Annotated in this window: 58 protein-coding genes (1 of these 58 running past the window's edge); 43 read left to right on the forward strand and 15 right to left on the reverse strand. The window is 67.0% G+C overall.

The window, feature by feature from the left end; all coding sequences use genetic code 11:
- The 3 genes from AC07X5_RS19380 to AC07X5_RS19390 all read left to right on the forward strand — a co-directional run.
- Positions 1–154, forward strand: partial view of a hydroxypyruvate isomerase family protein gene (locus tag AC07X5_RS19380; protein ID WP_494771451.1) — the final stretch only. 653 nt of this gene lie to the left of the window's left edge; only the last 154 of its 807 coding nucleotides appear in the window; the start codon falls outside the window, past its left edge; the stop codon is at positions 152–154.
- Positions 151–1,122, forward strand: a complete 972-nt coding sequence (locus tag AC07X5_RS19385; protein ID WP_494771452.1) for an NAD-dependent epimerase/dehydratase family protein — start codon at positions 151–153, stop codon at positions 1,120–1,122. The genes AC07X5_RS19380 and AC07X5_RS19385 overlap by 4 nt, the downstream gene beginning before the upstream one ends.
- Positions 1,123–1,191: 69 nt before the next feature.
- Entirely contained in the window at positions 1,192–2,190 is a 999-nt protein-coding gene (locus tag AC07X5_RS19390) for a Bug family tripartite tricarboxylate transporter substrate binding protein (RefSeq protein WP_494771453.1), read from the forward strand.
- A 112-nt stretch (positions 2,191–2,302) separates the two neighbouring features.
- Here the strand turns inward: AC07X5_RS19390 and AC07X5_RS19395 are convergent, their stop codons facing one another.
- Positions 2,303–4,288, reverse strand: coding sequence for a helix-turn-helix domain-containing protein (locus tag AC07X5_RS19395; protein WP_494771454.1), 1,986 nt, complete (start codon positions 4,286–4,288; stop codon positions 2,303–2,305).
- Positions 4,289–4,590: 302 nt separating this feature from the next.
- On the opposite strand from AC07X5_RS19395, the gene AC07X5_RS19400 reads away from it, so the two are divergent.
- The 9 genes from AC07X5_RS19400 (at position 4,591) to AC07X5_RS19440 (ending at position 14,402) form a co-directional block, all read left to right on the forward strand.
- Positions 4,591–5,382 carry an SDR family oxidoreductase gene (locus AC07X5_RS19400; protein WP_494771455.1) on the forward strand — a complete coding sequence of 264 codons (792 nt, stop codon included), beginning with the start codon at positions 4,591–4,593 and terminating at the stop codon, positions 5,380–5,382.
- Between the two features lie 43 nt (positions 5,383–5,425).
- Positions 5,426–6,676 (forward strand): branched-chain amino acid ABC transporter substrate-binding protein, encoded by a 1,251-nt coding sequence (locus tag AC07X5_RS19405; RefSeq protein WP_409954744.1) that lies wholly within the window; start codon positions 5,426–5,428, stop codon positions 6,674–6,676.
- A 124-nt stretch (positions 6,677–6,800) separates the two neighbouring features.
- Positions 6,801–7,742 (forward strand): branched-chain amino acid ABC transporter permease, encoded by a 942-nt coding sequence (locus AC07X5_RS19410; protein WP_494771456.1) that lies wholly within the window; start codon positions 6,801–6,803, stop codon positions 7,740–7,742.
- Positions 7,743–7,746: 4 nt separating this feature from the next.
- Complete coding sequence (locus AC07X5_RS19415; protein WP_494771457.1) at positions 7,747–9,060, forward strand: branched-chain amino acid ABC transporter permease; 1,314 nt, start codon at positions 7,747–7,749, stop codon at positions 9,058–9,060.
- Complete coding sequence (locus AC07X5_RS19420; protein WP_494771458.1) at positions 9,057–9,812, forward strand: ABC transporter ATP-binding protein; 756 nt, start codon at positions 9,057–9,059, stop codon at positions 9,810–9,812. The genes AC07X5_RS19415 and AC07X5_RS19420 overlap by 4 nt, the downstream gene beginning before the upstream one ends.
- Complete coding sequence (locus AC07X5_RS19425; protein ID WP_409954740.1) at positions 9,809–10,528, forward strand: ABC transporter ATP-binding protein; 720 nt, start codon at positions 9,809–9,811, stop codon at positions 10,526–10,528. Before AC07X5_RS19420 ends, AC07X5_RS19425 begins: the two co-directional genes overlap by 4 nt.
- A 91-nt stretch (positions 10,529–10,619) precedes the next feature.
- The gene (gene kce / locus AC07X5_RS19430; RefSeq protein ID WP_494771459.1) at positions 10,620–11,561 is read left to right on the forward strand and encodes a 3,5-dioxohexanoate:acetyl-CoA acetone transferase; all 942 of its coding nucleotides are present in this window, start codon (positions 10,620–10,622) and stop codon (positions 11,559–11,561) included.
- Positions 11,562–11,610: 49 nt separating this feature from the next.
- Positions 11,611–12,519 carry an SDR family NAD(P)-dependent oxidoreductase gene (locus tag AC07X5_RS19435; protein WP_494771460.1) on the forward strand — a complete coding sequence of 303 codons (909 nt, stop codon included), beginning with the start codon at positions 11,611–11,613 and terminating at the stop codon, positions 12,517–12,519.
- A gap of 176 nt (positions 12,520–12,695) precedes the next feature.
- A complete protein-coding gene (locus AC07X5_RS19440; protein ID WP_494771461.1) occupies positions 12,696–14,402 on the forward strand; it encodes a tannase/feruloyl esterase family alpha/beta hydrolase in 1,707 nt (568 codons plus the stop codon).
- Between the two features lie 334 nt (positions 14,403–14,736).
- Here AC07X5_RS19440 and AC07X5_RS19445 read toward each other — a convergent pair whose 3' ends face one another.
- Positions 14,737–15,378: an NAD(P)-dependent oxidoreductase gene (locus AC07X5_RS19445; RefSeq protein WP_494771462.1), complete on the reverse strand. Its 642-nt coding sequence runs from the start codon at positions 15,376–15,378 to the stop codon at positions 14,737–14,739.
- 110 nt (positions 15,379–15,488) lie between these two features.
- Between AC07X5_RS19445 and AC07X5_RS19450 the strand changes: the two genes are divergently transcribed.
- The 8 genes from AC07X5_RS19450 (at position 15,489) to AC07X5_RS19485 (ending at position 21,301) form a co-directional block, all read left to right on the forward strand.
- On the forward strand, positions 15,489–16,391 hold the full coding sequence (locus AC07X5_RS19450; protein WP_494771463.1) for a LysR family transcriptional regulator: 903 nt from the start codon (positions 15,489–15,491) through the stop codon (positions 16,389–16,391).
- A gap of 129 nt (positions 16,392–16,520) precedes the next feature.
- Positions 16,521–16,808 carry a LysR family transcriptional regulator gene (locus AC07X5_RS19455; RefSeq protein ID WP_494771464.1) on the forward strand — a complete coding sequence of 96 codons (288 nt, stop codon included), beginning with the start codon at positions 16,521–16,523 and terminating at the stop codon, positions 16,806–16,808.
- A 72-nt stretch (positions 16,809–16,880) separates the two neighbouring features.
- Entirely contained in the window at positions 16,881–17,366 is a 486-nt protein-coding gene (locus AC07X5_RS19460; RefSeq protein WP_494771501.1) for a LysR substrate-binding domain-containing protein, read from the forward strand.
- The gene (locus AC07X5_RS19465; protein ID WP_494771465.1) at positions 17,363–17,659 is read left to right on the forward strand and encodes an antibiotic biosynthesis monooxygenase family protein; all 297 of its coding nucleotides are present in this window, start codon (positions 17,363–17,365) and stop codon (positions 17,657–17,659) included. The genes AC07X5_RS19460 and AC07X5_RS19465 overlap by 4 nt, the downstream gene beginning before the upstream one ends.
- Before the next feature lie 219 nt (positions 17,660–17,878).
- A complete protein-coding gene (locus AC07X5_RS19470) occupies positions 17,879–18,838 on the forward strand; it encodes a chemotaxis protein (RefSeq protein ID WP_409959767.1) in 960 nt (319 codons plus the stop codon).
- A gap of 264 nt (positions 18,839–19,102) precedes the next feature.
- Positions 19,103–19,612, forward strand: coding sequence for a hypothetical protein (locus AC07X5_RS19475; protein WP_494771466.1), 510 nt, complete (start codon positions 19,103–19,105; stop codon positions 19,610–19,612).
- Positions 19,613–20,063: 451 nt separating this feature from the next.
- Positions 20,064–20,528 carry a hypothetical protein gene (locus AC07X5_RS19480; protein ID WP_494771467.1) on the forward strand — a complete coding sequence of 155 codons (465 nt, stop codon included), beginning with the start codon at positions 20,064–20,066 and terminating at the stop codon, positions 20,526–20,528.
- 23 nt (positions 20,529–20,551) lie between these two features.
- Entirely contained in the window at positions 20,552–21,301 is a 750-nt protein-coding gene (locus AC07X5_RS19485) for a DUF4124 domain-containing protein (RefSeq protein WP_494771468.1), read from the forward strand.
- Between the two features lie 143 nt (positions 21,302–21,444).
- Here the strand turns inward: AC07X5_RS19485 and AC07X5_RS19490 are convergent, their stop codons facing one another.
- On the reverse strand, positions 21,445–21,729 hold the full coding sequence (locus tag AC07X5_RS19490) for a hypothetical protein (protein ID WP_494771469.1): 285 nt from the start codon (positions 21,727–21,729) through the stop codon (positions 21,445–21,447).
- Between the two features lie 117 nt (positions 21,730–21,846).
- On the reverse strand, positions 21,847–22,797 hold the full coding sequence (locus AC07X5_RS19495; protein WP_494771470.1) for an SDR family oxidoreductase: 951 nt from the start codon (positions 22,795–22,797) through the stop codon (positions 21,847–21,849).
- A gap of 44 nt (positions 22,798–22,841) precedes the next feature.
- Between AC07X5_RS19495 and AC07X5_RS19500 the strand changes: the two genes are divergently transcribed.
- Both AC07X5_RS19500 and AC07X5_RS19505 read left to right on the forward strand, forming a co-directional pair.
- The gene (locus AC07X5_RS19500) at positions 22,842–23,903 is read left to right on the forward strand and encodes a CDP-6-deoxy-delta-3,4-glucoseen reductase (protein WP_494771471.1); all 1,062 of its coding nucleotides are present in this window, start codon (positions 22,842–22,844) and stop codon (positions 23,901–23,903) included.
- A gap of 90 nt (positions 23,904–23,993) precedes the next feature.
- Entirely contained in the window at positions 23,994–24,977 is a 984-nt protein-coding gene (locus AC07X5_RS19505) for a Bug family tripartite tricarboxylate transporter substrate binding protein (RefSeq protein ID WP_494771472.1), read from the forward strand.
- Between the two features lie 44 nt (positions 24,978–25,021).
- On the opposite strand, the gene AC07X5_RS19510 is transcribed toward AC07X5_RS19505, so the two are convergent.
- Entirely contained in the window at positions 25,022–26,335 is a 1,314-nt protein-coding gene (locus AC07X5_RS19510; RefSeq protein ID WP_494771473.1) for an aspartate aminotransferase family protein, read from the reverse strand.
- Between the two features lie 112 nt (positions 26,336–26,447).
- Here AC07X5_RS19510 and AC07X5_RS19515 point away from each other — a divergent pair, with 112 nt between their 5' ends.
- On the forward strand, positions 26,448–27,179 hold the full coding sequence (locus tag AC07X5_RS19515) for a TetR/AcrR family transcriptional regulator (RefSeq protein ID WP_494771474.1): 732 nt from the start codon (positions 26,448–26,450) through the stop codon (positions 27,177–27,179).
- Here the strand turns inward: AC07X5_RS19515 and folK are convergent, their stop codons facing one another.
- From folK to hda, 4 genes are read right to left on the reverse strand one after another with little or no spacing between them, the layout of a single operon-like run.
- Positions 27,180–27,671 carry a 2-amino-4-hydroxy-6-hydroxymethyldihydropteridine diphosphokinase gene (folK, locus tag AC07X5_RS19520; RefSeq protein WP_494771502.1) on the reverse strand — a complete coding sequence of 164 codons (492 nt, stop codon included), beginning with the start codon at positions 27,669–27,671 and terminating at the stop codon, positions 27,180–27,182. It lies immediately after the preceding gene.
- A 14-nt stretch (positions 27,672–27,685) separates the two neighbouring features.
- Complete coding sequence (gene pcnB, locus AC07X5_RS19525) at positions 27,686–29,338, reverse strand: polynucleotide adenylyltransferase PcnB (protein ID WP_494771475.1); 1,653 nt, start codon at positions 29,336–29,338, stop codon at positions 27,686–27,688.
- Positions 29,335–30,039, reverse strand: a complete 705-nt coding sequence (locus AC07X5_RS19530) for a histidinol-phosphatase (RefSeq protein WP_409955774.1) — start codon at positions 30,037–30,039, stop codon at positions 29,335–29,337. The genes pcnB and AC07X5_RS19530 overlap by 4 nt, the downstream gene beginning before the upstream one ends.
- 54 nt (positions 30,040–30,093) lie before the next feature.
- Positions 30,094–30,792 carry a DnaA regulatory inactivator Hda gene (gene hda / locus AC07X5_RS19535; protein WP_409955776.1) on the reverse strand — a complete coding sequence of 233 codons (699 nt, stop codon included), beginning with the start codon at positions 30,790–30,792 and terminating at the stop codon, positions 30,094–30,096.
- Positions 30,793–31,436: 644 nt separating this feature from the next.
- Between hda and purM the strand changes: the two genes are divergently transcribed.
- Positions 31,437–32,480 (forward strand): phosphoribosylformylglycinamidine cyclo-ligase, encoded by a 1,044-nt coding sequence (gene purM, locus AC07X5_RS19540; RefSeq protein WP_494771476.1) that lies wholly within the window; start codon positions 31,437–31,439, stop codon positions 32,478–32,480.
- A 173-nt stretch (positions 32,481–32,653) separates the two neighbouring features.
- Positions 32,654–33,640 (forward strand): AI-2E family transporter, encoded by a 987-nt coding sequence (locus tag AC07X5_RS19545; RefSeq protein WP_494771503.1) that lies wholly within the window; start codon positions 32,654–32,656, stop codon positions 33,638–33,640.
- Between the two features lie 8 nt (positions 33,641–33,648).
- On the opposite strand, the gene AC07X5_RS19550 is transcribed toward AC07X5_RS19545, so the two are convergent.
- Positions 33,649–34,758, reverse strand: coding sequence for an extracellular catalytic domain type 1 short-chain-length polyhydroxyalkanoate depolymerase (locus AC07X5_RS19550; protein ID WP_494771477.1), 1,110 nt, complete (start codon positions 34,756–34,758; stop codon positions 33,649–33,651).
- A 294-nt stretch (positions 34,759–35,052) separates the two neighbouring features.
- Between AC07X5_RS19550 and AC07X5_RS19555 the strand changes: the two genes are divergently transcribed.
- The 6 genes from AC07X5_RS19555 to AC07X5_RS19580 all read left to right on the forward strand — a co-directional run bounded on the left by AC07X5_RS19555 (position 35,053) and on the right by AC07X5_RS19580 (position 39,027).
- Entirely contained in the window at positions 35,053–35,610 is a 558-nt protein-coding gene (locus AC07X5_RS19555) for an isochorismatase family protein (RefSeq protein ID WP_494771478.1), read from the forward strand.
- Positions 35,611–35,627: 17 nt separating this feature from the next.
- Positions 35,628–36,410, forward strand: coding sequence for a carbon-nitrogen hydrolase family protein (locus AC07X5_RS19560; protein ID WP_494771479.1), 783 nt, complete (start codon positions 35,628–35,630; stop codon positions 36,408–36,410).
- A 34-nt stretch (positions 36,411–36,444) separates the two neighbouring features.
- Entirely contained in the window at positions 36,445–37,074 is a 630-nt protein-coding gene (locus AC07X5_RS19565) for a DJ-1/PfpI family protein (RefSeq protein ID WP_494771480.1), read from the forward strand.
- Positions 37,056–38,060: a GlxA family transcriptional regulator gene (locus AC07X5_RS19570; protein WP_409957081.1), complete on the forward strand. Its 1,005-nt coding sequence runs from the start codon at positions 37,056–37,058 to the stop codon at positions 38,058–38,060. Before AC07X5_RS19565 ends, AC07X5_RS19570 begins: the two co-directional genes overlap by 19 nt.
- Positions 38,061–38,122: 62 nt before the next feature.
- Positions 38,123–38,650 (forward strand): GAF domain-containing protein, encoded by a 528-nt coding sequence (locus AC07X5_RS19575; RefSeq protein WP_494771481.1) that lies wholly within the window; start codon positions 38,123–38,125, stop codon positions 38,648–38,650.
- Positions 38,647–39,027: a histidine kinase gene (locus tag AC07X5_RS19580; RefSeq protein WP_494771482.1), complete on the forward strand. Its 381-nt coding sequence runs from the start codon at positions 38,647–38,649 to the stop codon at positions 39,025–39,027. Before AC07X5_RS19575 ends, AC07X5_RS19580 begins: the two co-directional genes overlap by 4 nt.
- Positions 39,028–39,171: 144 nt before the next feature.
- On the opposite strand, the gene ppk2 is transcribed toward AC07X5_RS19580, so the two are convergent.
- Positions 39,172–40,086, reverse strand: a complete 915-nt coding sequence (gene ppk2 / locus AC07X5_RS19585; protein ID WP_409957077.1) for a polyphosphate kinase 2 — start codon at positions 40,084–40,086, stop codon at positions 39,172–39,174.
- A gap of 173 nt (positions 40,087–40,259) precedes the next feature.
- On the opposite strand from ppk2, the gene AC07X5_RS19590 reads away from it, so the two are divergent.
- On the forward strand, positions 40,260–41,333 hold the full coding sequence (locus AC07X5_RS19590; RefSeq protein WP_494771483.1) for a transporter: 1,074 nt from the start codon (positions 40,260–40,262) through the stop codon (positions 41,331–41,333).
- Between the two features lie 77 nt (positions 41,334–41,410).
- On the forward strand, positions 41,411–42,256 hold the full coding sequence (locus AC07X5_RS19595) for a ParB N-terminal domain-containing protein (RefSeq protein WP_494771484.1): 846 nt from the start codon (positions 41,411–41,413) through the stop codon (positions 42,254–42,256).
- Between the two features lie 42 nt (positions 42,257–42,298).
- Here AC07X5_RS19595 and AC07X5_RS19600 read toward each other — a convergent pair whose 3' ends face one another.
- Together AC07X5_RS19600 and murJ are read right to left on the reverse strand one after the other, a co-directional pair.
- On the reverse strand, positions 42,299–43,150 hold the full coding sequence (locus tag AC07X5_RS19600) for a SirB1 family protein (RefSeq protein ID WP_409957071.1): 852 nt from the start codon (positions 43,148–43,150) through the stop codon (positions 42,299–42,301).
- Positions 43,151–43,213: 63 nt separating this feature from the next.
- The gene (gene murJ, locus AC07X5_RS19605) at positions 43,214–44,779 is read right to left on the reverse strand and encodes a murein biosynthesis integral membrane protein MurJ (RefSeq protein WP_494771485.1); all 1,566 of its coding nucleotides are present in this window, start codon (positions 44,777–44,779) and stop codon (positions 43,214–43,216) included.
- A gap of 285 nt (positions 44,780–45,064) precedes the next feature.
- Between murJ and rpsT the strand changes: the two genes are divergently transcribed.
- The gene (gene rpsT, locus AC07X5_RS19610; protein WP_007848982.1) at positions 45,065–45,364 is read left to right on the forward strand and encodes a 30S ribosomal protein S20; all 300 of its coding nucleotides are present in this window, start codon (positions 45,065–45,067) and stop codon (positions 45,362–45,364) included.
- Positions 45,365–45,539: 175 nt separating this feature from the next.
- Here rpsT and AC07X5_RS19615 read toward each other — a convergent pair whose 3' ends face one another.
- Positions 45,540–45,875, reverse strand: coding sequence for a DUF3579 domain-containing protein (locus tag AC07X5_RS19615; protein ID WP_409957067.1), 336 nt, complete (start codon positions 45,873–45,875; stop codon positions 45,540–45,542).
- A 220-nt stretch (positions 45,876–46,095) separates the two neighbouring features.
- On the opposite strand from AC07X5_RS19615, the gene AC07X5_RS19620 reads away from it, so the two are divergent.
- The 9 genes from AC07X5_RS19620 to AC07X5_RS19660 all read left to right on the forward strand — a co-directional run bounded on the left by AC07X5_RS19620 (position 46,096) and on the right by AC07X5_RS19660 (position 53,954).
- Complete coding sequence (locus tag AC07X5_RS19620; RefSeq protein WP_409957065.1) at positions 46,096–47,292, forward strand: aspartate aminotransferase family protein; 1,197 nt, start codon at positions 46,096–46,098, stop codon at positions 47,290–47,292.
- Between the two features lie 37 nt (positions 47,293–47,329).
- Complete coding sequence (gene argF, locus AC07X5_RS19625; protein ID WP_494771486.1) at positions 47,330–48,238, forward strand: ornithine carbamoyltransferase; 909 nt, start codon at positions 47,330–47,332, stop codon at positions 48,236–48,238.
- An 11-nt stretch (positions 48,239–48,249) separates the two neighbouring features.
- Entirely contained in the window at positions 48,250–48,930 is a 681-nt protein-coding gene (locus AC07X5_RS19630; protein ID WP_494771487.1) for an HD domain-containing protein, read from the forward strand.
- Between the two features lie 89 nt (positions 48,931–49,019).
- Entirely contained in the window at positions 49,020–49,352 is a 333-nt protein-coding gene (locus AC07X5_RS19635) for a YkgJ family cysteine cluster protein (protein WP_409957059.1), read from the forward strand.
- An 86-nt stretch (positions 49,353–49,438) separates the two neighbouring features.
- Complete coding sequence (gene kynB, locus AC07X5_RS19640) at positions 49,439–50,095, forward strand: arylformamidase (RefSeq protein ID WP_494771488.1); 657 nt, start codon at positions 49,439–49,441, stop codon at positions 50,093–50,095.
- Positions 50,096–50,122: 27 nt separating this feature from the next.
- Positions 50,123–51,430, forward strand: coding sequence for a kynureninase (gene kynU, locus AC07X5_RS19645; protein WP_494771489.1), 1,308 nt, complete (start codon positions 50,123–50,125; stop codon positions 51,428–51,430).
- Positions 51,431–51,433: 3 nt separating this feature from the next.
- The gene (kynA, locus tag AC07X5_RS19650; RefSeq protein WP_494771490.1) at positions 51,434–52,321 is read left to right on the forward strand and encodes a tryptophan 2,3-dioxygenase; all 888 of its coding nucleotides are present in this window, start codon (positions 51,434–51,436) and stop codon (positions 52,319–52,321) included.
- A 167-nt stretch (positions 52,322–52,488) separates the two neighbouring features.
- Positions 52,489–53,682, forward strand: a complete 1,194-nt coding sequence (locus tag AC07X5_RS19655; protein ID WP_494771504.1) for an MFS transporter — start codon at positions 52,489–52,491, stop codon at positions 53,680–53,682.
- 143 nt (positions 53,683–53,825) lie between these two features.
- Complete coding sequence (locus AC07X5_RS19660) at positions 53,826–53,954, forward strand: hypothetical protein (protein WP_409957051.1); 129 nt, start codon at positions 53,826–53,828, stop codon at positions 53,952–53,954.
- A 32-nt stretch (positions 53,955–53,986) separates the two neighbouring features.
- Here the strand turns inward: AC07X5_RS19660 and AC07X5_RS19665 are convergent, their stop codons facing one another.
- Entirely contained in the window at positions 53,987–54,448 is a 462-nt protein-coding gene (locus AC07X5_RS19665) for a hypothetical protein (RefSeq protein ID WP_409957049.1), read from the reverse strand.
- Positions 54,449–54,459 lie beyond the last annotated feature (11 nt).

A 54,459-nucleotide genomic window follows, 5' to 3' on the forward strand; every position in this document is an offset into this window, starting at 1 on the left:
AACCGTGCAGACCCTGCGCGCATTGAGCACCCTGCCCTGCGGCGGGTGGCTGGGCCTTGAATTCGAATCGCCAGCAAGTGCGTCGAGCGGCATCGAGTGCCTTCAAGATTTGCGGGCGCTCTTGCTGCCACAAGCAATGGGAACAGTTGCATGAAAGTTCTTATCACAGGTGCGGACGGCTACATCGGCCGCTCACTGGCGCGCCGCCTGGCTGACCCGTCTGGCCGGTTGCGGGGGCAGCCGATCACCGCGCTGACCTTGTGCGATTTGCAGCTTCCCGAAGCGAGAACGCTGAGCGAGCGCATGCCCCAATTGCGGACCATGGAAGGCAGCATTGCGGATGCTGCGGTCATCGACGCGATAGCGCTGAATGATCCCGACATCGTTTTCCACCTGGCGAGCGTACCAAGCGGTCAGTCGGAAAAAGATTACGGCCTGGGCATTGACGTGAACCTGCTGGCGACCGTTTCGCTGCTCAACGCACTGCGTCGCAACGGCAATGGGCCGGTGGTGGTGTTTGCCAGCTCGATTGCGGTTTTTGGTGCGCCCTTGCCTGAGCGCATCGACGACGATACGCCACTTTCCCCAAGCCTGAGCTACGGGGCGCAAAAGCAGATGGCCGAGATACTCCTGGCCGATGCTACGAGGAGAGGGTTCGTGCAAGGCCGCTCGCTCAGACTGCCGGGAATCGTTGCCAGACCACCCACACCCACGGGAGCCCTGTCCGCCTTTTCCAGCGAACTCATGCGCGCGCTGGTACAGCGACAGCGCTACTGCTGCCCAGTCTCTCCCGACGCCACCTTGTGGTTGCTGTCGCTGGAGGCATGCATCGACAACCTCATCCACGCGGCGCAATGCGCGCCTGAAAGCCTGTGCGGCCACACGACCTGGAACCTACCGGCCCTTCGGCTCAGTATCCGCGATCTGGTCAGCGCCCTCGATGATCTGGATCCGGGGTGCGCAGCGCTTGTGACGTATGCGCCGGATTCAGCGCTTGAAGCGCAGTTTGGCCGGCTGCCGCCCCTGCATACCGCACGCGCGGACGCCGCCGGATTCCGACACGATGGAACCGTGGCGCGCCTGGTGCGGCGTGCGGCTGCATCCATTGGTACCCGGTCTTGATGCATCTGCGGGCGGCTCCCGCTGCCCGCGTTACCCCGCGCCTGGCGCACAAAAATGGAGACTTCAGCTATGCAGACCAACCGCCGCGATTTCCTGCAGCACAGCGCCGCCGCGCTGTCCATTCCCAGCTTGATGGGGGCCGGCCTGGCCCAGGCGCAAACCCAAGCCTCTGTCGAGATTCTCAAGATCATCACCGGCTTTGCTGCCGGCGGTACGTCGGACACGGTCTGTCGCCGCGTGGCCGACGGGCTGCGGGGCCTCTATGCACGAAGCGCCTTGGTGGAGAACCGGACGGGCGCAGGTGGCCAGATCGCCATCACGAGTGTCAAGGCATCCCCTGCGGACGGCACGGTGATGCTGCAGACGCCTGCCTCTATGCTCACGATCTACCCCCACATCTACAAGAAGCTTCAGTACGATCCCTTCAAGGACCTGGTGCCGGTCTCCATGGCCTGCACTTTCGAATTCGCGCTGGCGGTTGGGCCTGCCGTTCCAGCCAGCATCACCAACGTGCCAGAGTTCCTTGCCTGGGTCAAAGCGAACCCGACGAACGCGAATTTCGGATCGCCCGCAGCGGGATCAACGCCGCATTTCACTGCCGAGATGCTGGCCCGCGCCGGCCAGGTCTCCATGCGGCACCTGCCGTACCGAGGCACGCAGCCCGCGATCCTGGATCTCACGGGCGGACAGATCGCTTCTGTCAGCGGCCCTATCGGCGACTTTCTGCCGCATCTCGCAGGTGGACGGGTGCGCCTTTTGGGAGTGTCTGGTGCAAAGCGCAGCCGTTTTGCGCCACAGACTCCGACCTTCGCCGAGCAAGGACTGAAGGACGTGGTCACCGACGAGTGGTTCGCGTTCTACATGCCCGCCGGCACGCCCTCGGACATCGTGCAGCGGGCGAATGCAGCACTGCGTACCGCGTTGGCCAAGCCGGAAGTCATCGACGGCCTTTCTGCGATGGGCCTGGAGGCCAAGTCCTCCAGTCAGGCAGAACTGCTGGACATGCAGCGCCGCGACACGGAGCGCTGGGGGCCCATCGTCAAGGCTGTGGGATTCACGGCGGACTAGTGTCCTGAGTTGGAAGTTCGTTGAAGAAGGAAATCTGCCGAAATCGCTGCCAGGCTAGGCGCAAAGCACAGCCATGCCGGGTGGCCCAACCCACCTTCTCGGTCCGCTGCAGCTAGCGCAGGTCAACCTCAGAGTGATCGCTGAGGGCCCACAGCCTCACCGAAACATGGAGCTCCAGCGCTCGCATGGCGTTGCCCCAATGCCCCGCCAGTCCCTCCGCCGTTGCGAGCCTTTGCCGCATGGTGTTCACATGAATGCCCAGCCGCTCGGCAGCGGCCTTGGCGTTCTGGTTGCAGTCGAAATAGGCCAGCAGGGTGGCGACCAGCTCGGAGCCACGCTTTCTGTCGTATTCGATGAGTGAGCCAATGGTGCTCTTGAGATAGGCATGCAAGCTTGCCTGGTCATGCGTTTCGAACAAGGTTGAGTACAGCGCCAACTCATTTTGGCCGATGATCGCTCCACGCATGCCCACACGGGCCATGACTGGGAGAGAGCGGCGCAGCGAAGCATGGAGCGAAGGGATCTCCGACGGCTGTGGGATGGGACGCGAAACTACGCCCAGGAACTCGGGACCAAAATGCTGCCGAACTGCGCTGTCAATCGTGCGCCGGACTTCATCGGCTCGGACAGTCTCACTCAGGATGGTCAACACCCCATCAAGCTCGTCAAAAAGCGCTCTCGGCAGTAGCTGGGCGGAACGCAACCACCGCGCCAGGTAGCCGGTCTCCGAGGCGCGCGTCTGCAAAAGCAGCAGTGTGGTGGGGCGCGAAAGATCCACGCCGAATCGACCTGCCCGGTCGCTCAGCAAGTGCAGGTCGTCCTGACGTGGGGACAGCAAGCCACGAAGCAGGCTGGACAGATCGCGGCTTTGCGAGGCCTCAGCGCGCTCGCGAGACAGCAACACGATGCCCACTATGCTTGCACACCGTTCATAGGTGCGGACAGCGACGTCATCCAGCGCGGCCTGCCGAAACAGCAGCATTGTGCCGAGCACATCGCTTCCCCCGATAACGGTGATGAGCCGGCAGTTCTCGCCCAGTGCTTCGTAGGCCAGCACGGAGCGGCCGATGCGTCGGCTCTCTCCCAGTGCACGTGACAAGGCATCGCTGTGCTCTCCATGCGGACGGTAGGCGTCCGCACCATGGCCCTGGTAGGTTTCGGCCACGCCCCGTCCGATGGGCTGCCCAACCTCGTCGAGTACCAGTACGTCGCCCTCCATGATCTGCGCCACCGACTGGCAAATGGTGGCCAGTGTGGCCCCCTTGGCCAGCAGCGTAGTCATCTGGTCGTGGGCTTCAGCTGCGGCCTGGACGCTTTGCGCATGCTGCTCCAGTTGCGCATGGGCGATCTCTGCGCTGCGCAGTGCGGCATGGGTCTGCTCGAACGCCATGGCATTCTTGATGGCCACCGCGGCATGCGTGGCCAAAGTGCTGAGGATGGAGATGTTGTGTGCGGTGTGTGTCCGGTGGTAGCGATCCGCCACAAAGAGCAGTCCGATCACCTCATCCTCCCACAGCAGTGGAACCCCAACGACTGCAGCAATGCCCTCTTCCCTGAACGTCACGTCAAGCTGCGGGTCGTGCGGAAAGCGTGGATCGTTCAGGTAATCAGCGGTGGTGAAGGGCAACCGGCTCTTGACCACGACGCTCACGATCCCCAGGCCGCGTCCGGCCAGCATCTCTCCTGTTCCCCGAGACAGCGCGCCGTCGGATGTCAGCACATGGAATGCGTCCAAGCCTGCGTCGTAGGCCGACAGCCAGGCCACTTGCGATCCCAGCAACCGCCGCGCCCGTGACACTACGGTGGCCAGCAACTCGGGTACGTCCAGGCGGCCGGAAAGGTCGCGCGCTGACTCGATCACCGCAAGCATCCCGCTCTCGCGCTGCTGTTGCACGTCCATTCGGTTACGGATGGCCATCGCCATGCGAACCAGCTCCAGAAGGTCCGGCTTTCTGGACAAGTCGTCGGGCAACGCCTCCACCCGTGCCATGCAGGCAGCGAACTCTTCGGAGGATGCGGTGCGATGCAGCAGCTGGATCAATTCTTCGCCGATGCGCTCGCTCACATCGGTTTCGGCCGGCTCGATGGCATTGGTCATGCGCAAGTTCTCCAACAGGTGGGGCGGAACATTTTCTTGGTGCACCGGGCGGTTCGTGGGACTGAAGTGTGGGGCCTACCCAAGGACCTTGCACTGCGCATTCGGCCAAACATCGGGTTTTCACTGAGTAGGTCGCGCACATCAGGACCCCGGCTCAGGTGTGTTCGATCCACATAGAAGTTCGCCTCGCATTCGACGACAGTTCCCTCACCGGTCGAGCCACTGCGAATCTGGCGTTCGAAATCACGAATCCAGCCAGGCGCCGGGCAGCAACCATCGCAAAAGCAACAGCCCTCTGTCTTATGAGCATCATGAATTCCTTGAGTCCCGAACGGGGACTGCGCGTCTTGGTCACAGCGGGCGCCAATGGCATCGGCGCGGCAGTTGCTCGTGCGTTCAGTGAGGCAGGTGCGCGCGTACACGTTTGCGACATCGACGGACTGGCCATCGACCGGCTGGTCCAGGCGTTGCCAGGCGTCACAGCCAGCGTGGCCGACGCCTCTGTCGAACGCGATGTAGATCTCGTATTCAAGGACGTGGCCGGGAACCTCGGGGGGCTGGATGTGCTGGTCAACAACGCGGGCATTGCAGGACCCACGGCTTCCATCGAGGACATCAGCGCGAGCCAGTGGGAACGCACTGTGGATGTGAACCTCAACAGCCAGTTCCTGTTTGCAAAACGCGCGGTGCCAATGCTCCGCGCTTCTTCCAGCAGTCCCTGCATCGTCGCGATGAGTTCGGTCGCTGGGCGCCTGGGATATGCCTACCGCACGCCCTATGCATCCACTAAATGGGGCGTGATCGGACTCATGAAGTCATTGGCCATCGAGCTTGGCCCCGTCGGCATACGTGTCAACGCGATCCTGCCTGGCACGGTCGAGGGAGAACGGATGGACGGCGTGATCGCAGCCCGCGCGGCAGCCACCGGCATCGATACAGAAGCCATGCGCGAGCAGTACCTGCGCAAGATCTCGCTGCGCCGAATGGTCACAGCCGATGACGTCGCTGCCACTGCACTGTTTCTGAGCTCGCCGGCGGCTCGCAACATCACCGGCCAGGCGATCAGCGTGGACGGGAATCTCGAGTACCTGTAAGGCACCCGCCGCCGGTACGCCCACAGCAACAAAAGGAGACTCTATGAAGATGATCGTCAACACCATCGGCACTGCCGCCATCGCCGTTGCAGGCATTGCGGCCAGCAGCGCAGCGTCCGCGCAGAGCGTCAAAATCGGCGTGATCGAGACGCTCTCGGGCCCACAGGCCGCCTCCGGCCTGATGTACCGCACGGCGGCCCGCTACGCCGTGGACCGGATCAATGCCCAAGGTGGTTGGAACGGTCAGCCTATCCAGTTGGTCGAGTATGACAACCAGGGCGGACCCACGGGCGCGGCCGACAAGCTCAAAACCGCCATCTCCGACGGCGTGCACCTCATTGTTCAGGGCGCATCGTCTGCAGTCGGCGGGCAGCTTACGGAAGATGTGCGCAAGCACAACCTGCGCAACCCCGGCAAGGAGATCGTCTACATCAACGTGGGTGCGGAAGCGTTGGAGCTGACTGGCGAGAAATGCCATTTCCACCACTTCCGCTTCAGCGGGAACGCCCAGGTGCGCACCAAGGCGCTGGTGCAGGCGATGAAAGCCTCAGGCACCCTGGGTACCCGGGTCTATGCCATCAACCAGAACTACTCCTGGGGCCAGGACATGGAGAAGGCCACGGTGGACAATGCGGCGCTGGGCGGCTACGAGGTGGTTGAGAAGACGCTCCACGACGTCAACCGCATCCAGGACTTTGCGCCGTACGTGGCCAAGATCGGGGCAGCCAAGGCGGATACGGTCATCACGGGCAACTGGTCCAACGACCTGCTGCTGCTCATGAAGGCCACGCGCGCCGCCGGCCTGAAGACGCGATTTGGCACCATCTTCCTGGACCAGCCAGGCAACATCGCTAACGCAGGCGACCTTGCCATCGGTCACTTCATCGCACACACCTTCAACGCAGAAGCCGGCGCGACCGAGGGTGAGAAGTTTGTCAATGACTACCGTACCAAGACGGGTAGCGCGCCGGTCGCGACCGACCCGCAGACGGTGTTTGGCCTGCTGATGGTGGGCGATGCCCTCAGCCGCGTGAAACCTGAGGGCGGCAAGTTCAACGTGAACGCGTTCGCACGGGCTCTGGAAACCTCGAAGATTTCGACACCCAACGGCGAAATCAGCATGCGCGCAGAGGACCACCAAGCCCTGCTGCCGCTCGTCGTGTCCACCGTTTCGAAAGACGCCAAGTTCAAGGTGGACAACACCGACATGGGCTTCAAGCCGGTCAAGCTGTTCTCTGCCCAGGAAGCAGCCACGCCGGCCCAGGCCAGCTGCAAGATGCAACGCCCCTCCTGATGGGCAAGCGCCCCTGCAGGGGCGCTGTTCTTCTCCCTCCTTTCGCACGAGATGCCGGAGCTGGCCTTGCGGCCTGCCGCGGGATCTCGCTCGCCTGTCCCCCTCTCGCGAACCTCACACGCCTATGGACACCCTCATCGTTTCGCTGCTGAACGGAACCATCTACGGCTTGCTGCTGTTCATGGTCTCTGCTGGCCTCACGCTCATCTTCGGGATGATGGGTGTGCTCAATTTTGCGCACGCATCGTTCTACATGCTGGGTGCCTACTTCGCCTACGCGCTCTCGGACGTGCTCGGGTTCGCCGTGGCGCTGGTGACAGCCACCGTGCTCGTGGGGCTGGTGGGCGTGGTGGTGGAGAAATTCTTCCTGCGCCGCGTGCACCACCACGGCCATGCCCACGAACTGCTGCTCACCTTCGGCCTGTCCTTCATCATTGCCGAGTTGATCAAGCTGTTTTTCGGCAATTTTCCGGTCAACTACCGCCTTCCCCACGGACTGGACTTCGCCGCATTCACCATAGGTACGGCCAGCTATCCCGCCTACCGAATCTTCATGGGAGTAGTTGCGGTTGCCATGTTCGTGGTGATCTACCTGCTGCTCACGCGCACCCGTGTCGGCATCGTCGTGCGGTCGGCCATCTACCGACCGCGCATGGCGGAAGCGCTAGGGCACAACGTTCCGCTGGTGTTCATGGGCGTTTTCGGCGCGGGTGCAGCACTGGCAGGCCTCGCAGGCGCGGTGGCCGGCGCCTTCTACACCACCAACCCCAACATGGCTCTGGAGCTGGGCGTCATGGTCTTCGTGGTGGTGGTCGTGGGTGGCCTGGGGTCGCTCGAAGGAGCGATGCTGGCATCGCTCCTCATCGGCGTCATCACCTCGCTAGCGGTGGCCGTCGATACCAGCCTTGCCGACCTGCTGGCGGTATTTGGTGCACGCAGCTGGGCCGAGGGAGTGGGCGGGTTGCTCACGCTCAAGCTCTCCAGCCTTGCCGCCACTCTTCCGTTCGCGCTGATGCTGCTTGTGCTGCTCGTGCGCCCCTCGGGTCTCCTCGGTGAAAAGGCGTGACGCCATGACCACACGACATCTTCTTCTGGGCACCCTGTGCCTGGGCGCTGCCATCCTGGCAGGCCTGCCCTACCTTCTTTCCGCAGGCCTGCTCAATGCGGCCATCCAGATGCTCATAGCCGCATTGTTCGCCTCTGCCTACAACGTGGTGTGCGGGCAGGCCGGCATGCTTTCCTTCGGTCACGCTGCGTATTTCGGTGCAGGTGCCTTTGCCACGGTCCATGCCATGAACGCGGTTGGCGGAGCAGGGATTGTTCCTACACCCCTGCTGCCTCTCGCAGGTGCGCTGGGTGGTTTGCTGGTAGGCATCGTCGCTGGCTGGTTCTCAACCAAACGCACCGGGACGTACTTCGCGATGATCACCCTGGCCATTGCAGAACTCTTGCACTCCATCGCACCGCACATCAAGACCGTTTTCGGGGGCGAGGCCGGTGTCTCCAGCATGCGCATGCCATCGATGGGCATTGCGTTTGGCTCTACCACCGAGGTGTACTACCTGACCCTGGCCTGGGTGCTGGTTTCCTTGGTACTGCTTTACCTCTACACCCGCACCCCGGTTGGACGCTTGGCCCTTGGCCTGCGGGAGAACCGACACAGGCTGGCCTTCCTGGGCTACGACGTGCACCGGCTCAGCGTCCTGGTGTTCACGGTGTCGGCCATGTTCTCTGGCATCGCGGGCGGCTTGCAGGTGATCAACAACGAAGCGGCCAACTACGTGCTGTTTGAGAGCACCCTTTCGGCGGCGGCTGTGCTCAACGCCTACATCGGCGGTGTGGGCTCGTTCCTCGGTCCAGCACTGGGCGCGGCATTGATGACCTTCTTCGGCTACGCGGTCTCCGATATGACGCAGTCCTGGCTGCTTTACCAGGGCATCGTGTTCGTGGTGGTGATGATGTTCATGCCGCAAGGGCTGGCAGGGCTCGCGGGTGGATCGGCAATGCTCTGGCGCAAGGTCGGACCGTTGCGGCTCGCCCCGATACTGGCTCTCTACGCCGGCGCTAGCTTGCTCTTGGGTGGTGGCACCGCCTTTGTGGTCGAGATGCTGCGGCGGGCTTTCTCACGTGACTACCGCGCTTTGCTTGGCCCTGATTCGTCGGCCCCCTGGCCTCCCATCTCTCTCTTCGGAGTGGACTGGGCGCCGTTTGCGTTGACCACCTGGCTGGTGCCGATTGCGCTACTGGCCGCGGGCAGTGCCCTTGCTTACCTCGCCGGCAAGCAATTGCGAACTCTGCAGGAGAACCGTCAGGACGATGAGATCCCCGCGTCGCCGGACTCCCTCGCTTCCTCTTCCATAACCAGTGCGCAGGAGCCCGCATGACGAACTCCATACTTTCCCTTCGTGGCCTGAAGAAATCCTTCGGCCCGACCGAGATCATCCGGGGCGTGGACCTTGACCTGCTCCCTCACGAGCGGCATGCACTCATCGGCCCCAATGGCGCTGGCAAATCCACGCTGTTCCATCTGATTTCCGGCAACCTCACTCCGTCTTCCGGTGAAATCGTGTTCAACGGCACCCAGATCCAGGGCAAGCCACCCCAGGAAATCAACCGACTGGGCCTGTCCCGCTCATTCCAGATCACCAACATCTTTCCGAAGTTGACGGTGTTTGAAAACCTGCGCCTGGCCGTGATGCGCTCGCATGGACTGCAGTACACGTTCTGGAAATTCATCGACAACGCTGTGGGCGTGCGCGAGCAGACCGAGCGCTTGCTCGAGCAGGTGCGCTTGCAGTCCCGTGCCCGAATGATGGCGGCAGAACTGTCCTATTCGGAACAGCGGTCGCTGGAAATCGCCATGACCTTGGCTTCCGATCCCAAGGTCATCCTTCTGGACGAGCCGATGGCGGGCATGTCCAACGAGGAAACCGACTACACCGCGCAGTTGATTCGGGAGGTGACGCGCGGCCGGACGCTCTTCATCGTGGAGCACGATATGCAGGTGGTGTTTTCAATCAGCGACCGCATCAGCGTGCTTGTCTATGGCCAGGTCATCGCAACCGGAACTCCCGACGAGATCAGGGACAACGCTGCCGTGAAGGAAGCCTACCTCGGTGAGGAGGTGCTGGCATGAGTGCGCCCCCCACGCTGCTGAGCGTAGACCAGCTCCATGCGCACTACGGGAAGAGCCACATCCTGCATGGCGTCTCATTTGAAGTGCGGCGCAACGAAGTGGTGAGCTTGCTGGGGCGCAATGGCTCAGGCCGCTCCACCACCATGAAAGCGCTGATGGGACTTGTGCCACCCACCTCGGGGCATGTGGTGCTTCAGGGACGTGAAATCACTGGTCTGCGGCCATTCACGATCTGCCGCGCTGGTCTGGGATTCGTGCCTGAAGAACGCGAGGTTTTCGGCAACCTCACCGTGGACGAGAACCTGCACATGGGCGAGCAGCCAGCGGTGGCAGGCGCTGTGCAATGGACGGTCGATCAGATGTTCGACTACTTCCCTCGGCTGAAGGAGCGGCGGAACACGAAAGCTGCAAGCCTTTCCGGGGGCGAGCAGCAGATGCTGACCATCTGCCGTTCGTTGCTGGGCAATCCACTCGTGCTGCTGGTGGATGAACCCACCGAGGGCCTGGCACCCAAGATCGTCACTGCAGTGGGCGAGTGCATCCGGGATATGCACCAGCGCGGCGTTTCCGTGGTGTTGGTCGAGCAAAAGCTCGCCATTGCCCTGAAAGTCTCCACACGCGTGTGCGTCATGGGGCACGGCCGCATCGTCTTCGAGGGTACGCCCGCAGAGCTGTCATCCAACGAGCAATTGCTGACCGACTGGCTTGCCGTCTGATCCGCGCACCTTCGCCGCTGCGCCCACTTCGCCGTGCCAGGGGGCCCTCGCCTTCGACACATCCAAGAAACCAGCCTCCCTCGACCACACCATGGACAAGCTTCCGAACAAAGTCATCATCTCCTGTGCAGTCACTGGATCGGTGCACACGCCGAGCATGTCGCCGTATCTGCCGTTGACACCCGATGAGATTGCCCAGCAAGCCATCGATGCGGCACAAGCCGGTGCTGCCATCCTGCACCTGCATGCGCGCAACCCGGCCGACGGCAGTCCCACGGCCGACCCTGCGGTGTTCGCGCAGTTCGTGCCGCGCATCAATGCAGCCACGGATGCGGTCATCAACATCACGACCGGAGGCAGCACACGCATGACGCTTGAAGAACGGCTGGCCTATCCCCTGATTGCCCAACCCGAAATGTGCTCGCTGAACATGGGCTCCATGAACTTCTCGATCCACCCTGCTGCGCGCAAGATCACCGAATGGCGCCACGACTGGGAGAAGCCCTACATCGAAGGCATGGAGGACCTGATCTTTCGCAACACCTTTCGCGACATCAAGCACATCCTGAAGGTGCTGGGCGATGGCTGCGGAACGCGCTTCGAGTTCGAGTGCTACGACGTGGGGCACTTGCACACCCTGGCGCACTTTGTGGACGAGGGGTTGATAAAAGGCCCGTTGTTCATCCAGGCCATCTTCGGCATTCTGGGCGGACTGGGCCCCGACCCGGAGAACCTGTTCGTGATGAAGTCCACCGCCGACCGCCTGTTCGGCCGCAATGGCTATCGCTTCTCGGTGCTGGGCGCGGGGCGCCACCAGATGCCGCTGCTCACGATAGGCGCCGCCATGGGCGGCAATGTGCGTGTGGGACTGGAAGACAGCCTTTACCTGGGCAAGGGGCAACTGGCCACCTCCTGCGCAGACCAGGTACGCAAGATCCGCCGCATCCTGCAGGAGCTGTCACTCGATATCGCCAGCCCCGCCGAGACGCGGGCCATGTTGGGCCTCAAAGGCGCCGATGCGGTCGCCATCTGACACCACGTTCCCGAAAACCCTATCCATAGCAAGAAATCAAGGAAGACACATGAGCAAGATTTTGCAGAACAAGGTGGCCATCGTGACTGGAGCCGGAGGTGGCCTAGGCCGTTCTCACGCTCTGGAGCTGGCACGCCATGGCGCCCGGGTGGTCGTGAACGATCTGGGCGCCGAGCGCAAGGACTCCCCCGCCCAGCGCGTGGTGGCGGAGATCCTGCAGGCAGGGGGCGAAGCGATGGTGGATGGCGCCGACGTGACGAAGCCTGAGCAGGTGCAGTCCATGGTGGACAAAGCCGCTGGAGTCTGGGGTCGGATCGACATTCTGGTGAACAACGCAGGGATCTTGCGCGACAAGTCCTTTGCCAAGATGTCTTTGGAGGACTTTCGGCTGGTGATGGAGGTGCACGTGATGGGTGCAGTTCACTGCACGCGGGCAGTCTGGGGCCTCATGCGCGCCCAAGACTATGGCCGGATCGTCATGACGACCTCGTCCTCAGGACTGTATGGAAACTTCGGTCAAGCCAACTATGGCGCTGCAAAGATGGCGTTGGTCGGTCTCATGCAGACGCTTGCGCTGGAAGGGGAGCGCCATGGCATCCGGGTCAACTGCCTGGCGCCAAGCGCAGCTACAGGCATGACACACGGGGTACTGCCACAGGACGCCTTGTCCGGTCTGGCGCCCGAGCGTGTCAGCCCAGGGCTGATCGCCCTGGTGGCGGACGACGCACCTACCCGCATGATCCTGCTGGCAGGCGCTGGAAGCTTCGAGAGCGCCCATATCACCATGACCCAAGGTATCCATGTGGATGAAGGCCCGGATGCTGCGCAAGTGGTGCGCAGCAAGCTGCAGCAGGTGCAGTCCCGCGCGCAAGAAACTGTTCCAGCGTCTGGGTGGGAGCAGTACCGGCACGAACTTGTGAAAGCGGGCCTACAGGCCGAGACAGCGATTCAATCCTGACGGGGTGGCCGTGCCTCATTGAATGAAGGCACGGCACAGCCGCCACTCACATCTGCAGAGCAACCGGAGTGTGCGCGGCGCACATTGCCAGTGCCCCCGGTCGCATCGAGACTTGTTCCGGGTAGCGCGCACAGGCGCCCACCCGCTTTAGATACCAATAACACAAGGAGACAAGCATGAAACAGTTCTATGCGCTGAGCGCACCAGGACGGTGGGTCGTGTTGACCACCGCCGCCGCAGGATTGATTGCGTGCGGAGGCAATGACTCGGCAGATGCTGCCCAGGCACCCATGGCCTGCGAGAAGCTTGCGGGACTGGCCATCCCGGCATCCGCGATCAACCTGCCAACCTCCGGCGGCAGCGTATTGACGGCAACGCCCGTCGAGGCGAGCGGCAGCGGCGTTGCAGCGGTGCCCGCGCATTGCCTGGTCACAGCCCGCATCGGCCCCGTGGATGCCACCGCCCCAGACATCCGGTTCAATGTCGCGCTGCCAACAGCCTGGAACAACAAGACGATGATGTTTGGCGGGGGTGGCTTCAACGGCTCGGTCCCCAACGTCAGAGGCAATGTATCCAATGGTCCCGTGGACCAGCCGACACCGCTTGGTCGCGGCTACGCCACCTTTGCCAGCGACTCTGGCCACCAGGCGAACGCGTACGGATCGCAGGATGGCACATGGGGACTGAACGAGGAGGCCGTGCGGAACTTCGGCGGCGATGCACTGAAGAAAACCCGCGATGCTGCGGTCCACGTGATCAAGGCGCGCTACGCCTCCAGCCCGCAGAAGTCCTATTTCGCGGGCGGATCCACTGGCGGCCGCGAGGCATTGGCAGCCATTCAGCGCTGGCCGGCCGACTGGGATGGTGCCATTGCCTGGTATCCGGCATGGAACGACGCAGCAGCGCTCCTGGGCGGCCACCGCAGCAACATCGCTCTGGCCCAGCCAGGCGCCTACCCCAGCGTGCCAAAGCGGGCACTCGTCTACAAGGCCGCCATGGAGGCTTGCGACACACTCGATGGCGTCCAGGACGGACTCATCAGCAACCAAAGGCAGTGCAATGCCATCTTTGACCCGGCGGTCGCCACGGTTGGTGGAAGCGCACTGCGATGCACGGGCGGAGCCGACACAGGTGACAACTGTCTCTCCGACCCTCAGATCCAGGCGCTCAAGGTGATGAACACGGACACGGTCTTCAAGTTCGCGCTCGCCAGCGGCGAGACCCGCTACCCTGGTTACAACGTTTGGGGTGCCGACCTGGGAATCACCTCCAACCCGTCTCCCGTCCAACCTACGGTCACGTTCCTTGCGCTGGGTACAGCTGCTCCTGCTATGCCTGTGCCGCGCAACGCTCCCTATATCAGCGTGCTGGTCGATCAGTGGATCAAGTACTCCGTGACACGTGATGCAGGCTTCAACTCCCTGTTGCTGGACCCTGAAAGCCCCGGCCCCTGGGGTGCGCGCATCAGCGAGCTCAGCCGCCAGCTGGATACCAGAACCGACGTTTCCGCATTCGCCGCCAAGGGAGGAAAGCTGCTACTGGCCCATGGCTTGGCAGATGTACTGGTCAGCTCGCGCGCAACCGAGGACTACTACCGTCGCCTGCAGACCCAGATGGGACCGGACCGCGTACGAAGCTTTGCCCGCTATTACGAAGTACCCGGACTTGGCCATGCTGTGAGCACCGCATTCAATGCGACCTGGGACTCGCTGACTACCCTGGAGCGTTGGGTGGAAAATGGCATTGCCCCCACCAATCAGGTAACCACCGACGTAACTGGGGTACCGGGCCGGACCCGCCCCCTCTGCGACTACCCTCAATGGCCGAAGTACAGTGGCTCTGGAGATGTCAATCAGGCCGGCTCGTTCGTTTGCGCCAACTAAGGCCTGTTAACACCAATTTCGGGGATCGCGTTGCCCGGCCTGGGGGCTGGATGCAAGGCGCCCGTGCGCAGCAAGGTGTGCACCTTGCAAGCGCGGGCAACGCCACAGACGGCCCCCAGGCCGGGCAACCCGAAGGGAAGTCCCTTGCCGGCGCGCCACTCGTCGTGGCGTTCCTTGCGTGTGCAAGGCTATTGGCAAGCCAAGCTACAAAGCAGACGTCGCATGCCGGGGCCAGCGCGGGGGGCGAAATGAATGATGACACGCCCTAGATGCAGGTTTACAACTTTGATTGCGGGTTTACGACTTTAATTCCCAGAAATACTGGCCGAAGCGATCAGCTCGCCACGGTAAAGCGCTGCTGCACGTGGCGCGGATTCTCCAGCTCGTCGACGATGGCCACGGCCAGGTCGGCCACGCTGATGCCGCCGGGGGCTTCGCCGTTCATCAGCGGGGCATCGGTGCCCAGGCGGTACTGGCCGGTGCGCTCGCCGGGGGCCAGCAGGATGGGAGGCGAGAGGAAGGTCCAGTCCAGCGTGCTTTCGCTACGGATCAGGTTCAGTGCCTCGCGCGCGGCCAGGGCGCCGGCCTTGTACTCGGCCGGGAAGCCGGGGGTGTCCACCAGCTGCACACCGGGGGCGACGAACAGACTGCCCGCACCGCCCACCACCAGCAGGCGCTTGACGCCGGCCTGCTTGACGCCCGCATAGATGGCGCGCGTGCCGATGAGGAACTGGTCATGGATGTCGGGCACGGTCCAGCCTGGGTTGTAGGCGTTGACCACGGCCTCCTGGCCGGCCACGGCCTGGGCCACCTGGGCGGCGTCCTGGGCATCGGCCTGCACCACGGCGAGGCCCGCGCGGGCGGTGATCTTGCCGGGGTTGCGGGCCAGGGCGGTCACCTGGTGCTGGCGGTGCAGCAGTTCTTCGAGCACGGCCGAGCCGACAAAGCCGGTGGCACCGATCAGGGCGATTTTCATGTCATGTCCTTGGGTTGAGGTCGATGCAGTGAGAATATGGGCTTGTCAAACAAGCCGGTAGATGGCAAAAATCGCCTTCACCTTGAAGCACAGCTTCACAAAAGACTTCCATGGATGACTTGAAGCGCATGGCCGTGTTCGCTGCTGTGGTGCAGCACGGCTCGATGAGCGGGGCCGCGCGCGCCCTGGGCATGAGCACCTCGGCCGTGAGCCAGCAGGTGCGCAAGCTCGAAAGCGATGGCGGCGTGACCCTGCTGCACCGCTCCACACGCCAGCTGGCGCTGACCGAGGCCGGCCAGCGCTACCACGCGCGCTGCGCGGCGATGTGGGCGGCGGCTGAGCAGGCACGGGCCGAACTGGCTGCTTCGCGCGATGCACCGAGCGGTGAGCTGCGCCTGTCGGCCACCGTGGGCTTTGCGCGGCACATCGCGCCGGCTCTGGGGGACATGCTGGCGGCCCACCCGGCGCTGCGGCTGCGGCTGCTGGTGGACGATGCGCCCATCGACCTGATCAACGCCCGCATCGACCTGGCCGTGCGCTTTGGTCGGCTGCAGGATTCGAGCTGGGCGGCGCGGCGCCTGTGCGCCATGAACGTCTACCTGTGCGCCTCGGCCGGATGGGTGGCGCGCCATGGCATGCCCCAGCACCCCGACGCGCTGCTCTCGCACAGCTGGCTCGGCCTGGTGCGCGATGGCGAGGGCATGTTCGCCGAGCTGCGCAACAGCGCGGGCGAGTCGCGCGCGTTGCGCGTGGAGCCGCGCATCGCCAGCAACAACCAGCTGTCGCTGCAGCAGATGTGCGAGGCCGGCCTGGGTGTGGCCATGCTGGGCAGCAGCGACGTGCACGAGGCCCTGCAGTCGGGCCGCCTGGTGCGCCTGCTGCCGCAGTGCGACCTGGGCACGCTGGACGTCTGGGCCGTGACGCCACAGCGCGATGCCCAGCCGGCCAAGGTGCGACAGGCGATTGCGGCGCTGCATGCCTATCTGCGCCAGGTGCCGGGCATGCTGGATTGAGCCCCGCGGAGCCGCCTGGACATCCATCGGATTTTTATCGCCGCAGGCCATAAATTCCATTGTTGTGCGGGCGCGGCGGCCTGCCTACAGTCGCGGCTTCGTTCTTCCCCACGGAGCCTTGGCTGCTTTGTGGCGCAGCCGTCCATCGGCATGGCGATCAAGGGGCTGGAAGATGCGCTTGATGCCCTGCTGTTCGGGCGCAGCCGCAATGGCTTGGCGCCCACGCCCGAGGGCTGCCGCCTGTACCCACGTGCCTGCAGCCTGCTGGACGAGGCGAGCGCCATGGTGCGCGACTTCCGCGAGGCGCCGCGCGAGACCCTGCGTGTCTTCCTGCAGGACACCCTGCTGGTGGGCCCGGCCGCACCGCTGCTGGCGCAGCTGGAGCAGCACCTGCCCCACAGGCCCTGGTCCGGCTGACCGCCAGCGCCGAGGACTCCTGCCTGGGCCTGGTGGCCGAGCACTGCAAGGCGCAGGGCGACACTTTTCCCGCTGTGGCGCGAGCCCTGTGTGATGCTGGTGCCCGGCGGCCACCCGCTGCGCTTCAAAAAGCGTTTTGGGGTGGCTGACCTTGCGGGCCTGCCGCTGATCGAGTGGCCGCACTGCCCGCTGCACCCGTCCTTCATCCGCCTGCTGGCGAAGCACGGCATTGCGCTCACGGTACGCGCCAGCGCCGAGCGCGAGGAACTGCTGCTGCACCTGGTGGACGCCGGCATCGGCCTGGCGGAGGTGCCGCAGTCGCATGCCGCCCACGCGCGCCATGCGCCGGCGCGGCCGCTGGACGGGGCACTGGCCTTCGACCGGCACATGGGCCTGGCCTGCGATGCTTCCGACGCGCCCATGCTGGCGCTGCTGGGGGTGGTCGCCGCAGGGGCCGCGGCACCGGCTCCCCTGCCGAGTGCAGTCCAGGAAACCTGTGCGCCGGGCGCCGGGGCTGGTACAACCGGGGCTGCACCACCCCCGCAGGCCCTCCCATGATCCTGGAAATCGCCCAACTCACCATCCGCCCCGGCCAGAGCGCCGCCTTCGAGCAGGCCTTTGCCCAGGCCCAGCGCATCATTGCCTCGATGCCGGGCTGCCAGTCGCACGAATTGCAGCGCTGCATCGAGAAACCTGATGACTATGTGCTGCTGGTGCGCTGGGACACGCTGGAGGACCACGAGGTGGGCTTTCGCCAGTCCGCGCAGTACCAGGAGTGGAAGGCGCTGCTGCACCATTTCTATGACCCTTTTCCCACCGTGCTGCACTATGGTCCTGTCACGGGCGTGTAGCAAAATGGCTGGGCACGAACTGCCTCCCGCGCGCTGCCCGGGCCTATTTGTAACAACCATGCCCGGCTGGCATGGGGCATGCATCGGCAGTGTCTCGGCGCCGCGACGCTTGAGGCCGGGCAGGCCCCATTCGGGTACGCCCTGACAATTTAACGTGCTGCGCACACCGTTCTGATCCTAGAATTTGTAAACGCGCGTATCAGCGCAAAGGACATTTCCATGAAAGCAGTGCAGCAGGACATCGACGAGCGGACCAACCTCACCAGCACCAACAAGTTCGAGCTGCTGCTGTTCCGCCTGGGGACGGACAACGCCCTGGGCAAGTCCGAACTCTTCGGCATCAACGTGTTCAAGATCCGCGAGATCGTGGCCATGCCCAGCATCACGCCCATCGCAGGCACCACGGCCCACTCGCTGGGCGTGGTCAACCTGCGCGGCCAGGTGATCCCGGTGCTGGACCTGCCCTCCATCGTCGGCTGCAAGCCGCAGACGGGGCTGAACATCATGCTGGTGACGGAGTACGCGCGCACCACCCAGGCCTTTGCCGTGGAGTCGGTGGAAGACATCGTGCGCCTGGACTGGAAGCAGGTGCTCTCGGCCGAGACCAGCGGCGCCAAGGGCAAGCTGGTGACCAGCATTGCCCGCCTGGACGGCAACACCGACGAATCGCGCCTGGCCCAGGTGCTGGACGTGGAAGCCATCCTGCAGATGGTCTCGCCCTCGGACGGCCATGAGGTCACCGAGGAGAAGGTGGGCGCCAAGCTCAAGCTCAAGCCCGGCAGCATCATCCTGGCGGCCGATGATTCCTTCGTGGCCCGCTCGCTGATCGAGCAGGAACTCAAGGCGCTGAATGCGCCGTTCGAGATGGTCAAGTCGGGCAAGGAAGCCTGGGACCGCCTGAACGCCATCGCCAAGAGCGCCGAGGCAGAGGGCAAGACCATCCTGGATCGCGTCGCCATGGTGCTGACCGACCTGGAAATGCCCGAGATGGACGGCTTCACGCTGACCCGCAACATTAAGCAGGATGCGCGCTTCCACGGTCTGCCGGTGGTCATTCACTCCTCGCTGTCGGGCTCGGCCAATGAAGACCATGTGCGCAGCGTGGGCGCCGATGGCTACGTCGCCAAGTTCGTGGCCGAAGACCTGGCGGAGACCATCCGCCGCGTGCTGCCCAAGTAAGCCCTGCTGCACGGCTGGTTGCAGCGCAACCAGCCTTTGGGCGTGAACGATTTCACGCGCCTACCCGCGCATGGGCATTTGGCCTACCCTCAGGGGCTATGCCTGCGCGCCCGTCTGCGGCAAACTGGTGGCCGGTCAACCAAATAGGGCCCTCAAACGTCAAGGTTAGCAGTGGCCTGGAGATGTAACACCCTCGGGATGTTGTTTTCCTGGCCTTTACCTGCAACGCGGAACGCGCCTTGTGCGCCGGGAGCCTGATTCCACATGACAAATACCTTAGCCCGCGTTCTCTCCGCCACGGTCCTGGGCGCCGTGCTGACTGGCTGTGCCACAGTACCGGGCGACCCGTACTACGCACCAGCCCCCACCTACTACCCGCCGAGCACGTCGACCATCATCTACGACGCGCCGCCGGTCTACCACTCGCCGCCACCAGCGGTGTACGTGGCGCCGCCGCCGGTGTACTACAACAACCGCCGCGACGACCGCGATTGGGCGCGCGAGCGCGAACGTGAACGCGCGCAACAGCAGTGGCGCGATCAGGCCGAGCGCGAACGCCGCGACCGGGAGCGTGACCGCGACCGCGACAACGCCCGCCGTGACCAGGAGCGCCGCAACCAGGCCCAGGCCGAGCAGGCACGCCGCGACCAGATCGAGCGCGACCGCCGTGCGGCCGCCGAGCGGGGCCGAGGCCAGAACCGACCAACTCCAGGTCAAGGGCGTTCAGGTTCATACACTCCTTATCCCACACAAGAGACCGGCGCGGGTCCATAACATCGGTATTACGTCATGCTTGCCTCAGTGCGTCAGGTTCTTGGTGTAGCAAGCTGTGCCTATCTAGGCTTGGTCAGCACACTCTTTGTAGTGATGCCTGCCCATGGCCAAGTTATGCGCTGTACCGCCTCCCGCACCGGCAAGAACACCTACACCGACGGTGCGTGCAACAGCGGCGAGGCCGTGCTAGAGGTCAAGATACGCCCGGCACCTGAAGAGGTACGCCGGCAGCAGCAGTCCTACGCCGAAGCGCTGCAGCGGAGCCGACAGCGGCTGCAGGCGGACAATGGCGCGGCCCCATCCGATGCGCAGCGTGCGGCGGACCTTCAACGCGTACTTTTCGACCATGCCCGGCGGACACACGGCTAGGCCAGATCGCCCGGGCGCGCAAGTTCCCGGGGCGCCTACGACCTGCTGCGCATCCAGCAGGACCACCGTTCCACGCGGGAATATGGCCCCCCTCAAGGAGGCCGCAGAGCGGCGCATGGACATGAATTGCATGGGCCCCGAAGCCCTTGCCGAACGCGAGCGGGACCGGCGCGAGCAGGAGTACCGGGAGGCTGCCCAGCGCCGGGAAACCGCCCTGCTCGACCAGATGGAACGCGACCGCTACGCTTGCGAGGAACGCGAACGCGACAGGGAACGGCAGCGCGAGCGCGAAGAAGCCCGCAGGGACCAGGATCGGCGCGAACAGGCGGATCGCGAACGCCGCGACCAGGAGCGTGACCACGCCCGGCGCGGTGAGGAACGCCACAAACAACAGATGGAGCTGGAACGGGAACAGGCACGACGTGACCAGGCCGAGCGCGACCAACGTGCAGCCGCGGACCGCAGGCGCAACGAGAGCCGGCCAGTCCAGTCCGTCCTCAGCACCGCATCCACCGGTTGGCGCGGCGGCCTGCGATCCAGCCCCTGAGGGACGTCAGCTTGCGAAGCGCCATGTTCCGCCCTCTGCGCCCCATCCTCTGCGGCCTGTTCCTGGCAGGCCTGTGCCTGGGTGCACAGGCCCAGGTTATCCGCTGTACCGATGCGCGCACCGGCAAGGTGACCTATACCGATGGGATCTGCGGCAGCGGCGAAGCGGCCCGGGAGGTGGAAGCCCGCCGCACGCCCGAAGAGATACTGCAGGACCGGCAACTGTCTGCCGAGGCGCTGGAGCGCAAGCAGCAGCGCCTGCAGGCCGAGAACGAGGCGGCCCAGGCCGAGGCCCGGCGCGCAGCCGACCGCAACCGGGAACGCGCCACCAACGCTCCGCTGCCGCAGGACTACGCGCGCTCGCCCGAATGCGCGCGCTCACGCCGCAACTACGACCTGGTGGCCAGCGAGGGGCCCCGCTCTACGCAGGAGCAGGGCCAGCGCCTGGAGGCCGCCCAGCGGCAGATGGACCTCGACTGCCTGGGCCCCCAAGGCTATGCCGATCTGGAGCGCGCCCGCGCCGCCCAGCCGCGCGTGGTGGTGGTGCCGCCGCGCTACGGCATCGGCTATCCGGCACCCTATCCGCCGCCTGCGGTGTTCCCGCAGCCTTTCCCCACCACGCCCCAGCAGCCGCCACCACGGCTCACGCAGTGCTCGGACTACCGGTGCACGGACAACCAGGGCAACACCTATCCGCGCAACGGCCCGGGGCGCTTCCCTGGCCAGGGCGGCGTGTGCCGCTCCAACGGCACTGGCGGCCAAGCGCCCTGCTGAGCGACGGAAAACACTCCGCAGGCCCGTTCGCGCACCGCCCTCCGCCTGCGTGCTCGGCAGGGGACGGGAACCTGCCTTTCTACTGGCATCGTCTCCCCCAAAATGCCACAGCCACGGCGTCAACCGCCACTGCCTTCCGCGCGTCAATAGCGGGCACCGCCACGGTTTCGGCGGTTGCCCAAGGAGCTCCATGACCCTTTTGCCCGTGCGCCTGGCGTTATTGTCACTGTTCGGCGTGGTGGGACCGGGAACGGCAGCGGGAACGCGAGCGCGAGCGTGAGGAAGCCCGCCGGGACCAGGAACGGCGCGACCATGCGCGCCAGCGCGAGCAGGCGCAACGGGAACAGGCCCAGCGCGAGCAGGCCGACCGCGAGCGCCGCGATCGTGAACGCGACAACGCCCGGCGCGAGCAGGAGAGGCGCGAGCAAGAGCGCCGCGATCAGGTGGCGCGCGACCTGCGCAACAACACCAGCAACCCCGCGCCCACAGACTGGCGCGCCCGCATCCACAAGTACGAGCCGGGCATGGGGCCTTGAGCCTTGGGCTCAGGCGGCCTTCAGTCCGTCAGCCACGCTGGGGTAGCGCAGGCGCAGGCCCAACTCGCGCAGCATGCGCCGGTTGTCCAGCCGGCGCGACTCGCTCATGAAGCTCAGCAGCACCACGGGCAGTTCGGTCTGCGCCGTGCTGCGCGGCAGGCGCGGCGGGCGCGGCAGGCCATAGAGGTCGGCCGCCAGGTCGAAGTAGTCGCCCATCTTCAGTTCGCTGTCGTCGCTCACGTTGTAGATGCGCTGGGGGCGCCCCTTCCACAGCGCGCGCAGGCAGGCCCGGGCCAGGTCGTCGGCATGGATGTGGTTGGTGTAGACATCGTCCTCGGCCACCAGCACCGGTGTGCCCCGGCGCAGCCGCGCTTCGGGCGTGCCGCCCTCGCGGTCGGGCGAGTAGATGCCGGGGATGCGCAGGATGCTGGCGCGCACGCCGGCCCGCCCCAGGTGGCGCACGGCGCGCTCGGCATTCACGCGGCGCTGGGCGCGTGGGGTGGCGGGGGCCGGGGCGCGCGTCTCGGGCACCAGGGCCCCCTGGCAGTCGCCATACACGCCGCTGGTGGATGCGTACACCAGCGAAACCGGCTGGCTGCGCAGGCGCAGCGCGCGCGCCAGCGCCACGGTGCGCGGGTCGCGCCACCAGGCTTGGCCACCGGCGCCCTCACCGGGCGGCGGGGCCAGGTGCATCACCCGCGTCGCCACGCCCGACAGGCGCCGCAGCGTGGCGCCATCGTCCAGGTTGCCCACCAGGGGTGTGATGCCGCGCTCGCGCAGGCCCTGCACGCGTGCGGGGCTGGAGGTGAGCGCCAGCACGCGCAGCCGCGGGGCCGCCGTGCCGCCCGCCTGCAGCTGGCGCACCACGCGCTGGCCGACATCACCGCAGCCCACGATCAGCAGGCGTTCACGGCGAAAGCGCGCCGGCAGGGCTCCGAGGGGGTTTTGGTTTGAGGGCAAAATCGGGTCCGCGAAAGAAGATACGTCCCAAGGATACCCACAACATGACCAGCGCCGCGGCGGCCCCCACGTCCACGTTCCAGATTTCCGTACAGCCCAGCGGCCGCGCCTTTGCCGCCCAGGGCGATGAATCCATCCTGTTGGCCGCCATCCGCAGCGGCGTGGGCCTGCCCTATGGCTGCAAGGATGGCGCCTGCGGCTCCTGCAAGTGCAAGAAGCTCAGCGGTGCGGTGTTCCATGCCAACCACCAGTCCAAGGCCCTCACGGCCGACGAGGAGGCCGCGGGCTACGTGCTGACCTGCTGCGCCAAGCCCCTGTCCGACGTGGTGCTCGAATCGCGCCAGGTCACCGACGAAAGCGCCTACCCGGTCAAGAAGATGCCGGTGCGCGTATCCAGCCTCGCCAAGAAGTCGCACGACGTGATGCAGGTGCGCCTGCAACTGCCCGCGGCCGACACCTTCCGCTACCACGCGGGGCAGTACATCGAGTTCATCCTGCGCGACGGTGCGCGCCGCGCGTACTCGATGGCCAATGCGCCGCACACCCAGGGCGATGCGTCGGGGATCGAACTGCACATCCGCCACATGGCCGGCGGGCGCTTCACCGACCATGTGTTCGGCGCGATGAAGGAAAAGGAGATCCTGCGCGTGGAAGGCCCGTTCGGCAGCTTCTTCCTGCGCGAGGATTCGGACAAGCCCATCGTGCTGCTGGCCTCGGGCACCGGTTTTGCGCCCACCAAGGCGCTGATCGAGCACATCCAGTTCAAGGGCATCACACGCCCGGTGGTGCTCTACTGGGGCGGCCGCCGCCCCGGCGACCTGTACATGGCCGAATGGGTGCAGGAGCGTGTGGCCGAAATGCCCAACCTGAGCTATGTGCCCGTGGTCTCCGACGCCCTGCCCGAAGACGGCTGGACCGGCCGCACGGGCTTCGTGCACCAGGCCGTGATGGACGATTTTGCCGACCTCTCGGGCCACCAGGTGTATGCCTGCGGTGCCCCCATCGTGGTCGAATCGGCGCGCGACGCCTACAGTGCGCACCGGGGACTGCCGCCCGAGGAGTTCTTTGCCGATGCGTTCACCTCCGAGGCGGACAAGCACGGCTGACGGAAGACGACGTTTCAGGAGATGGGGTATTTCCTGATGCCTGCACATCTTTTCTGTAGTGGCCGCTCCATTTTTTGCACAATGGCACCCATGAACCGCAGAAACCTCACCACCCTCCTCGCCGGCGCCGCCCTCGTGGCCGCTGCCCTTCCCCATGCCGCGATGGCGCAGGACTCGGGCCAGCCGATCCGCCTGATCGTGCCCTACGCACCGGGCGGTCCGATCGACGTCACGGCACGCGCATTGGCCGAGCGCGTGCGCGACTCTCTGGGCACGGTGATCATCGACAACAAGGGCGGCGCGGGCGGCAACATCGGTGCCGACGCGATTGCCAAGGCGGCACCGGACGGCCTGACCATCGGCATCTCGGCCACGGCCACGCATGCCGTGAACCCCTGGCTTTACAGCCGTATGCCCTACGACGCGGGCAAGGACTTCGCCGGCATCACGCAGATGGTGCGCGTGCCCAACGTGCTGGTGATCAACGCCGCCAAGGCCGAGCAACTCAAGATCAACACCCTGGCCGACCTGATCGCCTACGCCAAGGCCAACCCGGCCAAGCTCAACTACGGCAGCGGCGGCAACGGCAGCGCCGGCCACCTGGCGGGCGAGATGTTCAAGCAGCGCGCCGGCATCTTCGCGCTGCACATCCCCTACCGCGGTGCCAACCCTGCGCAGCTGGCCCTGCTGGCCGGAGAGGTGGACTTCAACATCGACAACCTGGCCGCCGCAGCACCCAACATCCGTGCCGGCAAGCTCAAGGCCCTGGCCGTGACCTCGCTGGCCGCCAGCCCCAACCTGCCGGGCGTGCCCCCGCTGTCGGACACCTTCAAGGGCTTTTCGATCGACACCTGGTGGGGCCTGGTGGCGCCTGCGGCCACGCCCAAGCCGGTGATCGACAAGCTGAACAAGGCCTTCGTCGCGGCCCTCAATGCGCCCGAGACCAAGACCCGCTTCGGCCTGCTGCTGGCCGAGCCCGTGGCGACCACGCCAGCGCAATTCGACAGCTTCATGGCGGCCGAGCGCGCCAAGTACCAGCAAGTGGTGAAAGCCTCCGGCGCGAAGGTCGACTGACCAGCGCTTCATCTGCTGTACAGGGCCCCTCCGGAGCCCTTTGTTTACGCCCGCGCCGGCAACACGGCTCGGTGGCGCGCCACCACGGCATCGAGTGCGGCTACCAGGGTGTCGCACTCGGCATCGCCCACGGGCAGCGAGAGCGCGATCAGCCCGCGCCGCGCCATGAACACACCCTCTTCGAGCAGGCCGAAGAACAGCAGGTCCTTGGCCCGCCCGTCCGTACCCTGCAGGTCGGCGGGCGAGCGCACCGGGCCTGCGGTGGCGTGCAGGGTCATGAGCGAGCCGATGCCGCTAAAGCCCATGTCCACGCCGTGCTGCGCGAACACGGCATTGAAGTGCGCGCGCAACTGCTCGCCCCGGGCGTTGAGCGCCTGCACCACCTCGGCCGTAAGCACCTGGCAGAGCCCTGCATGGCCCGCGGCCATGGAGAGCACGTTGTTGTTGAAGGTGCCGGCATGGGCCAAGGCGTCGGGGCGGCGCGGGTCGAAGCGTTCCATCACGTCGCGCCGGCCGCCGAACACGCCGAAGGACATGCCGCCGCCCAGGTACTTGCCGGCCGTGGTGAGGTCCGGGCGCAGGGACAGCAGCGCCTGGCGCCCGCCGAAGGACAGGCGCGAGGTCATGACCTCGTCGAACACCAGCATGGCGCCGCATTCGTCGGCCAGGGTGCGCAGTGCCCGCAGGAAGTCCGGCTCGCCCGGGACGCAACCGCCTGCGCCCAGCATGGGCTCCACCAGGATGGCGGCGATGTCCGGCCCATGTTCCGCCACCAGGGCACGCACGCTGTCCCCGTCGTTGTAGCGCGCCAGCACGAAGTCGTGCGGCACGTTCATCGGCGAGCCGCCGCCCGCGAAGGTGAGCACGCCGCCATGGTAGGCCCCGTCGAACACGATCACCTTGCCGCGGCCCGTGTGGGCCTTGGCGGCTGCCAGGGCCAGCAGGTTGGCTTCGGTGCCCGAGTTGGCGAAGCGCAGCAGCTCCATGGACGGAAAGCGCCGCCGGATTTCCTGCGCCAGTCGGGCCTCGCGCGCGGTGTGCGACGAGAGGTTGATGCCGCCGGCCAGCGCTTCCTGGATGGCGGCCAGGATCACCGGGTGCGAGTGGCCGTAGAGCCCGGCCGTGAATTCGCCCAGGGCGTCGATGTAGGCGTGCCCGTCGGCATCCCACACGTGGCAGCCCTCGCCGCGCTCCATGCTCAGGGGAAAGGGGCCATGGAACAGCACGCTGCGGGTATTGCCACCCGGCAGCGATTGCTCGGCCTCGGCCAGCAAGGCGGCGCTGCGCGGGTTGCGGGTGCGGTAGTTCTCCACGGCCTGGAACAGGGCCTGGTCCAGAGGGGTCGGGGTGGCATTCATGGCATCTCCTGTACGGTGTACAAGAAATTATGGATCGATGGAACAGGCTTGGCAAGGGGAGGTGCTTGGCGATGCCTGACAATCCGCACTGACAACCGCCCCGTCCCTTTCCATGCCCCGTGCCGCCAAGCCCTCTCCCGCCCCCCAGGGCACCCTGGATACCGCCACGCCCCCGCTGTCGCGCGAGAGCGTGCTGGCGGCTGCGCTGGCGCTGATCGACCAGCGCGGGGTGGAAGCCTTCAGCGTGCGCGATCTGGCGCGCTCGCTGGGCGTGTACCCTACGGCGCTGTACTGGCATGTGCCGGGAGGCCGCAACGCGCTGATCGCCGGGGCCGTGACCGCCGCCGTGGGCGGGCTGGCGCCCCCCGCACCCAACACCGACTGGCAGGCCGAACTGCGCGCCCTGTTCGCACGCTACCGCCGCGCCGTGCAGCAGCACCCGCGCATCGCACCGGTGCTGGGCGCGCAACTGGTCTCCAATGCCAGCCTGGACCCGCTGCTGCTGGACCGCATCCTGGCGCTGCTCGAATCGGCCGGGTTCGTGGAGCAGGGCCTCATCGATGCCTACAACGTGGTGATTGTCGCCATGGTCAGCTTCGTGACCCTGGAGCTGGCGCCCCAGCCCGCGGACGACCCGGACGGCTGGGCCACGGGCCACCAGGAGCGCCTGGCGCAGATCGATGGCGCGGCCTGCCCCACGCTGGCGAAGCATCTGCCGCAGATGGCCAACCGCGCCTTCGTGGTGCGCTGGAGCAGCGGCAGCACGCACCCGCTGGATGCCGGCTTCGAGGCCTGGAGCGAGGTGGTGGTGCAGGGGCTGGCGGCCCGGCTGCCGAAAGCCTGATCAGCGGCTGGCCGCCACGGGCCACAGCAAGGTATCGGTCCGTTCGATGCGCTGGCTGGCCACGGCCGCCAACTGGCCTGGCGTGACGCGCCCGGGGGCGATATCGGACAGGGGCAGCAGCACGAAGGCGCGCTCGCCCATGCGCGGGTGCGGTACGGTCAGATGGGGGGTGGCGATGCTCTCATCGCCATAGAGCAGGATATCGAGGTCCAACGTGCGCGGGGCATTGCGGTACAGGCGCTCCCGGCCCGCCGCCGCTTCGATGGCCTGCAGGGCCTCGAGCAGTGCCATGGGCGGCAGCCCCGTGGCCAGCTCGGCCACGGCATTCAGGTAATCGGGGCCATCGGCGTCTACCGGCGCGCTGCGGTACAGCGGCGAGACCTGGCGCACCTGTGTCGCTGGCACGGCAGCCAGGGAGACCAGCGCCTGCTGCAGGGCTGCCCCCCGGTCACCGAGGTTGGCGCCCAGGCCGATGAAGGCCGCTACCGCCATGCTGTCGGCAGCGCTCACTGCGCCGCAGGCGCGGCAGAGCCTTCACCGCCACCACCACCCCCGGTGGGCTTGCGGCGACGGCGGCGGCGCTTCTTGGGTGCGCTGCCATCGGGTGGCACGGCATCGCCGCCGTGCTCGGGCGCAAAGTCGTCACCCTCGTCCTGCCCGCCATCGGTGGCAGCAGCAGCACGGGGTGCACGCGGCTTGGGCGGCTGCGGTGCCTGGCCATCGCCGGCGGGCCCCGCCTTGGGCACGCGGCGCACCGTGGGCTGGCTCACGCGCTGGCGCGCCTTCTGTTCTTCGCGCGCCTGGTCCATCAGGTCCTCGCGGCGGTCGTCGTCGGCGGCCTGGAAGTCCTGCCACCATTCGGCCAGGGCCTCGTCGATCTCGCCCACATCGGCGCGCAGGCGCAGAAAGTCGAAGCCGGCGCGGAAGCGCGGCTGCATGACCATGCCGAAGGGCGTGCTGCCCACGCGCTTCTCGAAGCGCGGCTGCATGACCCAGATCTCGCGCATGTCGGCGGCCAGCTTGCCGCGGCCCGACACGTCGCCGATGCGCTTGTCGAACACCTCGTCGATGGCTTCCTGCAGCGCGGGCAGTGCATGCTGGCGCGGGTTTTTCAGGCGCTCTTCCCATCCGGTACGCACGTCTTCCCAGAGCACGCAGGCCAAAAGGAAGCTCGGGGCCACGGGCTTGCCCTCGCCCACGCGGCGGTCGGTGTCGGCCAGGGCGGCGCTCACGAAGGGGGTGTCGGCACGCTCGACCGCCACGTCCAGCAGCGGGTAGATGCCCTTGGCCATGCCCAGCTTCTTGAGCTGGGCGACTGTGGCGATCGCATGGCCGGTCTGCAGGAGCTTGAGCATCTCGTCGAACATGCGGCTTTGCGGTACGTCGGCCAGCAGGGCCTGGGACTGCACCAGCGGCGCGGCCGTCTTGGCCTCGATGGTGAAGCCCAGGGCGCTGAGCTTGGCGGCGAAGCGCACGGCGCGGATGATGCGCACCGGGTCTTCGCGGTAGCGCGTGGCGGGGTCGCCGATCATGCGCAGCGTCTTCTTCTTGGCGTCCTGGATGCCCTTGTGGTAGTCCACCACCACCTGGCTCACCGGGTCGTAGTACATGGCGTTGACGGTGAAGTCGCGGCGCGTGGCGTCCTCGTCCTGCGGGCCCCAGACGTTGTCGCGCAGCACACGGCCGCTGGCGTCCACGGCATGCTGCATGCCCGACAGCTGCTGCTTGCTGGTCTTTTCGTTGCCGGCGACCTGGCCAGCGGCGGCATTGTCCAGGTAGGCGCGGAAGGTGGAGACCTCGATCACTTCGTGTTCGCGGCCCCGGCCGTGCACCACGTGCACGATGCGAAAGCGCTTGCCGATGATGAAGGCACGGCGGAACAGGCCCTTGACCTGCTCGGGCGTGGCATTGGTGGCCACGTCGAAGTCCTTGGGGCGCAGGCCCAGCAGCAGGTCGCGCACCGCACCGCCGACGATGTAGGCCTCGTAGCCGGCCTGCTTGAGCGTGGCCACGACCTCGGCCGCGCGGCGGTCCACCAGTTCGGGGTTGATGCCGTGCACGGTGGCGGGCACCTCTTCGCGCTTGCCGAAATGCGGCTTGCCGCCCGAGGTGCCGGGCGTCGATTTGCCCAGCAGTTTGTCGATGAACTTCTTGATCATGGGTGTGCAGTAAACAGGTCCAGTATGCGCCAGCCGCGCTCCTGGGCCAGCGCTCGCAGGCGCGGGTCGGGATTGGTGGCGACGGGATGGTCGACTTTTTCGAGCAGGGGCACGTCGTTCATCGAGTCGCTGTAGAAGGTGCTCTCGACGTCGCCCCAGGCGAGCCGGCGCTCGGCCAGCCATTGCTCCATGCGCGTGACCTTGCCCTCGCGCATGGTGGGCACGCCGTCGATCTCGCCGGTGTACCAGCCGTTGGCATCGCGCACCAGCTGCACGGCCAGCAGCTGCTGCACGCCAAGCGCCTTGGCGATGGGCGTGGTCACGAACTCGTTGGTGGCAGTGACGATGAGCACCTCGTCCCCGGCATCGAGGTGCTGCTGCACCAGGGCCAGGGCCTGGGGCTTGATGGCCGGGCCGATCACCTCGCGCATGAACTGCTCGTGCGCGGCGGCCGCCGCCTCGGGGCCGCGCAGGCGCACGGCTTCGGTGGCGAAGCGCACATAGTCGTGCACGTCGAGCGTGCCGGCCTGGTAGTGGGCGTAGAACTCGCCGTTGCGGCGCGCGAACTCGACCGGGTCGTTCCAGCCGATGCGGATGGTGAACTCGCCCCATTCGTAGTCGGAGTCGAGCGGCAGCAGCGTGTGGTCCAGGTCGAAAAGTGCGAGCCGGGGGCGGGTGGCCGGGGATTCAGGGGTGGTCATTCAATCAGGTGCCGGGGGTGCAGAGGTAGCAAGGGGGCCGGCAGGTTCGCAGGATCATTCGGACTCGAGCATTGCCTTGAGCAGCGGGATGGTGATGGCGCGCTGGGCGCGCAGGGCGTAGGCGTCGAGCTGGTCGAGCAACTGCATCAGGCTGCCCAGGTCGCGTGAGAAGCGGTTGAGCATGTAGTCCATGACGTCGTCGCTCAGGAACACGCCGCGTGCATCGGCCTCCTGGCGCAGCACGGCGCGGCGCTCGGGCTCGCCCAGCAGCTGCAGCTGGAACACATGGCCCCAGCCCAGGCGGCTGCGCAGGTCGTCGCGCAGCGGCAGGTCGGCCGGCGGCAGCTCGCCGGCGGCCAGCACCCAGCGCTGGGTGCCGCTGGCGGGGCTGATGGCGTTGACGAACCAGTTGAAGGCCATGGCCTGCTGGGAGGTGCTGTACAGGTGCACATCGTCCATGAGCACGGCGGACCAGGCCTCGTCGAACTCGGGCGGCTCGCCCTCGGACGGGTCAAGCCAGCCCACGGCGTCGCCCTCGTCGCGCAGTGCCTGGCGCACGGCCTTGAGCAGGTGCGATTTGCCGCTGCCCGACTCGCCCCAGATGTAGGTGGGCACGGGCGAGCGGGTGGCCGGGCTGCTGCCCACGCCGGCCGCCAGGCGCAGGTGTTGCAAAGCCGCCTCGTTCGGGCCGGCGAAGAAGCGGGCCAGCGTGGGGCCCGTGGCCAGTCCGATGTCGAGCGCCAACTGCTTCATGCGCGCCCTCCGGGCAGCGCAGACGGGCCCATGGCAAAGCAAGCGCGGGCGGCGGGCGGAAAGAGAATCGGCAGCGGCATCACAGGTGGCATTGAAAGGGGTCTGGCCGGAGGTGACTGCGGCGAAACAAGGTGGCACGGGGCCTGTCGCACAGCGCCAAAGGGCAGTTTGCGGAAAGTCCCGGCAGCGACAATACGCCTGATTTTAGTCTGCTGCCGGTGCCGTGCCGCCGCATCCTGTTCACCACCGAAAGCGGCCCCCTGGCACGAGCCCTTGACCACCCCGCTCCCAGCACCTGCCCGCCGGCATCCGGGCCCCTGGATTCATGGCCTGCCCATGGCCCTCTCCTCAGCGGGGTATGGTCGAAAGAATTGCGGGGGCCACGGCCCAGGGCCGGGCGCTGTCCGACCGGACAAGCCACACCGCGCGGCGCACCCAGGGGCTGTGGGACCAATCCGGAGTGGGGGCTGTCTCCGAGGCAGGCATGCTCCTTGCCGCCCGGGTGCTGGCCCGCGTGCTGCTGCGGGCCGGGCCCGCCGCAAAGCCCCCGTTGCAACAAGGCTGAGGGGCAGGCGCGGCGATGCCCCTTAAAATCCCCGGATTCCAGCCCGCCGTGCGGGCCTACCCGCAGCACCATTCCATCCATGAGCTCCTCCGCCACCCCCACCCCCCTCTCCTACAAAGACGCCGGCGTTGACATCGACGCGGGCGACGCGCTGGTCGAACGCATCAAGCCCCTGGCCAAGAAGACCATGCGCGAAGGCGTGCTGGCGGGCATCGGCGGCTTCGGCGCGCTGTTCGAGGTGCCCAAGCGCTACCAGGAGCCCGTGCTGGTGTCCGGCACCGATGGCGTGGGCACCAAGCTCAAGCTGGCTTTCGAGTGGAACATGCACGACACCGTGGGCATCGACCTGGTGGCCATGAGCGTCAACGACGTGCTGGTGCAGGGCGCCGAGCCGCTGTTCTTCCTGGATTACTTCGCCTGCGGCAAGCTCGACGTGGACACGGCGGCTGCCGTGGTCGGCGGCATCGCCAAGGGCTGCGAGCTGAGCGGCTGCGCCCTGATCGGCGGCGAAACGGCCGAGATGCCTGGCATGTACCCCGCCGGTGAATACGACCTGGCCGGCTTTGCCGTGGGCGCGGTGGAAAAGTCCAAGATCCTCACGGGCAAGGACGTGCAGGCCGGTGACGTGGTGCTGGGCCTGGCCAGCCACGGTGTGCATTCCAACGGCTTCAGCCTGGTGCGCAAGTGCATCGAGCGCGCCGGCGCCGACACGCCCGCCACGCTGGACGGCAAGCCCTTCAAGCAGGCCATCATGGAGCCCACGCGCCTGTACGTGAAGAACGTGCTGGCCGCCCTGGCCGCCCATCCCATCAAGGCCCTGGCCCACATCACCGGCGGCGGCCTGCTGGAGAACATTCCCCGCGTGCTGCCCGAAGGCACGGCCGCCCACCTGACCAAGGGCAGCTGGCCCCAGACCGAGCTGTTCGCCTGGCTGCAGAAGACCGCAGGCATCGACGACATCGAGATGAACCGCACCTTCAACAACGGCATCGGCATGGTGGTGGTGGTGGATGCCGCCAACGCCGCCGCCACGGCCGCCACGCTGGCCGCCGCAGGCGAGACGGTGTACACCATTGGCGCCATTGCGCCACGCGGTGAAGGCGCCGCCGTGGTCGTCGCCTGAGGCCGCCGCGCGCCATGGCGCAGCCACCGGACGCCCCGCGTGACACGGGCACGGAAATCGTGCCCGCCTCCCTTCCCGACACGCCCGCCGTGCCGGCCGACCTGCCCGGCATCGGCAGCCCCCAGCCCTTTGGCCCGCTGCCGCGCGGCGTGGCCCTGGCCAGCTACCTGCTGATGACCGGCGCGCTGCTGCTGGTGATGTGGCGCAACCTGCTCCCCGGCCTGCTGTGCGTGTGCCTGGGCTTCCTGGCCACGCGGGCCCTGGCGCGCTGGTTGGGGCGGCTGGCCCATCGGCGCGGTGCACCGGCCTCCACGGTGCTGCCGCGCATGGCCGAGATCACAGCCGCCGCCGTGGTCATGCTCTCGCCGCTGGCGCTGCTGGCCATCGGCGTGACCCACTCGCGCGGCTACCTGGTGGAAGCCCCCCAGCAGTACCGCGAACTGCTGGACTACATGGCGCGCACGGTGCTGGAGCTGCGCCTGAAGCTGCCGCCCGACGTGGCCAGCCACCTGCCCGAAGGGGCGGCCGAGATCCAGCGCATCATCGCCAACTACCTGGGCGCCAAGGCCGGGGCCCTGGCCATGGCCGGGCGTGCCTGGCTGGGCGGCCTGCTGTTCGCGTACGTGGGCCTGCTGATCGGATCGCTCGCGGCCGTGCGCCCGCCGGCACCGCCGCGCGGCCCCCTGGCCATGGCGCTGCAGCGGCGCATCACGCTGCTGGGCGAGGCCTTCCGCCAGATCGTGGCGGCGCAGTTCTGGATCGCCAGCTTCAACACCCTGCTCACCGCCCTGTTCCTGCTGTTCGTGCTGCCCATCTGGCATCTGGAGCTGCCCTACACGCCGGTGCTGATCACGCTGACCTTCGTCGCGGGGCTGGTGCCCATCGTGGGCAACCTGCTGTGCAATGTGGTGATCACCATCGTGGGGCTGTCGGTCTCGCCGCTGGCGGCCGCCGCCTGCCTGGCCTTCCTGATCCTAATCCACAAGGCCGAGTACGTGATCAACGCCAAGGTGGTGGGCCGGCGCACGCAGATGGGCGTGTGGGAGCTGCTGAGCGTGATGTTCGTAGCCGAAGCCGTGTTCGGTCCGGCCGGCCTGGTGGCCGCTCCGCTGTTCTACGCCTATCTCAAAAAGGAACTGGTTGCCGCCCGATTAGTGTGAGCAACCGCTCACTTTCTTGGTGACTGGCGTGATACGAAGGCCCAGACCAGGGCCGATGCATCCGGTCCGGCGGGGTCGCTGTAGGGCAGGCTGGCCGCGCCGCCGCTCCAGGCGTGGCCCAGGCCCAGGATCTCGCGCACGACCACCACGCTGCGCGAGCGCGCCCGGTACTCCGTCACCCGCATCGCATGGCGCTTGCCGCGCTGCAGCGTACGCGCCATGCCCTCGCGTGCCCCCAGGGAGCCAGCCCACAGCGCGGCCGTGGCCGTGGCATTGCGCAGCGAGACCACGTGGTCGGCATCGCCGTGCAGGATCATCAGCGGCGGCAGGGGCGGCAGCGGCGTGCCATCGATGCGCAGCCCGGGCACCAGGGCGCTGGCGCCCGGCAGATCGGGCAGGTGGGCCTCGCGCTTGCCGTGCATGGCGGCCATGGCCGTGGCGGCCGATTCGGCCGTGCCGGGCGCCACGCCCGAATGCATGACCACGGCGCAAAAGCGCTCCGGGTAGGTGGCCCCCAGCAAAGCCGCCATGCTGGCACCGGCCGACAGGCCCGCCACCGCCACGCGGGAGAGGTCCACCGGGTGGCGGCGCGCCACCTGGTCCACGGCGGCCAGCAGGGTGGCGGCCTCTGCCTGGGCCTTGCCGCTGCGCCGGTCGAACCAGTTCCAGCAGCCATGGGCATTGGCCACACGCTCCTGCTCGGGGTACAGCACCAGGAAGCGCTTGCGCGCCGCCAGCCGGTTCATGCGCGAGCTGGCCGCCAGGTCGCGCCCGGTCTGGCCGCAGCCGTGCAGCATGACCAGCAGCGGCAGGGTCTCACCCTTGCCGAGTGCCAGACCGGGCGGAATGTAGAGGTGAAAGCGCCGTGCACCGGCAGGCCCGGGTGCAATGCCGGCCAGCCATTCGCCAGCCACCGGCTGCGGCTTGCGCGGCCGGGGCGCAACCGTGCGCAGGCGTGGTGGCACTGGCGGGGCCGCCGTGGCCAGCCTGGGCACGGCCCTGAGGGCCTTGGCAGCCTGCTTGCGCATGGGCTTGGCCGCCTTTTCGAAGGCCTTGAGGTTGCGCTGGTAGGCGCGGGTAAGCGCAGACAGCGAGAAGAGGCGGGAGCGGCGGGCCATGGGTAGATGTGCGGGTGCTATCCATATATAGGGAAAACCCTATACACCATAGCAGCTTATGAAGCAAAGCGGCTTAAGCTATGCAATCAATAGCAAACAAGCGTTTCCAGCCTTGGCCGGACCGGTGTTCAGCGCCCAGACCAAGGTTATTCGGCAAGCTCCGGCCCACCAAGCCGCCGCCCAAACCGAAAATCATGGCAGAAACTGATCGATAGATGTCCAGGGTTGGAGGGACTGGGCGATGCTGTAGAGCAAAGATAAGGCCATTGCAACCCAAACCCCAAGGCCACGACCATGAATACCTGTCTGATTGTGATTGACGTGCAGGAATCCTTCCGCCAGCGCCCTTATTTCACCGAACGCGACCTGCCGGCCTACCTGGCCGCGCAGAACGCCTTGATCGGGGGATGCGTGGCGCGCGGCATTCCCGTGGTGCGCATCTTCCACAGCGACGGCCCGGCCGAGGCCGGCAATGCGTTTGCCATCGAGTCCGGCCATGTGCGGCCCTTGGACGGCCTGGCCGCCTTCGACGCGGCCGCCACCTTCACCAAGTCGCGCCACAGCGCACTGGTCGGCACGGGCCTGCCGGTATGGCTTACCGAGAACGGCATCCGGCGCCTGATCGTGAGCGGCATCCGCACTGAGCAGTGCTGCGAGACCACCACGCGCCACGCCTCGGACCTGGGCTGGGAGGTGGACTTCGTGACCGAGGCGACGCTGACCTGGGACATGGAGCAGCCGGATGGCCGCACCCTGAGCGCCGCCGACATCAAGGCCCGCACCGCCACCGTGCTGGCCGGCCGCTTTGCCACGCTGCGCACGGTGGACGAGGCCCTGGCCGCGGCCCGCTGAGATTGCAGGAGACCGCCATGCGCGCCACCGTCTGTGAACTGCCCTACCAGCCTGCGCTGCTCGAACCGGCCTGGGAAGCCCTGGCCACCCATGTTCGACATGAAGGTGCCGAACTGGTGCTGCTGCCCGAATTCGCCTTTGTCGAGCCTGTCTGGGAATCCACCCCCTTCGACCCGGGGCGATGGGCGGCGGCCGTGGCGCTGAGCGATGCCTGGATGGCGCGGCTGAACGAACTGGGCGCTGTGTGGGTGGTGGGCGCCCGCCCGGTCACCGTGGCGGGACGGCACTACAACCAAGGGTTCATCTGGTCTGCCGAGGGGGGCTACCAGCCGCTGCGGCGCAAGTTTTACCTGCCCCAGGAGCCCGGTGGCTGGGAGGCCACCTGGTTCGAGCGCGGCGACGCCCGATTTCCCCGCTTCCAGGCCGGCACCCTGGACTTCGGCCTGAGCATCTGCACAGAAATCTGGGCGCTGGACACGCATGCCGGCTATGCCGACCTGGGCGTTCAGGCCCTCCTCACACCGCGCGCCACCGCCGCCGCGACCACCGCCAAGTGGCTGGCAGTGGGCACTGTGGCCGCCGTGCGCACAGGTGCCTACAGCCTTTCGTCGAACCGGGTGGACACCGCCGCCCGCACCTACGGTGGCGCAGGCTGGGCGATCAGTCCCGATGGCGCCCTGCTCGCAAGGACCACGGTGGCGCAGCCGTTCTGCACCGTGAACGTGGACCTGGAGCTTGCCGCTGCCGCCCGGAGCACCTACCCGCGCTACGTGTTCGCCGCGCCTGCTTCGGCGGGCTGACCCTTTCGTTCTCTTGTCTGGACCTTTCGCACCGATGACCACCGCTTCCCCCCTCCCACGCCCCTTGCAGGTCTCCATCCTGGTCTTCGACGATGTCGAGGCCCTGGACCTGGGCGGCCCCTACGAAGTCTTCACCACCGCCTGCCGCATGCAGCAGCGCCTGCAGCCCGGCGCGCCCGCTGCGTTTGCAGTGCAGTGCGTGGCGCGCAGCATGGCACCCGTGCAGGCACGCGCCGGCCTGCGGGTGCTGCCCGATGCCGACTTCGCCACGGCAGCTGCCCCGGACGTGCTGGTCGTGCCCGGCGGCGTGGTCGATGCCGCGGCCGCCTGTGCCGAAACGCGAGCCTGGGTGGCCCGGGCCGCCGCGGGTGCACAGATCACGGCTTCGGTCTGCACGGGCGCCTTCATCCTGGCGGCGGCAGGCTTGCTGATCGTAGGACCGGCCACCACGCACTGGGAGGACATTACCGACCTGCGTGCGCAGTTCCCGGCGCTTGAGGTGCGGGAGAATGTGCGCTGGGTGGACCGCGGTGCGCTGGTCACGTCGGCAGGCATCAGCGCCGGCATCGACATGAGCCTGCATCTGGTCACACGCCTGGCGGGCCGGGCGCTGTCCGAGCGCACCGCCCGCCAGATGGACACGCCATGGAACCCCGAGCCCTGAACACTGCCGACCCCATCCACGTCTACTTCGCGCTGCTGCCCGGCAGCCTGGTGCTGGACTGGGCCGGCCCGGCCGAGGCATTGCGCATCGCCAACCAGCTGCTGCGTGCCCAGGGCCAGCCCGAGCGCTTCGTGCAGCACTTCACGGCCCCCACGCCCCAGGCGGTGACCTCGGTGGGCGCCATGCTCACCGGGCTGGAGCCCCTGCCCGCCTCCCTGCCCGAGCCGGCCTGGGTGGTGCTGGTGGGCCTGCCGGGCAAGGCCATCGCAGTGGACAACAGCGAGGCGCGCGACCTGCTGCACTGGCTGCGCGGCATGCGCCTGGTGGCAGGCCGGCTGGAACTGGTCACCATCTGCGCGGGCGCCGTGCTGGCGGCCCACGCCGGGCTGCTGGCCGGCCGGCGCGCCACCACCCACCACCAGCACCTGGACGAACTGGCCCAGGTAGACCGGCACTGCGACGTGGTGGCGAACCGGGTCTTCGTGCACGATGGTGCGCTGCACAGCAGCGCCGGCGTGACCACCGGCATCGACCTGATGCTCTACCGCATTGCCGACGCCTGCGGCCCGGCGATTGCCGCCCAGGTGGCCCAGACCATGGTGGTGGCCCTGCGCCGCGGCCCGCAGGACCCCGAGCTCTCGCCCTTCCTGCACCACCGCAACCACCTGCACGGTGCCCTGCACCGGGTGCAGGATGCCGTGGGCCAGCAGCCCCAGGCCGCCTGGAACGTGACCGCCATGGCCGAGGTGGCGCACACCTCGCCCAGGCACCTGAACCGGCTGTTTCTGGAGCACGCGGGCATTGCGCCGCTCGAGTACCTGCGCCGCATCCGCCTGGCCGCCGCCGAGGCGGCCCTGCAGTCGGGCCACAACGTGACCCAGGCGGCAGCACTGGCGGGCTTCAGCTCGGATACGCAGCTGCGCCGCGCCTGGCACCAGTTCGGGCGACCCGGCACCCCGGCCCGGGACGCGGCAACCCGCCACTGAGCGCAGGCTTGCACTATCGCGGAACATAATGGCATTCCGTGCATTTGGATTGCCTGACCGACATGCAAGAGCCGCCCACCCCTGCCAACGAAGACGAGCGCCTGCAGGCCCTGCGCCAGCTGCTGATCCTCGACACGCCACCCGAAGAACGCTTCGACCGCATCGTGGCCTTCGCGGCACAGGAATTCGACATGCCCATCGCGCTGATCTCGCTGATCGACGCCGAGCGCCAGTGGTTCAAGGCGAAGGTGGGACTGGATACGCGGGAAATGGCACGCGACATCTCGTTCTGCGCCCATGCCATCCTCAAGGACGAGACCATGGTGGTACCCGACGCTGCACAGGACCAGCGCTTTGCCGACAACCCGCTGGTGACCGGCGGCCCGGGCATCCAGTTCTACGCCGGCGCCCCGCTCAAGCTGCCCAGCGGCGAGAGCATCGGCACGCTGTGCATCATCGACCAGCAGCCACGCGAGCTGGACCGGGTGGACCTGGCCATCCTGGCCTCGCTGCGCGACCTGGCAGTGGAAGAACTGGTGCGGCGCGAAGCCCCCGAAGGCCCTGCCAACGACGGGGCCGTCACTGCATGAACAGCGCGCGCGGCATCCTCCTGGTCGAACCCAGCATGCTCACCGGCAGCATCATCGTCTCCACCGCACGCCAGCTGTCCCTGCCCGAGGTGCGCCAGGTTGCCAGCGTGCGCGTGGCACAGCAGCAACTGGCCCAGCGCGACTACGCGGGCCTGATCGTCTCGCTCGAAGAGCAGAAGGAGGCGATGGAGCTGCTGGAGCATGTGCGCAACGCGCAGCTGGCCGTGGCAGCCTCGGTGCCCGTGGCAGTGACCACCGCCCAGGTCGACGCCCACACCGCCGACCAGATGAAGGCCCTGCGCGTGCGCCGCGTGCTGCTCAAGCCCTTCAAGGTGAAGGACGTGATCTCCACCATTGAGCTACTGAAGAACACCTGAGATACAGCGCGCAACCGTCGATAGCGCGCTGCCAAGGCCAGTGCTCCCGCGCAAGGGCCGCCCCGCCGCGCTGGGAGCGTCCCCCTCCCGGATCGCGCAGCGATTCGGGAGGGGGGTGAAGACGCGAAGCGTCTCAGGGGGTGTTTAGTAATTATCCGGGACGTACATGCTCGCCGGAACGGGCTGGCGCAGGTACTCGGGGTTGCGCACGCGCTCGGGCAGCACCACAGGCGGGTGGGGCACGTCTTCGTAAGGAAACTGCGACAGCAGGTGCGCAATGCAGTTCAGGCGGGCCTTCTTCTTGTCTACGGCCTGCACCACCCACCACGGGGCCTCGGGGATGTGGGTGCGCTCCAGCATGGTTTCCTTGGCCTTGGTATAGGCCTCCCAGCGGATGCGGCTTTGCAGGTCCATGGGGCTCAATTTCCACTGCTTGAGCGGATCATGGATGCGGCCCAGGAAGCGCAGGTGCTGCTCTTCGTCGGTGATGGAGAACCAGTACTTGACCAGCGTGATGCCCGAGCGCACGAGCATCTTCTCAAACTCGGGCACGGTGCGGAAGAACTCCTCGTACTCCTCGTCGGTGCAAAAGCCCATGACATGCTCGACGCCGGCGCGGTTGTACCAGCTGCGGTCGAACAGCACCATCTCACCGGCCGCGGGCAAATGCGCCACATAGCGCTGGAAGTACCACTGCGTGCGCTCGCGGTCGTTCGGTGCCGGCAGTGCGGCCACGCGGGCCACGCGCGGGTTCAGGCGCTGGGTGATGCGTTTGATCACGCCGCCCTTGCCGGCCGCATCGCGCCCCTCGAACAGGATCACCACCTTCTGGCGGCTGTGCTGTACCCAGTCCTGCAGCTTCACGAGCTCGCCCTGCAGGCGGAACAGCTCCTTGAAGTACTGCTGGCGCGCATGCTTGTCGGTGGGCATCGGGTCGCCGATGCCGTCCACGTTGCGGTCCTCGATCTCCAGCTCCAGCTCTTCGTCGTAGCTGTCGATCAGATCGTTGGCAATGCGCTGCATCAGGTCCTGGGCATCGATGGGGGCATTCTGGAACATGGCTTTGTACGAGGCAAATGAAGTCCGTCCATCATGCGCCCGCATGGTGACAGATGCATGACACCCACATGAAGTGTCACATCACTGTCATCTGGTAACTGCACCATTGCAGGCATGTTCCGGTACCTCGTGCTGCGGCTGCGTTCGCGGCCGGCGCAACGCCGCCTTTTTCCATGAATACACCCGTTGCCGGCGCAGCCGTCGGCCTGAACTACGGCGGCGATGCAGCAGGCCTGATCTGCGCCTACCGCATGGACGGCACGGGCCCGGCGCAGCCCATCGACTCGGTCCAGGCCGAGCAGTGGCTGCAAGCGCACGCACAGGAACCAGGTGGTTCATCCGCCGAACCGGCAGATGATGCGGCCCCCCATCCGTTTCTCTGGCTTCACTTCAACCTGAGCCAGACCCAGGCCATGCGCTGGATGGAACGCCACGCCGGCCTGCCCGATGCATTCTTCGAGGCGCTCAAGGAAGGCTCGCACTCCACCCGCATCGAGCGCGACGACGACACCCTGATCGCCGTGCTCAACGACGCGCATTTCGACTTCGCCTTCGAGCCCTTCGACATCGCCACGCTGTGGATCAGCGTGGCGCCGCACCTGGTGGTGACGGCCCGTGCCCACCCCCTGCGCTCGGTGGACGCGCTGCGCACGGCCGTGCGCAACGGCCACTCGCCGCGCTCCAGCGTGGCGCTGCTGGAGCAGCTCATGCGCACCCAGGCCGGGGGGCTGGTGGACATCGTGCGCGGCGTGACGCAGCGCATCGACGATATCGAGGACGAGCTGCTCGCCGGCCGCCTGGACCACAAGCGTGCCCGCCTCGGGGTGCTGCGCCGGCTGCTGGTGCGCCTGCAGCGCCTGCTGGCACCCGAGCCGGCGGCCCTGTTCCGCCTGCTGCAGAACCCGCCGGCCTGGATGGGCGACGAGGACGCACAGGAGCTGCGTGACTCGACCGAGGAGTTTTCGGTGGTGCTGCGCGACATGCAGGGCCTGCAGGAACGCATCAAGCTGCTGCAGGAAGAAGTGGCCGCCAGTGTGCAGGAGGCCAACAGCCGCAGCCTGTTCGTGCTGACGGTGGTGACGGTGCTGGCCCTGCCCATCAACATCCTGACCGGCCTCTTGGGCATGAACGTGGGCGGCGTGCCGCTGGCGGACAGCCCGCACGGCTTCTGGATCATCGTGGGCCTGCTGGTGGTGTTCATGCCGGTAGCGGCCTGGATCGCCCTGCGTGGCCCCCGGGACCGGTAGGCCCGTGGAAAGGCGGGAAGAGGCAGCCCATTACAATCGCGCCCCTTGCCAAGCTGCCTTCCGGATTTCCGCGCGCCATGAACATCGTCGTCAACGAAGAACTCAAAGCCTATATCGATCCCCTGACCCGCGACGAGCACGATGCCCTGGAGCGCAGCCTGCTGGCAGAGGGCTGCCGCGATGCCCTGGTGCTGTGGGGTGACTTGCTGGTGGACGGCCACAACCGCTACGGCATCTGCCAGAAACACGGCCTGCCCTTCCAGACCGTGCAGAACACGCATTTCCAGAGCATGGAAGACGTGCACCTGTGGATGATCGACCAGCACCTGGGCCGGCGCAGCGTGTCGGACTTCCAGCGCGGCGTGCTGGCGCTGCGCAAGCGCGAGATCGTGGCCGCGCGCAAGGCCCGCGCTGCGGCCACGCCCCCGGAACCCGTGGACGAAGCCGACCTGCCCTGGTCCTCCGACGGCCCGGTGGCCGCACCGCCGCCGCCCGCGCCCGAGCCGGACCAACCCTCCGAAACCCTGAGCAGCCGCGAAGCCATTGCGCGCGCGGCACGCCTGAGCGCCAGCCAGGTGGTGGCCATCGAGAAGATCCAGAAGCAGGCGGCGCCCGAGCTGGTGGCCGCTGTCAAATCGGGCACCATCTCGCTGGCCACGGCGGCCACCGTGGCCACCCTGCCTGCCGAGGAGCAGGTGGCGGCCGCCAAGGGCGGCAAGGACGAACTCAAGCAGGCGGCCAAGCGCGTGCGCGATGCCAAGCAGCGCAAGCCGCGCGAGGACAAGGAGGCGGAGAAAGACGCCCCCTCGCAGCAGGCACCGGCGGGCGGCGACGACGAAGTGCGGGCCCTGCGCCTGCGTGTGGCCGAGCTCACGGCCGAGAACGAGGCCCTGCGCGCCGAGCTGGCACGCCTGCAGGCCTGAGCCCCATGGCCCATCCATCCGGCTCGGCGCTGGATGGAGCGCCTATTCGTTGGCGCTGCGCAGAGCGACGAGGCGCTCGGTGATGTGGTCTAGGTCCAGACCATCCTCCGCGTGGTGCAGGTAGGTCTCCAGGTCGAAGATGGCCTCGGGCAGGTTGCCGCGCTCGGCGTGCGCGAGCCCGCGATCACGCCACTCGCCCCAGGCCTCGGGCTGCAGCACGATCAGGCGGTCCTGCACCGCAATCAGGCGCTGCCAGTCCTGCTGGGTGCGGTGCACCTCCTTGAGATTGCGCAGCATGCGCGCGATGATGTCGCGCGGCGTGGCGGCCTGCAGGTACAGGCCCAGCGGCACGTCGTAGTCGTCGATCAGGCCGTTGCGGCGCTTGTAGGGCTCGAGCCGCTCACCCAGCTCCTCGCGGCTCAGCGACTGGCCGGTGATCGGGTCCAGCACCACCTGACCCTTGGGCAGCAGCACCTTGACCATGAAATGCCCCGGAAAGGCGATGCCGCGCGCATGCAGGCCCAGGCCCTGGGCCAGCTCCATCCACAGCACGGCCAGGCTGATGGGAATGCCCCGGCGCGTGCGCAGCACGGCGTTGAGGTAGCTGTTCTCGGGGTCGTAGTAGTTGTTGACGTTGCCGCCAAAACCCATGTCGGCAAAGAAGAACTGGTTGAGCGTGCGCAGGCGCTGCAGTGCGGGCGCATCGGCCGGCAGGCGGCGCTTGATGCGCGCCTGCAGCTGGTCCATGTCGCCCAGCAGCAATTGCACGTCGAATTCGGGGTACTCGTCCTGCGCCAGGCTGGCCGCGGCCTCCAGCAGGGGGAAGTGGTCATCGCTCTGCACCAGCGATGCGAAGTACTCCAGCGAGGTGGGTACGGTCAGACTCAGTGGCATGGCATGGTTGTACGGTTCCGCCCCCGCCGCGTCAAGCGGCAAAAGTCACGATGTACGGGCTTGTCACCGTCGGAGCATCCTGCGCAGCTTGAGCCCCGCCGCCCACAGGGCGCCGAAGTACAGCAGCGCGGAAGCCCCGATGATCGCAGCCAGCAGGCCGATGCGCTGCCATTTGGCACTGCGCATGGCCACCCAGTCGAAATGGTGCGATGACCAAACCAGCAGCAACGCCAGCAAGGCCGTGGCGGCCACCACCTGCAGGATGAAGCGGCCCCAACCCGGTTGCGGTTGGTAACTGCCGCGGCGCAACAGGCCGATGAGCAGCCACAGGGCGTTGATCAGCGCGCCCAGGCCGATGGACAGGGCCAGGCCCGCATGGGCGATCCAGCGTACCAGCACGATGTTGAGCAGTTGGGTGATGACCAGCACGGCGATGGCGATCTTCACCGGGGTGCGCACGTCCTGGCTGGCGTAGTAGCCCGGCGCCAACACCTTGATGGCCACCAGGCCCAAGAGGCCCGCGCCGTAGCCGGACAGGGCCATCGCGATCTGGCCCACGTCGCTGTCGGCCAGCTTGCCGTAGTGGAACAGCGTGGCCACCAGCGGCTCGGAGAAGGTGAGCAGCGCCACCGCGCAGGGCACGGCCAGCAGCACCACGATGCGCAGGCCCCAGTCGAGCATGGCGGAGTATTTCTCGGCGTCGCCCGCAGCCTTGGCGGCCGTCAGCTGCGGGGTGAGTACCACGCCCAGGGCCACGCCCAGCAGCGCGGTCGGGAACTCCATCAGCCGGTCGGCATAGAACAGCCAGGTCACGCTGCCCGGCGCCAGGTAGGACGCGATCTGGGTGTTGATCATGAGCGAGATCTGCGCCACGCCCACGCCCAGAAGAATGGGCCCCATGAGCGAGAGCACCTTGCGCACGCCCGGGTCGGCCCAGGCCGTGCGGATGGCGCGCCAGCCCAGGCCGATGCGCGGCAAGAGGCCCATGCGCGCCAGCACCGGGATCTGCACCGCCAGTTGCAGCACACCGCCCAGCAGCACGCCGCCGGCCATGGAGTAGATGGGCTCGATGCCGCGCGCTTCCAGCTGCGGCGCGCCGAGCAGCGCCGCGCCGATCATCGACAGGTTGAGCAGCACCGGCGAGGCCGCGGGCACGGTGAAGTGCTTCCAGGTGTTGAGGATGCCGGCCGACAGGGCCACCAGCGACATGAAGCCGATGTAGGGGAACATCCAGCGCGTCATGAGCACGGCCGCGTCGTAGGCCTCGGGGCTCTGGCGCATGCCGCTGGCCAGGGCCCAGACCAGCACCGGGGCGCCGACCACGCCGAGCACGCAGGTCAGCAGCAGCACCCAGGCCAGGGCCGTGGCCACGTTGCCGATGAGCACGCGCGTGGCGTCCTCGCCCTGCTGCGCCTTGCTGGTGGCCAGCACCGGAATGAAGGCCTGGCTGAAGGCCCCCTCGGCGAAGAAGCGGCGGAACAGGTTGGGAATGCGGAAGGCGACGTTGAAGGCGTCCGTCAGGGCATTGGCCCCGAAGAAGGAGGCCATCAGGAGGTCGCGCGCCAGGCCCGTCACGCGGGAGGCCAGGGTCAGCAGGGAGACGGTGGAAGCGGCTTTGAGCAAGGACACCGCCGGGAGTGTATGCGCTGGCACGGGCATGGCGCCGGCCGGCGGAGTGGACAAGGGGGGTGCCAAGGAACCTCCATGTGGAATGAAAGCTGCAGTCTGAGCCTCCCCTGTGAGCACAGGATGAAGTTTGCGAGGCGGCGGCGAAGCGGCGGCCTGTGTTGCACCCGCTTGCTTATCAACCCCCTCCGCAGACGGTGCAGAGACGGCCCTCTAGGCCAGCTTGGCCATCTGGGCTATAATCGTCGGCTTTGCTGGCAACATCCACAGACTCCAAGGAATACACACATGGCATCCGCTAAACCCAAGAAGAAGAACCCGCGCCTGGCGTCGGGCCGCAAGCGCGTCCGTCAGGACACGAAACTCAACGCCGCGAACACCTCGCTGCGCTCCAAATACCGTACCGCGGTCAAGAACGTCGAAAAGGCTGTTCTGACCGGCGACAAGACCAAGGCGACCGAACTGTTCGCCAAGATGCAAGCCGTGGTGGACTCCGTGGCCGACAAGGGCATCTTCCACAAGAACAAGGCTGCTCGCGACAAGAGCCGTCTGTCTGCCAAGGTGAAAGCCCTGGCACTGGCCGCCTGACCCTCTTCAGGCAAACAGCCCGGACGGCCCGCGCCGTTCGCCGTTTGTAACGGGTGCGCTGCCAGCAAAAAAGCAAAAAACCGCCTTCGGGCGGTTTTTTCGTTTCTGCCACTGTTCTTCAGGCACAAAAAAAGCCCCGAGGGGCCTTCATGCATTCTGGGTACTTGCCCCCGTCTCAGGGCTTGGCAGGCGGCGGCAGCACTGGCGCATCCGGCACCAGGCAGGCTTCGGCCACCTGCAGGTTGTTGTCGCGCGCGAAGTTCATGACGAAATCCCAGGCCATGGGTTCGTGGTCGCGCAGGTCGCGGTGCACTACCACGCACTTGACGCCATCGAAGGTGGTGGGAATGCACCAGGGCGAATAGCTCAGGTGGCTGCCCGGGCGCGCTCCGCCGGGGCGAAAGCTGCTCATCACCCCCGCCAGACGCTCGGCCCAGTCGCTGGGCCGGAAAGTCTTTCCGTCCTGGGTGACGCCTTGGATGAAGATCTCTTTGGAGGTGGGGGAAACCATCGGGTCGAAGTGTAATGGACAGTCTGCAACCGCAGGATCACTGCATGCTGCACTGCAACCACGAATTCTAACTCTTATATAAGAGCTACCTCTCTATTCCCTACCGCCGCACAAGGCCGCCAACCCGCATTGCAGTGATGCGCAATCGTCAACAGCGGGTCATCGCATGGCCCCTAGAATCGTGCTTCGTTTTTACACCGCACCGCCAGGAGATTTCTGCATGACCGCTTTCATTGAGGCCGCCTCGCCCCACGTGATGAACACCTATGGCCGCGTGCCCATCGCGCTGGCCCGCGGTCAGGGCTGCCGCGTGTGGGACGTCAACGGCAAGGAATACCTCGACGGCCTGGGCGGCATTGCCGTGAACACGCTGGGCCACAACCACCCCGAGCTGGTGCCCGCGCTGCAGCACCAGATCAGCCAGATCATCCATTCGTCCAACTACTACCATGTGCCCGGCCAGGAAGCCCTGGCGGCCAAGCTGGTGGAGCTGTCGGGCATGAGCAACGTGTTCTTCTGCAACTCGGGCCTGGAGGCCAACGAGGCGGCACTGAAGATCGCGCGCAAGTACGGCGTGGACAAGGGCATCGCCAAGCCCGAGATCGTGGTCTACGAAAAGGCCTTCCATGGCCGCTCCATCGCCACCATGTCGGCCACGGGCAACCCCAAGATCCACAACGGCTTCGGTCCGCTGGTGGAGGGATTCATCCGCGTGCCGCTCAACGACATCGAGGCCATCAAGCAGGCCACCGAGGGCAACCCCAACGTGGTGGCGGTGTTCTTCGAGACCATCCAGGGCGAAGGCGGCATCAACCCGATGCGGGTGGAGTACCTGCAGCAGCTGCGCAAGCTGTGCGACGAGCGCGGCTGGCTGATGATGATCGACGAAGTGCAGTGCGGCATGGGCCGCACCGGCAAGTGGTTCGCCCACCAGTGGGCCGGCATCGTGCCCGACGTGATGCCCCTGGCCAAGGGCCTTGGCTCGGGCGTGCCGATCGGCGCCGTGGTGGCCGGCCCCAAGGCCGCCAATGTGCTGCAGCCGGGCAACCATGGCACCACTTTCGGCGGCAACCCGCTGGCCATGCGTGCCGGCGTGGAAACCATCCGCATCATGGAGAAGGACGGACTGCTGCACAATGCGGCTACCGTGGGGGACCACCTGAAGGCCGCGCTGGTGCGCGAGCTGGGCAGCCTGCCCGGCGTGAAGGAAGTGCGCGGCCAGGGCCTGATGCTGGGCGTGGAGCTGGAAAAGCCCTGCGGCGTGCTGGTGGCCCAGGCGGCCGAGGCCGGCCTGCTGCTGAGCGTGACCGCCGACAAGGTGATCCGCCTGGTGCCTGCACTGATCCTGTCCACCGCCGAGGCCGACGAGATCGTCGCCAAGCTGGTCCCGCTGGTCAAAGCCCTGCTGGCCGAATGAAACCCAAGGCGCGCCCTGAGCGCGCCGCCGCATTGCCATGAAACACTACCTGCAGTTCAACGATCTCACCGCCGACGAGTACGCCTATCTGTTCGAGCGCGCCGCGCTCATCAAGAAGAAGTTCAAGTCCTACGAAAAGCACCACCCCCTGGTGGACCGCACGCTGGCCATGATCTTCGAGAAGGCGAGCACCCGAACGCGCGTGAGTTTCGAGGCCGGCATGTACCAGTTGGGCGGCAGTGTGGTGCACCTGACCACGGGCGACAGCCAGCTCGGCCGCGCCGAGCCCATCGAGGACAGCGCCAAGGTCATCAGCCGCATGGTGGACCTGGTGATGATCCGCACCTACGAGCAGAGCAAGATCGAGGGCTTTGCCGCCAACTCGCGCGTGCCGGTGATCAACGGCCTGACCAACGAGTACCACCCCTGCCAGATCCTGGCCGATATCTTCACCTTCATCGAGCACCGTGGCTCGATTGCCGGCAAGACGGTGGCCTGGGTGGGCGATGGCAACAACATGGCCAACACCTGGCTGCAAGCGGCGGCGCTGCTGGGCTTCAAGGTCCATGTGAGCACGCCGCGCGGCTACGAGGTGGACCAGAAACTGGCCGGTGCCACCACCGGCAGCTGCCAGTTCTTCAGCGACCCGTTGGAAGCCTGCAAGGGCGCCGACCTGGTGACCACCGATGTGTGGACCAGCATGGGCTACGAGGCTGAGAACGAAGCACGCAAGAAGGCCTTTGCCGACTGGTGCGTGGACGCCGAGATGATGGCCGCCGCCAAGGCCGACGCGCTGTTCATGCACTGCCTGCCGGCGCACCGCGGTGAGGAAGTGGAAGCGGATGTCATCGATGGCCCGCAGTCGGTGGTCTGGGATGAAGCGGAGAACCGCATGCATGTCCAGAAGGCGCTGATGGAGTACCTGTTGCTCGGCAAGGTCGCCTGAGTTTCCTGCCCATGCCCTGGCGCCGCCAGCCCGCCCATTGCGCCGATCTGCTGGCGCAGTGGCAGGCCTTGGGCCAGGCCCTGGGCCGCTACACGCCCGCCTGGCACAGCGAGGGCCGGCGCCTGGTGCTGGCCTGGGCGCGCTGGCCGCGCGCCTACCATGACACCGCGCACCTGTGGGCCTGCCTGCGCCACCTGCAGGCGCTGCAGGCCGAACACCCCTGCGCGCTGCAGCAGCCGCATGCCGTGGCACTGGCGCTGTGGTTCCACGACGCGGTCTACCGCCCCTGGGGCCGCCTGAACGAGGAAAAGAGCGCCGACTGGGCCAGCCGCTTTTTGACGGCACAAGGCCTGCCGACCGCGCTGGTGCAGGCCGTGCACCAGTTCATCCTGGACACGCGCCACAACCCCGGCCCGCTCAGCGGCGACGCGCAGTGGGTCGTCGACATCGATCTGGCCGTGCTCGGGCAGAACGACGCGGTGTACCGCCAGTTCGAGCGCAATGTGCGGCGCGAGTATTTCTTCGTGCGCTGGCCGCGCTATGTGGCGGGCCGCAGCGCCGTGCTGCGGGGCTTTCTGGAACGCCCGCGCATCTATGGCACCGATTGGTTCCATGGGCGATTCGAGGCGCAGGCACGCACCAACCTGACCCATGCCCTGGATGCGCTGGCGCAAGGCAGGCTGTACGGCTGAATGCCCTGTGCGGATGATTGGCACGCTGCCTGCCTTACCATTCGAGGCCCCCCGATCCGAATCCACCGCCGACCCAGGCGTGCTCTTGAATGTCCGACTCCGCCCACCCCTGCCTGACCTGTGGCGCCTGCTGCGCCAGCTTCCGCGTGGACTTTGCCGTGTACGAGATGCAGGAGATGGGCGGCACTGTGCCCAACGGCCTGGCCATGGAGGTCAATGGCAGCACCTGCCGCATGCGCGGCACGGACCACGTGCCCATCCGCTGCGCTGCGCTGACCGGCAAGGTGGGTGAAAAAGTGGCCTGCGGCATCTACGAATGGCGGCCCTCGCCCTGCCGCGAGTTCGAAGCCGGTGACTATGCCTGCAACAAGGCGCGCACACGCCACGGGCTGCCGCCTCTTGAAGAAGGTCTGATCTTCTAAAATTAGTTTAGGCTTCAACAAAAAATCCCCCTGCTGTTGGAATTAACCGACACCACGGGTTTGACGGGACATGCAAACTTTGTCCCATGCAAGCCAGCCACACTCCCAACGCACGCCAGCTCTGGGACATTTCGCCGCCCGTGCATGCGGGCAGCCCGGTGTTCCCCGGCGACACGGCCTACAGCCAGCAGTGGTGCGCCACCATCGGGCCCGGTTGCCCGGTGAACGTGAGCGCCATCACCCTCTCGCCCCATGTGGGCGCACATGCCGACGCGCCGCTGCACTACGACGCCAACGGCGCCGCCATCGGTGATGTCTCGCTGGAGGCCTTTCTCGGCCCCTGCCGCGTGATCCACTGCATCGGCCGCGGTCCGCTGATCGAGTGGGAGCACATTGCCCACGCGGTGGACGCCACCCTGCCCCAGCGCGTGCTGGTGCGCACCTACGACGCCATGCCGGTGGACCGCTGGGACGGAGCGCTGGCCGCCTACGCGCCGGCCACCATCGCGCGCCTGGCCGACCTGGGCGTGCTCCTGGTGGGCATCGACACCGCCAGCATCGACCCGGCCGACAGCAAGACGCTGGACAGCCACCAGGTGATCCGCCAGCGCGGCCTGCGCGTGCTCGAGAACCTGGTGCTCGACGGCGTGCCCGAGGGCGACTACGAGATGATCGCCCTGCCGCTCAAGCTGACCACGGCCGATGCCTCCCCGGTCCGGGCGGTACTGCGCGCCCTGCCCTGATTTCCAAGACTTTCCCCCGCGACCCCCATGACCACACTGCAAGACTGCCGCGCGCTCGACGCGCAAGACCCCCTGGCCCCGCTGCGCGGGCACTTCAGCCTGCCAGGCGGCGTGATCTACCTGGACGGCAACTCCCTGGGCGTGCTGCCCAAGGCGGCCGCCGCCCGCGTGGCCGACGTGGTCACGCGCGAATGGGGCACCGACCTCATCCGCTCGTGGAACACCGCGAGCTGGTTCGACCTGCCCCAGCGCCTGGGCAACCAGCTTGCGCCCTTCATCGGCGCCGGCAAGGACGAGGTGGTCTGCACCGACAGCACCTCGGTCAACCTCTACAAGGTGCTCAGCGCCGCGCTCAACATCGCGCGCGAGGACAGCCCGGCGCGCAAGCGCGTGGTGAGCGAGCGCAGCAACTTCCCGACCGACCTGTACATCGCCGAAGGCCTGTGCAGGGAGCGCGGCCTGGAGCTGGTGCTGGTGGAGCCCGAGGAGATCGCCGCCGCGCTGACGCAGGATGTTGCCGTGCTGATGCTCACCCATGTGAACTACCGCACCGGCGCCATGCACGACATGGCGGCCATCACCGCGGCCGCGCATGCAGCAGGCATCCTCACCGTGTGGGACCTGGCGCACAGCGCGGGCGCCGTGCCGGTGGACCTGAACGGTGCAGGCGCCGATTTCTCCATCGGCTGCGGCTACAAGTACCTCAACGGCGGCCCCGGCGCGCCGGCCTTCGCCTGGGTGCACCCGCGCCATGCCGACCGCTTCTGGCAACCGCTGTCGGGTTGGTGGGGCCATGCGGCACCCTTCCAGTTCACGCCGGACTACCGGCCGGCCCCGGGCATCACGCGCTACCTGTGCGGCACGCAGCCGATCATCAGCCTGTCGGCCCTGCAGTGCGGACTGGACGTGTTCGACGCGGCCCAGCCCCTGGGCGGCATGGCTGCGCTGCGCGCCAAGTCGCTGGCGCTGACCGATCTGTTCATCGCGCTGGTGGAAGAGCGCTGCGCGGGCCACGGCCTGGGCCTGGCCACGCCGCGCGAACACGCCCAGCGCGGCTCCCAGGTGTGCCTGACGCGCGACGAGGGCCAGGGCCTGGACGGCCAGGGCAGTGGTGCCTATGCCATCGTGCAGGCGCTGATCGCGCGCGGCGTGATCGGCGACTTCCGCAAGGGCGATGGCGGCCAGGGCCCGCACAAGGACATCCTGCGCTTTGGCTTCACGCCCCTGTACGTCGGCTACGAGGATGTGTGGAACGCCGTGGAGCACCTGCGCCAGGTGCTCGACACCGGCGAGTGGCGGCGCCCCGAGTTCAACCAGATCCATGCGGTGACCTGAGCCATGTGCCCCTTCTCCCACACCCCTGCAACGCCGGCCGAGCCCCCCGCCAGCGGCAAGCCTGAATCCATCGTGCACGAGGAGCGTGCCCAACTCGACTTCAGCAAGAGCATGAGCTATGGCGACTACCTGCAGCTCGACGCCATCCTCACGGCGCAAAAGCCGCTGTCGCCGGCGCACGACGAGATGCTGTTCATTGTGCAGCACCAGACCAGCGAGCTGTGGATGAAGCTGATGCTGCACGAGCTGCGCGCCGCCATCGGCCACATCGCGCAGGACGAGTTGCAGATGGCCTTCAAGATGCTGGCGCGCGTCTCCAAGATCATGGAGCAGCTGGTGCACGCCTGGGACGTGCTGGCCACCATGACGCCGCCCGAGTACAGCGCCATGCGGCCCTACCTGGGCCAATCGAGCGGCTTCCAGAGTTACCAGTACCGCAGCATCGAGTTTGCGCTGGGCAACAAGAACCGCGCCATGCTCAAGCCGCACGAGCACCGCGCCGACCTGCTGGCCCAGGTCCAGGCCGCTTACGAAGCGCCCTCGCTCTACGACGAGGCGCTGCGCCTGCTGGCGCGCCGCGGCATTGCCGTACCCGCCAGCCACACCGAACGCGACTGGACCCAGCCCTATGTGGAGAGCGAGGGCGTGGAGCAGGCCTGGCTCACCGTGTACCGCGCGCCTGACAAGCACTGGGACCTGTACCAACTGGGCGAGGAGCTCACCGACCTCGAAGACGCCTTCCGCCTGTGGCGCTTTCGCCATGTGACCACGGTGGAGCGCGTGATCGGCTTCAAGCGCGGCACCGGTGGCACGGGCGGCGTGAGCTACCTGCGCAAGATGCTGGACGTGGTGCTGTTCCCCGAGATCTGGAAGCTGCGCACGGACCTGTGACGGCAGGCGCGCATCCTCCGCATGGGGGACAGCGCATTGCCCGCGCAACGTGTACCCTCGATGGAGGCCACGCACCGTGCGTGCCCTCATGGAGACACCCCTTGCCGCCCCAGTCCGCAGACGCCGCCCCGCCCTCCCCCTTGCTCGCCCCCCGGGTTGCCTGGGCCATGCTGCTGGCCCTGGTCTCGGGCTTTGCGCTGAGCCAGGCCTTTCGCACCATCACGGCCATCATCGCCACCGGGCTGCGTGCGGAGTTCGGGCTCTCGGCGCAGGCGCTGGGCGCGTTCGCCGGGGCCTTTGCCTTTGCCTTCGGCGGCATGCAGCTGTTCATGGGCGTGGGGATCGATTTGTATGGTGTGCGGCGCACCTTGCTGGTGGCGTTTCCGCTCACCATCGCGGGCGCGCTGCTGTCGGCGCTGGCGCCGGGCTATGGCGCCGTGCTGCTCGGGCAAGTGCTGATCGGCGTGGGTTGCGCACCGGCCTTTCTGGTGTGCACGGTGTTCATCGCGCGCTACTTTCCGCCAGCACGCTTTGCCATGGTGTCGGGCGTGGCCATGGGCATCGGCGGGCTGGGCATGCTGTTCACCGGCACGCCGCTGGCCTGGCTGGTGCAGCATTCCTCCTGGCGCATGGGCTTCTCGGTGCTGGCGGGCCTGGCGGCGCTGGCCTGGCTGCTGATCTGGTGGCAGGTGCACGAGCCCGCCCAGGCCCCGCAAGCCGCCGGCGCACAGCGCGAATCCTGGGGTGCTGCGGTGCGCGGCTTCGGCGCCTTGTTCCTGCTGCCGCACACGGCCGGCATCATGCTGCTGGCGCTGACGACCTACGCCTCCTTCCTCACGCTGCGCGGACTGTGGCTCGGGCCGCTCCTGATCGAGCGGCACGGCTACTCGCTGGTGGCCAGCGGCAATGTGGCCATGGTCACCTCGCTGGTGTCGCTGTTCACGCCGGCGTATTTCGGTCGCTTGGACCCGGGACCAGCGCACCGCAGGCGCTGGATCACGGGCTTCACCGTGGTTCTCTGCGGCCTGTTCCTGCTCATCGGCCTACTGCACCAGGAGTGGCTGGACGTGGGCGGCGCCATTGCGGTGGGCCTGCTCTCGGGATACATGGTGCTGCAGTACTCGGATGTGCGATCGGCCTACCCGGCCGCCATGACCGGGCGCGCCATGGCGGTGTTCACCATGGCGCTGTTCCTGGGCGTGGCGCTGATGCAGTGGCTCACGGGGCTGGCGGCATACCTGGCCACGGCGCGTGGGGTGGATCCCTACGTGGTGGTGATGCTGACCATCTCGGCATTGCTGGCGGCTGGCGTGCTGTCGTTCCGGCTGCTGCCCGCGCCCGCGTCCACGTCCGTGCATTGACCTCGGGCGGGCAGGCATGCCAGGCGCCGCAATGCGCTCGGTGGAGCGGACCACCGCCGCCCCTGGGACAAAATGTCCAGGGCCACCTGTCCATTGGCTTGCTACGATCACGGCAGATAGTGCCAACTCATGGCGAGGAAAAAATGGATTGGGTCCCTGTGGTCTTCATTGTGTTCAAGGTTCTCGTGTTCGGCACGGGCATGTTTTTCGCCATCAAGTGGCACTACGACCAAGGCAAGAAGGACAAGGAAAACGAGCGCGGCGGACGGTAAGAACCTGTTCCTGGCCATCGGCATGGCCCCGCTCAAGCGGCTGCCCGCACCCGGGCACTGAGTTTGGCCGGGCATGCGGCGCCGCCCGCGCCCGCCACGCGCCACCACTGCAGCACGCCAAAGAACAGCTCGAACACGGTGAACCCGAGCACGATGGCGCTGGCGCCGTGGGCCACGGCGTAGATCTGCCAGGCCGCGAACAGGAAGCGCGCCAGACCGTCGAGCCGGCCCAGCAGCACGCCGGGTGCCGCGATGCGCGCGATGGACCAGACCACCACCACCGAGCCCAGCAGGTTGGCCAGCAGCATGTGCGTGGCATCGAGCGGGTGCATGGTGCCCGGCAGCGCGAGCGCGGTGGATGCCGAGGCCAGCAGGCCGTAGAGCCAGGCAAAGGTCCACGGCAGGGCAAAGGGCCAGGTGACGAGCAGGTCGTACCAGGCGCTGGCGCGCACGGTGGCCCGGTAGCGGGCGGGGGTGAAGGCGGGAATGGGCATGGCAGCAAGGG

The organism is Acidovorax sp. GW458-11-26-14-TSB4 (assembly GCF_059423865.1).

Excerpts from the sequence above, each read along its gene's own strand:
- AC07X5_RS19510 (WP_494771473.1), bottom strand. The coding sequence starts at position 26,335 with ATGAATGCCACCCCGACCCCTCTGGACCAGGCCCTGTTCCAGGCCGTG.
- AC07X5_RS19660 (WP_409957051.1), top strand. The coding sequence starts at position 53,826 with ATGGATTGGGTCCCTGTGGTCTTCATTGTGTTCAAGGTTCTCGTGTTC.
- AC07X5_RS19500 (WP_494771471.1), top strand. The coding sequence starts at position 22,842 with ATGACCAGCGCCGCGGCGGCCCCCACGTCCACGTTCCAGATTTCCGTA.
- AC07X5_RS19385 (WP_494771452.1), top strand. The coding sequence starts at position 151 with ATGAAAGTTCTTATCACAGGTGCGGACGGCTACATCGGCCGCTCACTG.
- kynA (WP_494771490.1), top strand. The coding sequence starts at position 51,434 with ATGTGCCCCTTCTCCCACACCCCTGCAACGCCGGCCGAGCCCCCCGCC.
- AC07X5_RS19415 (WP_494771457.1), top strand. The coding sequence starts at position 7,747 with ATGACCACACGACATCTTCTTCTGGGCACCCTGTGCCTGGGCGCTGCC.
- AC07X5_RS19395 (WP_494771454.1), bottom strand. The coding sequence starts at position 4,288 with ATGACCAATGCCATCGAGCCGGCCGAAACCGATGTGAGCGAGCGCATC.
- AC07X5_RS19465 (WP_494771465.1), top strand. The coding sequence starts at position 17,363 with ATGATCCTGGAAATCGCCCAACTCACCATCCGCCCCGGCCAGAGCGCC.
- AC07X5_RS19630 (WP_494771487.1), top strand. The coding sequence starts at position 48,250 with ATGCCCTGGCGCCGCCAGCCCGCCCATTGCGCCGATCTGCTGGCGCAG.
- folK (WP_494771502.1), bottom strand. The coding sequence starts at position 27,671 with ATGGCGGTAGCGGCCTTCATCGGCCTGGGCGCCAACCTCGGTGACCGG.
- AC07X5_RS19405 (WP_409954744.1), top strand. The coding sequence starts at position 5,426 with ATGAAGATGATCGTCAACACCATCGGCACTGCCGCCATCGCCGTTGCA.
- AC07X5_RS19595 (WP_494771484.1), top strand. The coding sequence starts at position 41,411 with ATGAACATCGTCGTCAACGAAGAACTCAAAGCCTATATCGATCCCCTG.
- AC07X5_RS19550 (WP_494771477.1), bottom strand. The coding sequence starts at position 34,758 with ATGGCCCGCCGCTCCCGCCTCTTCTCGCTGTCTGCGCTTACCCGCGCC.
- AC07X5_RS19400 (WP_494771455.1), top strand. The coding sequence starts at position 4,591 with ATGAGCATCATGAATTCCTTGAGTCCCGAACGGGGACTGCGCGTCTTG.
- AC07X5_RS19420 (WP_494771458.1), top strand. The coding sequence starts at position 9,057 with ATGACGAACTCCATACTTTCCCTTCGTGGCCTGAAGAAATCCTTCGGC.
- AC07X5_RS19480 (WP_494771467.1), top strand. The coding sequence starts at position 20,064 with ATGGCCCCCCTCAAGGAGGCCGCAGAGCGGCGCATGGACATGAATTGC.
- AC07X5_RS19475 (WP_494771466.1), top strand. The coding sequence starts at position 19,103 with ATGACAAATACCTTAGCCCGCGTTCTCTCCGCCACGGTCCTGGGCGCC.
- hda (WP_409955776.1), bottom strand. The coding sequence starts at position 30,792 with ATGAAGCAGTTGGCGCTCGACATCGGACTGGCCACGGGCCCCACGCTG.
- AC07X5_RS19390 (WP_494771453.1), top strand. The coding sequence starts at position 1,192 with ATGCAGACCAACCGCCGCGATTTCCTGCAGCACAGCGCCGCCGCGCTG.
- AC07X5_RS19450 (WP_494771463.1), top strand. The coding sequence starts at position 15,489 with ATGGATGACTTGAAGCGCATGGCCGTGTTCGCTGCTGTGGTGCAGCAC.
- ppk2 (WP_409957077.1), bottom strand. The coding sequence starts at position 40,086 with ATGTTCCAGAATGCCCCCATCGATGCCCAGGACCTGATGCAGCGCATT.
- AC07X5_RS19545 (WP_494771503.1), top strand. The coding sequence starts at position 32,654 with ATGACCGGCGCGCTGCTGCTGGTGATGTGGCGCAACCTGCTCCCCGGC.
- AC07X5_RS19410 (WP_494771456.1), top strand. The coding sequence starts at position 6,801 with ATGGACACCCTCATCGTTTCGCTGCTGAACGGAACCATCTACGGCTTG.
- AC07X5_RS19565 (WP_494771480.1), top strand. The coding sequence starts at position 36,445 with ATGACCACCGCTTCCCCCCTCCCACGCCCCTTGCAGGTCTCCATCCTG.
- purM (WP_494771476.1), top strand. The coding sequence starts at position 31,437 with ATGAGCTCCTCCGCCACCCCCACCCCCCTCTCCTACAAAGACGCCGGC.
- AC07X5_RS19555 (WP_494771478.1), top strand. The coding sequence starts at position 35,053 with ATGAATACCTGTCTGATTGTGATTGACGTGCAGGAATCCTTCCGCCAG.
- AC07X5_RS19515 (WP_494771474.1), top strand. The coding sequence starts at position 26,448 with ATGCCCCGTGCCGCCAAGCCCTCTCCCGCCCCCCAGGGCACCCTGGAT.
- AC07X5_RS19445 (WP_494771462.1), bottom strand. The coding sequence starts at position 15,378 with ATGAAAATCGCCCTGATCGGTGCCACCGGCTTTGTCGGCTCGGCCGTG.
- AC07X5_RS19655 (WP_494771504.1), top strand. The coding sequence starts at position 52,489 with ATGCTGCTGGCCCTGGTCTCGGGCTTTGCGCTGAGCCAGGCCTTTCGC.
- AC07X5_RS19665 (WP_409957049.1), bottom strand. The coding sequence starts at position 54,448 with ATGCCCATTCCCGCCTTCACCCCCGCCCGCTACCGGGCCACCGTGCGC.
- AC07X5_RS19600 (WP_409957071.1), bottom strand. The coding sequence starts at position 43,150 with ATGCCACTGAGTCTGACCGTACCCACCTCGCTGGAGTACTTCGCATCG.
- pcnB (WP_494771475.1), bottom strand. The coding sequence starts at position 29,338 with ATGATCAAGAAGTTCATCGACAAACTGCTGGGCAAATCGACGCCCGGC.
- argF (WP_494771486.1), top strand. The coding sequence starts at position 47,330 with ATGAAACACTACCTGCAGTTCAACGATCTCACCGCCGACGAGTACGCC.
- AC07X5_RS19435 (WP_494771460.1), top strand. The coding sequence starts at position 11,611 with ATGAGCAAGATTTTGCAGAACAAGGTGGCCATCGTGACTGGAGCCGGA.
- AC07X5_RS19590 (WP_494771483.1), top strand. The coding sequence starts at position 40,260 with ATGAATACACCCGTTGCCGGCGCAGCCGTCGGCCTGAACTACGGCGGC.
- rpsT (WP_007848982.1), top strand. The coding sequence starts at position 45,065 with ATGGCATCCGCTAAACCCAAGAAGAAGAACCCGCGCCTGGCGTCGGGC.
- AC07X5_RS19635 (WP_409957059.1), top strand. The coding sequence starts at position 49,020 with ATGTCCGACTCCGCCCACCCCTGCCTGACCTGTGGCGCCTGCTGCGCC.
- AC07X5_RS19560 (WP_494771479.1), top strand. The coding sequence starts at position 35,628 with ATGCGCGCCACCGTCTGTGAACTGCCCTACCAGCCTGCGCTGCTCGAA.
- AC07X5_RS19575 (WP_494771481.1), top strand. The coding sequence starts at position 38,123 with ATGCAAGAGCCGCCCACCCCTGCCAACGAAGACGAGCGCCTGCAGGCC.
- AC07X5_RS19485 (WP_494771468.1), top strand. The coding sequence starts at position 20,552 with ATGTTCCGCCCTCTGCGCCCCATCCTCTGCGGCCTGTTCCTGGCAGGC.
- kynU (WP_494771489.1), top strand. The coding sequence starts at position 50,123 with ATGACCACACTGCAAGACTGCCGCGCGCTCGACGCGCAAGACCCCCTG.
- AC07X5_RS19505 (WP_494771472.1), top strand. The coding sequence starts at position 23,994 with ATGAACCGCAGAAACCTCACCACCCTCCTCGCCGGCGCCGCCCTCGTG.
- kce (WP_494771459.1), top strand. The coding sequence starts at position 10,620 with ATGGACAAGCTTCCGAACAAAGTCATCATCTCCTGTGCAGTCACTGGA.
- AC07X5_RS19530 (WP_409955774.1), bottom strand. The coding sequence starts at position 30,039 with ATGACCACCCCTGAATCCCCGGCCACCCGCCCCCGGCTCGCACTTTTC.
- AC07X5_RS19620 (WP_409957065.1), top strand. The coding sequence starts at position 46,096 with ATGACCGCTTTCATTGAGGCCGCCTCGCCCCACGTGATGAACACCTAT.
- AC07X5_RS19570 (WP_409957081.1), top strand. The coding sequence starts at position 37,056 with ATGGAACCCCGAGCCCTGAACACTGCCGACCCCATCCACGTCTACTTC.
- AC07X5_RS19440 (WP_494771461.1), top strand. The coding sequence starts at position 12,696 with ATGAAACAGTTCTATGCGCTGAGCGCACCAGGACGGTGGGTCGTGTTG.
- AC07X5_RS19470 (WP_409959767.1), top strand. The coding sequence starts at position 17,879 with ATGAAAGCAGTGCAGCAGGACATCGACGAGCGGACCAACCTCACCAGC.
- AC07X5_RS19425 (WP_409954740.1), top strand. The coding sequence starts at position 9,809 with ATGAGTGCGCCCCCCACGCTGCTGAGCGTAGACCAGCTCCATGCGCAC.
- kynB (WP_494771488.1), top strand. The coding sequence starts at position 49,439 with ATGCAAGCCAGCCACACTCCCAACGCACGCCAGCTCTGGGACATTTCG.
- AC07X5_RS19615 (WP_409957067.1), bottom strand. The coding sequence starts at position 45,875 with ATGGTTTCCCCCACCTCCAAAGAGATCTTCATCCAAGGCGTCACCCAG.
- AC07X5_RS19580 (WP_494771482.1), top strand. The coding sequence starts at position 38,647 with ATGAACAGCGCGCGCGGCATCCTCCTGGTCGAACCCAGCATGCTCACC.